This window comes from Luteibacter sp. NPDC031894 (genome assembly GCF_050273135.1).
Classification (GTDB): Bacteria; Pseudomonadota; Gammaproteobacteria; order Xanthomonadales; family Rhodanobacteraceae; genus Luteibacter.
Window position 1 is genome coordinate 1 of record NZ_JBNNMV010000006.1, and the last position, 57,440, is coordinate 57,440.

The 57,440-nt window shown below is 65.6% G+C and carries 51 protein-coding genes, 1 tRNA gene and 1 riboswitch (1 of these 53 running past the window's edge); of the genes, 28 read left to right on the forward strand and 24 right to left on the reverse strand.

Features of this window, described 5'->3' with window-relative positions; genetic code table 11:
* The first annotated feature begins 289 nt into the window (after positions 1–289).
* Positions 290–970, forward strand: coding sequence for a dienelactone hydrolase family protein (locus tag ACQKIE_RS15020; RefSeq protein WP_427460518.1), 681 nt, complete (start codon positions 290–292; stop codon positions 968–970).
* Position 971: 1 nt separating this feature from the next.
* Positions 972–1,385, forward strand: coding sequence for an HIT domain-containing protein (locus ACQKIE_RS15025; RefSeq protein ID WP_427460520.1), 414 nt, complete (start codon positions 972–974; stop codon positions 1,383–1,385).
* 39 nt (positions 1,386–1,424) lie between these two features.
* Here the strand turns inward: ACQKIE_RS15025 and ACQKIE_RS15030 are convergent, their stop codons facing one another.
* From ACQKIE_RS15030 to apbC, 3 genes are all read right to left on the reverse strand, one after another.
* Entirely contained in the window at positions 1,425–1,916 is a 492-nt protein-coding gene (locus ACQKIE_RS15030; protein WP_427460522.1) for a hypothetical protein, read from the reverse strand.
* 120 nt (positions 1,917–2,036) lie between these two features.
* A complete protein-coding gene (dcd, locus tag ACQKIE_RS15035) occupies positions 2,037–2,603 on the reverse strand; it encodes a dCTP deaminase (RefSeq protein WP_331542352.1) in 567 nt (188 codons plus the stop codon).
* A 58-nt stretch (positions 2,604–2,661) separates the two neighbouring features.
* The gene (gene apbC, locus ACQKIE_RS15040; protein ID WP_427460524.1) at positions 2,662–3,747 is read right to left on the reverse strand and encodes an iron-sulfur cluster carrier protein ApbC; all 1,086 of its coding nucleotides are present in this window, start codon (positions 3,745–3,747) and stop codon (positions 2,662–2,664) included.
* Between the two features lie 149 nt (positions 3,748–3,896).
* Here apbC and ACQKIE_RS15045 point away from each other — a divergent pair, with 149 nt between their 5' ends.
* The 4 genes from ACQKIE_RS15045 (at position 3,897) to nth (ending at position 7,811) form a co-directional block, all read left to right on the forward strand.
* Positions 3,897–4,343, forward strand: coding sequence for a DUF2147 domain-containing protein (locus ACQKIE_RS15045; RefSeq protein WP_427460526.1), 447 nt, complete (start codon positions 3,897–3,899; stop codon positions 4,341–4,343).
* Between the two features lie 97 nt (positions 4,344–4,440).
* On the forward strand, positions 4,441–6,543 hold the full coding sequence (gene metG / locus ACQKIE_RS15050) for a methionine--tRNA ligase (protein ID WP_427460528.1): 2,103 nt from the start codon (positions 4,441–4,443) through the stop codon (positions 6,541–6,543).
* A 24-nt stretch (positions 6,544–6,567) separates the two neighbouring features.
* Entirely contained in the window at positions 6,568–7,176 is a 609-nt protein-coding gene (gene rsxB, locus ACQKIE_RS15055; RefSeq protein WP_427460530.1) for an electron transport complex subunit RsxB, read from the forward strand.
* A gap of 20 nt (positions 7,177–7,196) precedes the next feature.
* The gene (gene nth / locus ACQKIE_RS15060) at positions 7,197–7,811 is read left to right on the forward strand and encodes an endonuclease III (RefSeq protein ID WP_427460988.1); all 615 of its coding nucleotides are present in this window, start codon (positions 7,197–7,199) and stop codon (positions 7,809–7,811) included.
* Positions 7,812–7,901: 90 nt separating this feature from the next.
* Here the strand turns inward: nth and ACQKIE_RS15065 are convergent, their stop codons facing one another.
* The 4 genes from ACQKIE_RS15065 to ACQKIE_RS15080 all read right to left on the reverse strand — a co-directional run bounded on the left by ACQKIE_RS15065 (position 7,902) and on the right by ACQKIE_RS15080 (position 12,264).
* On the reverse strand, positions 7,902–9,419 hold the full coding sequence (locus ACQKIE_RS15065) for a SulP family inorganic anion transporter (RefSeq protein ID WP_427460532.1): 1,518 nt from the start codon (positions 9,417–9,419) through the stop codon (positions 7,902–7,904).
* 12 nt (positions 9,420–9,431) lie between these two features.
* The gene (locus ACQKIE_RS15070) at positions 9,432–10,121 is read right to left on the reverse strand and encodes a carbonic anhydrase (RefSeq protein ID WP_427460534.1); all 690 of its coding nucleotides are present in this window, start codon (positions 10,119–10,121) and stop codon (positions 9,432–9,434) included.
* Positions 10,122–10,246: 125 nt separating this feature from the next.
* Entirely contained in the window at positions 10,247–10,675 is a 429-nt protein-coding gene (locus ACQKIE_RS15075) for a hypothetical protein (RefSeq protein ID WP_427460536.1), read from the reverse strand.
* Positions 10,676–10,878: 203 nt separating this feature from the next.
* Entirely contained in the window at positions 10,879–12,264 is a 1,386-nt protein-coding gene (locus tag ACQKIE_RS15080) for a porin (RefSeq protein ID WP_427460538.1), read from the reverse strand.
* A gap of 224 nt (positions 12,265–12,488) precedes the next feature.
* Here ACQKIE_RS15080 and rnt point away from each other — a divergent pair, with 224 nt between their 5' ends.
* The 6 genes from rnt (at position 12,489) to phoU (ending at position 17,894) form a co-directional block, all read left to right on the forward strand.
* Positions 12,489–13,148 carry a ribonuclease T gene (gene rnt / locus ACQKIE_RS15085; protein WP_427460540.1) on the forward strand — a complete coding sequence of 220 codons (660 nt, stop codon included), beginning with the start codon at positions 12,489–12,491 and terminating at the stop codon, positions 13,146–13,148.
* A 147-nt stretch (positions 13,149–13,295) separates the two neighbouring features.
* The gene (gene pstS, locus ACQKIE_RS15090; protein ID WP_427460542.1) at positions 13,296–14,312 is read left to right on the forward strand and encodes a phosphate ABC transporter substrate-binding protein PstS; all 1,017 of its coding nucleotides are present in this window, start codon (positions 13,296–13,298) and stop codon (positions 14,310–14,312) included.
* A gap of 120 nt (positions 14,313–14,432) precedes the next feature.
* Positions 14,433–15,464, forward strand: a complete 1,032-nt coding sequence (gene pstC, locus ACQKIE_RS15095; protein ID WP_427460544.1) for a phosphate ABC transporter permease subunit PstC — start codon at positions 14,433–14,435, stop codon at positions 15,462–15,464.
* On the forward strand, positions 15,464–16,330 hold the full coding sequence (pstA, locus tag ACQKIE_RS15100) for a phosphate ABC transporter permease PstA (protein WP_427460546.1): 867 nt from the start codon (positions 15,464–15,466) through the stop codon (positions 16,328–16,330). Before pstC ends, pstA begins: the two co-directional genes overlap by 1 nt.
* A 1-nt stretch (position 16,331) precedes the next feature.
* Positions 16,332–17,156 (forward strand): phosphate ABC transporter ATP-binding protein PstB, encoded by an 825-nt coding sequence (gene pstB, locus ACQKIE_RS15105; protein WP_427460990.1) that lies wholly within the window; start codon positions 16,332–16,334, stop codon positions 17,154–17,156.
* Between the two features lie 24 nt (positions 17,157–17,180).
* Positions 17,181–17,894, forward strand: coding sequence for a phosphate signaling complex protein PhoU (gene phoU, locus ACQKIE_RS15110; protein ID WP_427460548.1), 714 nt, complete (start codon positions 17,181–17,183; stop codon positions 17,892–17,894).
* 51 nt (positions 17,895–17,945) lie between these two features.
* Here phoU and sugE read toward each other — a convergent pair whose 3' ends face one another.
* From sugE to rnr, 4 genes are all read right to left on the reverse strand, one after another.
* Positions 17,946–18,260 carry a quaternary ammonium compound efflux SMR transporter SugE gene (sugE, locus tag ACQKIE_RS15115; RefSeq protein ID WP_427460550.1) on the reverse strand — a complete coding sequence of 105 codons (315 nt, stop codon included), beginning with the start codon at positions 18,258–18,260 and terminating at the stop codon, positions 17,946–17,948.
* A gap of 154 nt (positions 18,261–18,414) precedes the next feature.
* Positions 18,415–18,690, reverse strand: a complete 276-nt coding sequence (locus tag ACQKIE_RS15120) for a CBU_0592 family membrane protein (protein ID WP_427460552.1) — start codon at positions 18,688–18,690, stop codon at positions 18,415–18,417.
* Positions 18,687–19,433, reverse strand: a complete 747-nt coding sequence (rlmB, locus tag ACQKIE_RS15125) for a 23S rRNA (guanosine(2251)-2'-O)-methyltransferase RlmB (RefSeq protein WP_427460554.1) — start codon at positions 19,431–19,433, stop codon at positions 18,687–18,689. Before rlmB ends, ACQKIE_RS15120 begins: the two co-directional genes overlap by 4 nt.
* Positions 19,430–22,144, reverse strand: a complete 2,715-nt coding sequence (gene rnr / locus ACQKIE_RS15130; RefSeq protein ID WP_427460556.1) for a ribonuclease R — start codon at positions 22,142–22,144, stop codon at positions 19,430–19,432. The genes rlmB and rnr overlap by 4 nt, the downstream gene beginning before the upstream one ends.
* Positions 22,145–22,266: 122 nt before the next feature.
* On the opposite strand from rnr, the gene ACQKIE_RS15135 reads away from it, so the two are divergent.
* Positions 22,267–22,351 (forward strand) — tRNA-Leu (locus ACQKIE_RS15135).
* Between the two features lie 70 nt (positions 22,352–22,421).
* Positions 22,422–22,781: a hypothetical protein gene (locus ACQKIE_RS15140; protein ID WP_427460558.1), complete on the forward strand. Its 360-nt coding sequence runs from the start codon at positions 22,422–22,424 to the stop codon at positions 22,779–22,781.
* Positions 22,782–23,694: 913 nt separating this feature from the next.
* Here ACQKIE_RS15140 and ACQKIE_RS15145 read toward each other — a convergent pair.
* A complete protein-coding gene (locus tag ACQKIE_RS15145) occupies positions 23,695–25,524 on the reverse strand; it encodes an RICIN domain-containing protein (RefSeq protein WP_427460560.1) in 1,830 nt (609 codons plus the stop codon).
* A gap of 510 nt (positions 25,525–26,034) precedes the next feature.
* Positions 26,035–26,128: riboswitch (glycine riboswitch) on the forward strand.
* Positions 26,129–26,171: 43 nt separating this feature from the next.
* On the opposite strand from ACQKIE_RS15145, the gene gcvP reads away from it, so the two are divergent.
* From gcvP to ACQKIE_RS15165, 4 genes are all read left to right on the forward strand, one after another.
* Complete coding sequence (gene gcvP, locus ACQKIE_RS15150; protein ID WP_427460562.1) at positions 26,172–29,036, forward strand: aminomethyl-transferring glycine dehydrogenase; 2,865 nt, start codon at positions 26,172–26,174, stop codon at positions 29,034–29,036.
* Between the two features lie 149 nt (positions 29,037–29,185).
* Positions 29,186–29,851 carry a carbonic anhydrase gene (locus tag ACQKIE_RS15155; RefSeq protein ID WP_427460564.1) on the forward strand — a complete coding sequence of 222 codons (666 nt, stop codon included), beginning with the start codon at positions 29,186–29,188 and terminating at the stop codon, positions 29,849–29,851.
* Complete coding sequence (locus ACQKIE_RS15160) at positions 29,848–30,723, forward strand: bestrophin family protein (protein WP_427460566.1); 876 nt, start codon at positions 29,848–29,850, stop codon at positions 30,721–30,723. Before ACQKIE_RS15155 ends, ACQKIE_RS15160 begins: the two co-directional genes overlap by 4 nt.
* A 72-nt stretch (positions 30,724–30,795) precedes the next feature.
* A complete protein-coding gene (locus ACQKIE_RS15165) occupies positions 30,796–33,201 on the forward strand; it encodes a GH92 family glycosyl hydrolase (RefSeq protein WP_427460568.1) in 2,406 nt (801 codons plus the stop codon).
* 31 nt (positions 33,202–33,232) lie between these two features.
* Here ACQKIE_RS15165 and ACQKIE_RS15170 read toward each other — a convergent pair whose 3' ends face one another.
* Together ACQKIE_RS15170 and ACQKIE_RS15175 are read right to left on the reverse strand one after the other, a co-directional pair.
* The gene (locus ACQKIE_RS15170; protein WP_427460570.1) at positions 33,233–35,407 is read right to left on the reverse strand and encodes a copper-transporting P-type ATPase; all 2,175 of its coding nucleotides are present in this window, start codon (positions 35,405–35,407) and stop codon (positions 33,233–33,235) included.
* Positions 35,404–35,820 carry a heavy metal-responsive transcriptional regulator gene (locus ACQKIE_RS15175; protein WP_427460572.1) on the reverse strand — a complete coding sequence of 139 codons (417 nt, stop codon included), beginning with the start codon at positions 35,818–35,820 and terminating at the stop codon, positions 35,404–35,406. Before ACQKIE_RS15175 ends, ACQKIE_RS15170 begins: the two co-directional genes overlap by 4 nt.
* Positions 35,821–36,294: 474 nt before the next feature.
* On the opposite strand from ACQKIE_RS15175, the gene ACQKIE_RS15180 reads away from it, so the two are divergent.
* From ACQKIE_RS15180 to ACQKIE_RS15195, 4 genes are all read left to right on the forward strand, one after another.
* Entirely contained in the window at positions 36,295–39,465 is a 3,171-nt protein-coding gene (locus ACQKIE_RS15180; RefSeq protein WP_427460574.1) for a TonB-dependent receptor, read from the forward strand.
* 63 nt (positions 39,466–39,528) lie between these two features.
* Positions 39,529–41,898: a GH92 family glycosyl hydrolase gene (locus tag ACQKIE_RS15185; RefSeq protein WP_427460576.1), complete on the forward strand. Its 2,370-nt coding sequence runs from the start codon at positions 39,529–39,531 to the stop codon at positions 41,896–41,898.
* A 31-nt stretch (positions 41,899–41,929) separates the two neighbouring features.
* Complete coding sequence (locus ACQKIE_RS15190) at positions 41,930–43,783, forward strand: glycoside hydrolase family 2 protein (protein WP_427460578.1); 1,854 nt, start codon at positions 41,930–41,932, stop codon at positions 43,781–43,783.
* Between the two features lie 95 nt (positions 43,784–43,878).
* The gene (locus tag ACQKIE_RS15195; RefSeq protein WP_427460580.1) at positions 43,879–45,012 is read left to right on the forward strand and encodes a Fic family protein; all 1,134 of its coding nucleotides are present in this window, start codon (positions 43,879–43,881) and stop codon (positions 45,010–45,012) included.
* Here the strand turns inward: ACQKIE_RS15195 and ACQKIE_RS15200 are convergent.
* From ACQKIE_RS15200 to ACQKIE_RS15210, 3 genes are all read right to left on the reverse strand, one after another.
* The gene (locus ACQKIE_RS15200) at positions 44,991–46,790 is read right to left on the reverse strand and encodes a diguanylate cyclase (RefSeq protein WP_427460582.1); all 1,800 of its coding nucleotides are present in this window, start codon (positions 46,788–46,790) and stop codon (positions 44,991–44,993) included. The genes ACQKIE_RS15195 and ACQKIE_RS15200 overlap by 22 nt on opposite strands.
* Positions 46,791–46,802: 12 nt before the next feature.
* The gene (locus tag ACQKIE_RS15205) at positions 46,803–47,120 is read right to left on the reverse strand and encodes a hypothetical protein (RefSeq protein WP_427460584.1); all 318 of its coding nucleotides are present in this window, start codon (positions 47,118–47,120) and stop codon (positions 46,803–46,805) included.
* A gap of 70 nt (positions 47,121–47,190) precedes the next feature.
* Entirely contained in the window at positions 47,191–48,012 is an 822-nt protein-coding gene (locus ACQKIE_RS15210) for an SAM-dependent methyltransferase (RefSeq protein WP_427460586.1), read from the reverse strand.
* Positions 48,013–48,101: 89 nt separating this feature from the next.
* Here ACQKIE_RS15210 and ACQKIE_RS15215 point away from each other — a divergent pair, with 89 nt between their 5' ends.
* Positions 48,102–48,515, forward strand: coding sequence for a hypothetical protein (locus ACQKIE_RS15215; RefSeq protein ID WP_427460588.1), 414 nt, complete (start codon positions 48,102–48,104; stop codon positions 48,513–48,515).
* An 18-nt stretch (positions 48,516–48,533) separates the two neighbouring features.
* Here the strand turns inward: ACQKIE_RS15215 and ACQKIE_RS15220 are convergent, their stop codons facing one another.
* The 7 genes from ACQKIE_RS15220 to ACQKIE_RS15250 form a co-directional block, all read right to left on the reverse strand.
* Entirely contained in the window at positions 48,534–49,067 is a 534-nt protein-coding gene (locus ACQKIE_RS15220; RefSeq protein WP_427460590.1) for an SRPBCC family protein, read from the reverse strand.
* The gene (locus ACQKIE_RS15225) at positions 49,064–49,426 is read right to left on the reverse strand and encodes an ArsR/SmtB family transcription factor (RefSeq protein WP_427460592.1); all 363 of its coding nucleotides are present in this window, start codon (positions 49,424–49,426) and stop codon (positions 49,064–49,066) included. The genes ACQKIE_RS15220 and ACQKIE_RS15225 overlap by 4 nt, the downstream gene beginning before the upstream one ends.
* 90 nt (positions 49,427–49,516) lie before the next feature.
* Complete coding sequence (locus ACQKIE_RS15230) at positions 49,517–50,218, reverse strand: SDR family NAD(P)-dependent oxidoreductase (protein WP_427460594.1); 702 nt, start codon at positions 50,216–50,218, stop codon at positions 49,517–49,519.
* A complete protein-coding gene (locus ACQKIE_RS15235; RefSeq protein WP_427460596.1) occupies positions 50,104–50,553 on the reverse strand; it encodes an SDR family NAD(P)-dependent oxidoreductase in 450 nt (149 codons plus the stop codon). The genes ACQKIE_RS15230 and ACQKIE_RS15235 overlap by 115 nt, the downstream gene beginning before the upstream one ends.
* A gap of 114 nt (positions 50,554–50,667) precedes the next feature.
* Complete coding sequence (locus ACQKIE_RS15240) at positions 50,668–51,678, reverse strand: NAD-dependent epimerase (protein ID WP_427460598.1); 1,011 nt, start codon at positions 51,676–51,678, stop codon at positions 50,668–50,670.
* Between the two features lie 10 nt (positions 51,679–51,688).
* Positions 51,689–52,966 carry a Vi polysaccharide biosynthesis UDP-N-acetylglucosamine C-6 dehydrogenase TviB gene (gene tviB / locus ACQKIE_RS15245; protein WP_427460603.1) on the reverse strand — a complete coding sequence of 426 codons (1,278 nt, stop codon included), beginning with the start codon at positions 52,964–52,966 and terminating at the stop codon, positions 51,689–51,691.
* A 114-nt stretch (positions 52,967–53,080) separates the two neighbouring features.
* Complete coding sequence (locus tag ACQKIE_RS15250; protein WP_427460605.1) at positions 53,081–53,500, reverse strand: hypothetical protein; 420 nt, start codon at positions 53,498–53,500, stop codon at positions 53,081–53,083.
* A 190-nt stretch (positions 53,501–53,690) separates the two neighbouring features.
* On the opposite strand from ACQKIE_RS15250, the gene ACQKIE_RS15255 reads away from it, so the two are divergent.
* The 5 genes from ACQKIE_RS15255 to mfd form a co-directional block, all read left to right on the forward strand.
* A complete protein-coding gene (locus ACQKIE_RS15255; protein ID WP_427460607.1) occupies positions 53,691–54,221 on the forward strand; it encodes a DUF6630 family protein in 531 nt (176 codons plus the stop codon).
* Positions 54,222–54,254: 33 nt separating this feature from the next.
* Positions 54,255–55,157 carry a 23S rRNA (adenine(2030)-N(6))-methyltransferase RlmJ gene (locus ACQKIE_RS15260; RefSeq protein ID WP_427460609.1) on the forward strand — a complete coding sequence of 301 codons (903 nt, stop codon included), beginning with the start codon at positions 54,255–54,257 and terminating at the stop codon, positions 55,155–55,157.
* 28 nt (positions 55,158–55,185) lie between these two features.
* Positions 55,186–55,698, forward strand: coding sequence for a Slp family lipoprotein (locus ACQKIE_RS15265; protein ID WP_427460611.1), 513 nt, complete (start codon positions 55,186–55,188; stop codon positions 55,696–55,698).
* A gap of 75 nt (positions 55,699–55,773) precedes the next feature.
* On the forward strand, positions 55,774–56,682 hold the full coding sequence (locus tag ACQKIE_RS15270) for a cation diffusion facilitator family transporter (protein WP_427460613.1): 909 nt from the start codon (positions 55,774–55,776) through the stop codon (positions 56,680–56,682).
* Between the two features lie 43 nt (positions 56,683–56,725).
* Positions 56,726–57,440, forward strand: the 5' end (the start) of a protein-coding gene (gene mfd / locus ACQKIE_RS15275; RefSeq protein ID WP_427460615.1) for a transcription-repair coupling factor. Its footprint extends 2,735 nt past the window's final position; the window shows 715 of its 3,450 coding nt (coding positions 1–715); the start codon lies at positions 56,726–56,728; its stop codon lies off the right edge, out of view.

Sequence of the window (57,440 nt, forward strand, 5' to 3'; positions counted from 1 at the left end):
CCCTCCGGGACCGCTGCACTGATAACAAAAAAAGCGGCCTAAGGGCCGCTTTTCTTTTGCCACTCCGCCGGTATATATCAACTCGCCTTCGGGCAGCCGAGGCTGACGAAACCGATCTTCTGGGTCTGTGCGGCCTGGGACATTGCCGTGGGTACCGGGGGAGGAAACCACCCATTATAGCCGGTTATGGCTGACGGGGCCGCCGACGGTTCCAGTCAAGGCCGCGCCACGGGCGCCCGGTTAAGATGGGCGAATCACTTCCCCACCCCACCCTACGGAGATCCGCGCCATGGGCCACACCCTGATCCTCGACACCTCCCGACCGCATGAGAGCATGGACGCCTACGTGGCCGAACCTTCCGGCACGCCCAAGGGCGGCGTCGTGGTCATCCAGGAGATTTTCGGCATCAATGACCACATGCGCAGCGTCGCGGACCGTTTCGCGGAGGAAGGGTACGTCGCCATCGCGCCCGCCCTGTTCGACCCGGTCGAGAAAGGCGTGGAACTGGGTTACGACCAGGAGGGCATGCAGAAGGGCATCAAGCTCATCGCCGAGCTCGGCCTGCTGCGCCCGACGCAGGACGTCGACATCGCGGCGAAGCTGATCGCCGATCGCTACAAGGTGAAGGTCGGCTCGGTCGGCTACTGCTGGGGCGGCACGGTGGCCATGCTCGCCGCGCTTCGCTTCGGCCTGCCCTCGGCGAGCTACTACGGTTCGCGCAACGTGCCCTTCCTCAGCGAACCGGCCAAGGCCAACGTCATCTTTCATTTCGGCGAGCGCGACCACTCCATTCCGCCGGAAATGGTCGAAAAGCACCGCGAACTGAAGCCGGAGATGGATACGTGGGTCTACCCGGCCGACCACGGATTCAACCGCGACGTCGGCGGCAGCTATGACGAGCCGAGCGCGAAGCTCGCCATGGAGCGCACGCTCGCGTTCTTCGCTCGCGAACTCGCCGCGCAGGGCTGACGTGACGACAGGGTTCCCACTCGACGATCGACTCGCCGCCGACACGCACCACGTCGGTGACCTGCCGCTGTGCCGGGTGCTGCTGATGCGGGACCGGCGTTATGCATGGCTCGTCCTCGTTCCGAGGCGGCCAGGCATGGTGGAGGTGGCCGACCTGAGCGAGGCGGACCGGGCCGCGCTGTGGCGCGAGGTGGATGTGGCGGGTGCCGCCCTGCGGGCGGTAGCCCCGTGCGACAAGCTCAATATCGGCGCGCTCGGCAACATCGTGCGCCAGTTGCACGTGCACGTGGTGGCACGCGTGGCGGGCGATGCGGCGTGGCCCGGACCGGTCTGGGGACACAGCCCCGCGGAGGCATACGTCGAAAGCGAGCTGGTTACGCGGGTGCAGGCTTTGAAGGAAGCGCTGAAGCTTTAGGCGCGAGAGGGCGGCCGTGGGGCCGCCCCCCTCAATTCCTTACTGCTGCCTTTGCGGGTCGTAGGCGCCGCTGGATGCATCCTTGCCCTGCATGCGATCCGGCAGGGCGGCCTTGTTCGGCGTGTCTTCGAGCTGGCGGGCCTTCTCTTCCACGGCGTTCAGACGGACCAGCTCGCCCTTCTTGTCGTAGTAAACGGCGAAGCCGTAGTCCAGCTGCATGCGGGCCAGGAAGCCGAGGTGGTTGTCGCGGATCTTGGACTCGTCGCTGGGCAGGACCAGCACCGTCTTGGGCAACTTGCCCTGGTCCTTCAGGTACGCGAAATGGCTGCCAGTATCCGCTGCGGACAGGACCGCGCCGTCGACCAGGAACTGGCCGCTCTTGTATGCCTTGATGGTGTAGTCGAACTGACCCTGCTCCGCCGCGGCCTGGTCGGATTTCGAGGCGCCACGATGGCAGCCGGCCAGTACCAGCAGGCTGGCGAGGAAGATCGCCGCCGCGGCGCGGGCCATCAGGGTGGGAACTCGGATCATGCGGTGTCTCCGTGCATCGGGTCGGGTGTGGCTAGAGGGGGCAAGTCTACCCCGCGGGCGGTGTACAGGGTCAAAACCAGCGTGGGCGGTGTACAGGGTCAAAACCAGCGTGGGCGCCGCTCAGGTGCTCGGCAGGGTCACGCCGCGCTGGCCCTGGTACTTGCCGCCGCGATCCGCGTACGACACCTCGCACTCCTCGTCGGACTCGAGGAAGAGCATCTGCGCCACGCCCTCGTTGGCGTAAATCTTCGCGGGCAACGGCGTGGTGTTCGAGAATTCCAGCGTCACGTGCCCTTCCCATTCGGGCTCGAGCGGCGTGACGTTCACGATGATGCCGCAGCGTGCGTAGGTGCTCTTGCCCAGGCAGATCGTGAGCACCTTGCGCGGGATGCGGAAGTACTCGACCGTGCGGGCCAGGGCGAACGAGTTCGGCGGAATGATGCAGACGTCCGACTTGATGTCGACGAAGCTGCGCTCGTCGAACGCCTTCGGGTCCACGATCGTGGAATTGATGTTGGTAAACACCTTGAACTCATCCGCGCAGCGGACGTCGTACCCGTAGCTCGACGTGCCGTACGACACCAGCCGATGGCCCTCCCGCTCCTTGACCTGGCCTGGGGCGAACGGCTCGATCATGCCGTGCTCCGCGGCCATGCGGCGGATCCACTTGTCGGACTTGATGCTCAATGTGTCTCTCCCTCGCTGGAGCCGGAAAGGTATAGGAAGCTCGCAGGACGCGCTACTTTCAGGTGTTCTGGATGACGATCTTCGGGAAGGCGATGGCCTTGTTGCGCGCTTGCAGCGACAGCCGCGCGGCCGTGGCGCGGGCGATCGCGCGGTAACGCATGGCGAGGTCGGAATCGGGTATGGCGGCAACGGTGGGCCAGCCCTCGTCCGCCTGCTCGCGGATACGGATGTCCAGCGGCAGGTCGCCCAGGTACGGAATGCCCGCCTCTGCCGCCATGCGCGCGCCGCCGCCCTGGCCGAAGATGTGCTCTTCGTGCCCGCAGTTCGTGCAGATATGGGTGGCCATGTTCTCGACCACGCCCAGGACCGGCACTTCCACCTTGCGGAACATGCCCAGCGCCTTGCGGGCGTCGAGCAGGGCGATGTCCTGCGGCGTGGTGACGATCACGGCGCCCGAGACGGGGACCTTCTGAGACAGGGTGAGCTGGATATCGCCCGTGCCCGGGGGCAGGTCGATGATGAGGTAGTCGAGTTCGTCCCAACGCGTGTCCGTCAGGAGCTGCATCAGCGCCTGCGTGACCATGGGACCGCGCCAGATCATGGGCGTGTCGTCGTCGATCAGCACCCCGATCGACATGGCCTGCAGGCCGTGCGCCCGCATGGGCTCGATGCTTTTGCCGTCCGGCGACGTGGGTTTGCCGGTCAGACCGAGCATGCGCGGCTGGCTCGGGCCGTAGATGTCCGCATCGAGGATGCCCACGGTCGCGCCTTCCGCGGCCAGCGCCAGCGCCAGGTTCACCGACACGGTGGACTTGCCCACCCCACCCTTGCCCGAGGCGACCGCCACCACGTTCTTCACACCCGGCAGCGGGGCCAGTTGGCCCTGCACCTTATGGGCATGGACGCGCCAGGTCACCGACACGGCCGCGGCCGCGATCGCCGGATCGGCCTCCAGGGCCGCCTTGGCCTCCGCGGCGGCCTGCTCGACGTAGCCGACGGCCGGGTAGCCTAGGAGGATGTCGACCGACACCCGGTCGCCGTCCACGCCCACGGCTCGCACCGATGCACCGAGCGGCTGGCCGGAATGGGGGTCGATGACGCGGTCGAGGATGCCGCGGACGAGGGTTTCACTGGCCTGGGTCATGGGGACGGTGGGGAAATTCGGAGATTCCCTATTATGCCAGTTGCCGCCGGTCGGCCCCGCTCCCGCCGTCTGGCGCGATGCAGCTTGACGGCCGCCGCAGGCCTCGTCAGGCTCGGCCATACCTGACCGTATGGGGAGTCTGCAAGTCCATGAAGCCGCTGATCCGCACCACCCTCGCCCTCGCGCTTGCCGCGAGCGCCCTCCCCGCCTTGGCCGCCAACGACTCGCCGGTGGGTAAGTGGAAGACGATCGACGACAAGACGAACGAGGTGAGGTCCATCGTCGAGATTACCGAAAACGGTGGAATGCTCGAGGGCAAGGTACTGGAGGTCCTGAAGTCCGAGCACGGCCCGCATCCGGTCTGCGCCAAGTGCGACGGCGAACGGAAGAACAAGCCCATCGAAGGCATGACCATCATGTGGGGCCTGAAGAAGGATGGCGACGAGTGGTCGGGCGGACAGATCCTCGACCCGGCGAAGGGCAAGATCTACAAGGTCGAGCTGAAGCTCGTGGAAGGCGGAAAGAAACTCGACGTCCACGGCTACATCGGCTTCTCGCTCATCGGTCGCAGCCAGGAGTGGGTGCGCGCCGAGTAATCCGCCCTGCCTCGCGTCGCGGCGGCCAATCGGCGCCGCGACCTCAGGTAACCGGCACATGCCATAATCTCCGGTCCCAAAGCCGACCGTGCGAATCATGGCCCGCCGCATCCTCGTCACCAACGCCCTTCCTTACGCCAATGGCCCGCTTCACCTGGGCCACATGCTCGGCTACATCCAGGCCGATATCTGGGCGAGGGCGCAGCGGATGCAAGGAAACGAGGTCTGGTACGTGGCCGGCGAGGATGCGCATGGCACGCCGATCATGCTGGCCGCGGAAAAGGCCGGGAAGTCGCCCGAGGACTACATCGCGGATATCCGCGCCGGGCACGAGGCCGACTTCTCCGACTTCCATTTCAGCTACGACCAGTACCACACGACGCATTCGCCGGAGAATCGGGAACTGGCGACGGCGATCTACACGCGCCTGCGCGACGGAGGCTACATCGCCCGCCGCGAGATCCAGCAGCTGTACGATCCCGAGCGCGACATGTTCCTCCCGGACCGCTACATCAAGGGCACCTGCCCCGTATGCGGCACGCCCGACCAGTACGGCGACAATTGCGAGAACTGCGGCGCGACGTACGCACCGACCGACCTGCGCAATCCGTATTCGGTAATGTCGGGCGCCACGCCGATCCTGCGCGATTCCGAGCACTACTTCTTCGAGTTGGGCAAGTTCGAAGCCCTTCTGCGCGACTGGTTCGCCGGACGGTTCACGGACGGCAAACCGGTAGCGAACGCCGGCGTCGCGGCCAAGCTCGCCGAATGGCTGGACGGTGGCCTGCGCGATTGGGACATCTCGCGCGATGCGCCCTACTTCGGTTTTCCGATCCCCGACGCGCCGGGCAAGTTCTTTTACGTGTGGCTCGATGCGCCGGTCGGTTACCTCGCCTCGTTCAAGGCGCTGTGCGAGCGCACCGGCCTGCGCTTCGATGATTTCCTCGGCCCCGACAGCAGCGCCGAGATGCACCACTTCATGGGCAAGGACATCATCAATTTCCACGGCCTGTTCTGGCCGGCGATGCTGCACGGCGCGGGGATGCGCACGCCGACTGCGCTGCACGTGAACGGGTACCTCACCGTCAACGGCGCCAAGATGTCGAAGTCGCGCGGCACCTTCATCCAGGCGCGCACCTACCTCGACAGCGGCCTCGATCCCGAAGCGCTGCGTTATTACTTCGCCACGATGCTTACCGAGAACCCGGTGGACGTGGACCTCGACCTGAAGTCGTTCGAGGAACGCGTGAATTCGCACCTCGTGGGCAAGTGGGTGAATATCGCCAGCCGTACCGCCGGCTTCCTGCACTCGCATTTCGACGGCAAGCTGGCCGAGCGCTTCGACGAGCCGGCGTCCACGTGGTGGCCGAACTTCGTACGGGCCTACGACGAGACGCTGGGCCTCTACGACAGCGGTGACCTCGCCGAGGTGTGCCGCCGCTTCGTCGCCCTCGCCGACGATGCCAATGGTTACATTGCCCAAGTGGCGCCGTGGAAGCTGGCGAAGGACGAAGCCCGCCGCGATGAACTGCACCAGATCTGCACGCTGGCCATCCACGTGTTCCGCCTGCTGACGAGCCTCGTCAAGCCCATCCTGCCGAAGACCGCCGCGATGGCCGAGTCCTTCCTTGGCGCGCCGCTGGATCATTTCGCCGACGCGCGCGGTGAGCTCTTCGGCCACACCGTCAACCCGTTCACACCGCTGTTCGGCCGCCTCGATCCGAAGAAGATTGAATCCATGGTCGAGGCATCGAAAGAATCGTTCACCCCCGGCGAAGCGGCCAAGGCCGTCGCCGCGGAAGCCAAACCCGCGAAGACATCCAAAGAAGCACCGAAACCCATGACCGACGCCACGACCGACACTGCCGCCACCATTTCCATCGATGATTTCGCCAAGCTCGACCTGCGCGTCGGCAAGGTGGTGACCTGCGAGTTCGTCGAAGGCTCCGACAAGCTCCTGCGCTTCGAGCTCGACGCCGGTCCGCTCGGCACGCGCCAGATCTTCTCCGGCATCCGCGCCGCCTACGGCGAACCGGAGAAGCTGGTCGGCCGCAACGTCGTCTTCATCGCCAACCTGGCGCCGCGCAAGATGCGCTTCGGCTTGTCCGAGGGCATGATCCTCTCGGCCGGCGACGGCGGCGCGGACCTCTTCCTGCTCGATGCCGACCAGGGCGCGGCGCCGGGCGCCACCGTTCGCTGATCGTCCCCTCCGGCCGCGCCAGCCATGACGCCAACGCTTGCCGACCGCATCGACGACCTGCTCCCGCAGACGCAGTGCGAGCAGTGCGGGTTCCACGGATGCCGCCCTTACGCGGAGGCGATCGCCGGGGGTGACGCGGGGATCGACCGTTGTCCGCCGGGTGGCAGCGCCGGCATCGCACGCTTGGCCGCCCTGCTCGACCGCCCGGTCGTCCCGTTGGATGCGTCGCGCGGTGTCGAAAAGCCACGCACGCTCGCGCGCATCGTGGAGGCCGATTGCATCGGATGCACGAAGTGCATCCAGGTGTGCCCGGTCGACGCGATCGTCGGGGCGTCGAAGCAGATGCACACCGTCGTGGCCGATCTCTGCACCGGTTGCGAACTCTGCGTGCCCGCCTGCCCCGTCGATTGCATCGCACTCGACCCGATGCCGTTGGCGCAGGCGGACGACCGCGTGCACGCCGACGCCGCGCGCTGGCGCTTCCAAAGACGCGAACGCCGCCTGGAACGCGAGCGCGACGCCCGCGACCGCCAGCTCGCCGCGAGCAAGGTGGATGTCGCGGCACCCGCGGCGCGCAATGCCGTGCTGGAAGCGCTCGCGCGGGCGAAGGCCCGCAAGAAGGATGCTCCGTGAAGAAGGCCAATGTGGTCGAGATGTTCACCCGCCTGCGCGAGCTGAACCCCCACCCGAAGACGGAGCTCGAGTACACAACGCCGTTCGAACTGCTGGCTGCCGTGGCGCTGTCCGCGCAAGCCACCGACGTCGGCGTGAACAAGGCGACGCGCAAGCTCTTTCCCGTGGCGAACACGCCGCAGAAGATCCTGGACCTGGGCCTGGAAAAGTTGAAGGGCTACATCAGCACGATCGGCCTCTACAACAACAAGGCGAAGAACCTCATCGCCATGAGCCAGATCCTGGTCGACCGCTACGCCGGTGACGTGCCGACGACACGCGAGGCACTGGAAGAACTGCCGGGTGTGGGACGGAAGACGGCAAACGTCGTGCTGAACACGGCCTTCGGGCAACCGACCATCGCCGTGGACACCCACATCTTCCGCGTGGCCAACCGGACAGGACTGGCGCCCGGCCCGGATGTGCGGAAGGTCGAGGACAAGCTGGAAAAGGTGATCCCGAAGGAGTTCATCCAGGACGCGCACCACTGGCTGATCCTGCACGGGCGCTACGTCTGCAAGGCGCGCAAGCCCGAGTGCCCCGTATGCCCGATCGTCGACTTGTGCGCGTACAAGCACAAGACGAAGGCCGACTGAGGCGAGCCCGTTTCGCCGACAGGGTCGGCTCCCACCGGGCAGGACATCATGCCGGGCTTGGTGGGAGCCGACCCTGTCGGCGATTGGCTGTTAAGCAGCGCGCCGTGAACCCTCGACGCGCCTACCCAACTCCTGCCAGTCCACGACCAGCTCGCAGCCGCGCTTCGAAGCATTCCTGCCCCACTCGCGCAGCAGTTCCAGCGATGCCTGGTCGATATGGTGCAGGCGATCCAACATGACCGAGAGGCGCGTGTTCGGCGGGATCCGTTCCAACGTGCGCGCCATCGTCGGCACCTTCAGGAAGGTGGCCGAGCCCTCGAGACGCAGCGTCGCGGTGCCCGGTTCGTCGTGATGCGTGACGTCCATCTTCAAACGCGACGACAGCAGGGCCAGCCGCAGCAGCGACATGGCGAAGCCGATGATCACGCCGGTGAGCAGATCGGTGGCGACGATCGCCACCGTCGTGGCGACGTAGACCGCGGCGGTGCCCTTGCCGTACACCGCGAGATCCTTCACCTGCTTCGGGTTCACCATCTTCACGCCGGTATAGACGAGGATGCCGGCCAGGCACGACACCGGCGTCATCCGCATCAGCCACGGCAGCAGCATGACGAATCCGAGCAGCCAGCCGCCGTGCAGGATGGCGGCCATGCGCGTGGCGGAGCCGGCTTGCACGTTGGCCGCGCTGCGCACGATCACGCCGGTCATCGGCAGGGCGCCGAGGAAACCGCAGATGAGGTTGCCCACGCCTTGCGCCGTCAGCTCACGATCGAAGTTGGTTCGCGCGCCGTCGTGCATGCGATCGACGGCCGCGGCCGAAAGCAGCGTCTCCGCGCTGGCGATGAAGGCAAAGGTCGCCGCGGCAACGAGCAAGGTCGCATCGAACACGCCGAACAGGCTTCCGAACGTCGGCAACGTCACCGCCGAGAACAGGTTCGATGGCACGTCCACCCGCTTCACGTCGAGCGCGCCCAACTGGGCGACAAGGGTCATCGCCACGACAGCGAGCAGCGCGCCCGGGATGAAGCGGAGCTTCGCGGGGCGAAGCTTTTCCCAGGCGAGCATGATCGCGATGGTGCCGAGGCCGATCATGAGCGCGCCCGGCAACTGGCCCTCGCCCGTCCCGGTGACCGACTCCCACGCCGCGGCCGGTAAGGCGGCGAAGTTCTCGAGTCCGCGCGCTTTGGGGATGGCGTCGAGCAGCACATGCGACTGCGACGCCACGATGAGGATGCCGATACCGGACAACATGCCGGCCACCACGGCCGGCGACGTCATGCGAAACCACACACCCACGCGGCATAGTCCGGCCACGACCTGGATCAGGCCTGCCAGCAGCACGACGGGACCGAGGGCGGCCACGCCGTGCTCACGCACCAGCTCGAACACGAGCACGGCCAGTCCGGCAGCAGGCCCGCTGACCTGCAGCGGGGAACCCGCGATGGCACCGACGACGAGGCCACCCACGATGCCGGTGATGAGGCCCGCGCTGGGCGGCATGCCGGAGGCGATCGCGATGCCCATGCACAACGGCAGGGCGACGAGGAAGACGACCACCGACCCCAGGAGGTCGCGGCCAAAGAGGCCTTGGGAGAAATAAGCGCGCATGGGTGACCTTCCTCAGGCCGCGGACGCGACAGGCGCCGGCGTCGAGAAACGGGCGTGCGGCGTGGCGTCGGGTACGTTGTCGTCACCCGCGAGCAGCGGACGGAACCGGCCCTCCGACGGGTCGAAGGCCGTGATCTCCGTCTTCGCGATGTCGTAGATCCAGCCGTGGATGCGCAGGCTGCCGTTAGCCATCGCGGCGGCGACGGCGGGCAACGTACGGAGGTGCTCCAGCTGGCCGACCACGTTCTCCTCGGTCAGGTAGCGGAGGCCTTCTTCGCCGAGGATGGTCGGACGGTTCTCGGCCACGACATAGCGCGCGACATCGGCATGCTTGAGCCACTGCTCGACCGATGGCTTGCCCTTGAGCGCCGCCGGATTCTGCAGGCCCTTCATCGCACCGCAATCGGAGTGGCCGCAGATGACGATGTGCTGCACCTTGAGCGCGGTCACGGCATATTCGATCGCGGCGACGACACCGCTCACGTGCTGCGCGTAAGGCGGGACGATATTTCCGACGTTGCGATAGACGAACAGGTCGCCGGGCTGTGCCTCGAAAATCATCTCGGGCATCACGCGCGAGTCCGCGCAGGTGATGAACATGGTGTGCGGCGTCTGGCCCGAGGCAAGGCGCGCGAAGAGCTCGCGTTGTTCGGTGGTCATGTGGCGACGGAAATGATCGAAACCTTCGATAAGGCGTTCCATGACGTATTCCTTCTTTGGGATCGTGGGAGGTGGCGGACGCACACGCGTCTGCCGGCGCCGGGCGTATGCCGCTGGCGCATGGGGAAAGGGGCGCGGGGGATGGGCGCGCGGTGGCGCGCCAGGGATCAGGCGATGGGAGGGCGGAGTTCGGAGCCGCGAACGTGCGCGTGGGGCGGGGGCACGTGGCCCGGGAGCTTGCCCGGGTAGAGCCGCGGCACGGTCACCGCGTGCTCGGGCGGAACGTCGAATGTATCGTCCAGCCCATTCGTGTTGTCCTCGAGCGACGGGACCACACCGTCGTCATCGGGATCGGCCGCCTCGTCGCCGGACAGGTCCACGGCGAGTGCGGCATGCAGTGCATCCGCCTCCGCCGTATGACACGGCATGGCATGAACGCCGACACACGCGACAAGAAGCGCGAGGAACACGAGGAACGTGCCCACGATGCGTCGCATGGAATTGGCCGGATGGCGGTTCATCGACCGGAAACTACGGATCGCATGCGAGAGATGCAAGCGCACGATCATGAGGAACCGGCACGGTTCAGCATTCATGGCTGGAAACCGCGACAAAGCGGGCATTTTCGCCGTGATCGGCGTCACATCGGCATCCATGCCGTTCATCGTTTAGCCGTCTGTGCGGCTTGCATACCAATGAGACGATTCGCAATTCGTTCGCGAACGATGGACAAAGAAAGACGGCGGGCTCGCGCCCGCCGTCCTGTTCGTCCTTGAGTCGAACTCCCTTCCGATACCGATTAGAAGCTGAGCATGCCCCAGAAGCCGACTTCGTCGGTCTTGTAGTGGTACGGGGTGGCGTACGGACCGTCCAGCTTGTTGTGCTTGTAGACGAGCGCGAGCTTCAGGTTCTTCAACACGTCGTAGGAAACGCCGCCGTTGAAGTACTTGTCCTTCAGCTCGTTCTCGACATTCGCGAGGCTGGTGTACTTATAGTTGACGCGGTCGTAGCGAGCGAAGATCGCCCACTGCGGATCGAAGTGCCAGTCGGCCCACAGCGAATAACCGTCAGCCTTGTCCTTGAGGGTGCCTTGAGCGGCACCGACGCCCGGACCCGTGCCCTGGTACTTCAGGATGTCGTCCCAGTTTTCGGAGTGGAAGTACTCCACACCGACGCCGAAGGACTTGTCGCGCCACGCCACGAGGGCATCGCCACGGCTGGCGGTGCGGGTCGGCACGCCATTTTCCACGTCGTTGCCGCGCTTGCCGGTGTAGCCGCCGACGGCGATGACCATTTGTTCGATTGGCGAATAGCCGAAGCGGCCTTCCGCGTCCACGCTCTTCGAGCGGCTCAGGTTGCGGTAGCCGCGACCATTGACGACGGAGAGCTGGTAGTTGACCGAGTTGTCGCCGGCGGTCGCACCCAGGGCATGGACGCCCCAGTCGGAGGAATTGCCGAACGCGCCCACGCCACCGGCGGTCGCGGTGCCCCCGCTACGACCACCCTCGAACGAACGGTCGGTGATCGTGTTCTCGACATAGCGGTAGCCGTACCACTTCTCGACGAACGGGATCCACGGCATGTCGGCCGCACCGAAGCGGACGGTGAAGAGCGGATCGAACTTGCCCTGCACGTAGGCCTTCTTGACGAAGAGGCTGGTGGAAGACAGCGACGACTGGTAGCTGAAATCGGTCGTCAGGTTCGCCGACCAGACGTCGTCGAACTTGTGGTCGACCGTCAGGTAGAAGCGCTTGACGTCGAAGCCGGTGCCGTTGGTGGCGCCATGGCCGTCCTTGTGCTGGCTGGGGGCGTTGCCGACCTTCTCGCTGTGATCCATGTTGGTCACGTCGAAGAACATCGTGCCGCCGATGTGGGTGTTGTCCACGATCTTCGACAGCGTATCGAGCTTCTTGGTCAGGTCGTCGGTCGGCTTGGCCGCGGCAACCTGGACGTCATTGACGGCCTTCGCCGTCTCGATCTGCGCGTCGGCCTGGGCTTCCTGCTTGCTTTCGAGGTCGGCGACCTTGGCCTGGAGGGCGGCGAGCTGCGCCTGCAGCTGCTGGAGGGTGGCGGCGTCGACCGTGACCCGGGCCGGCTGCTGCGACTTCGGCGTCGCGGCAAGGGCCGAGAAGCTGGTCACGCCCAGACCGGCGGCGATGGCCACCGTGAGCAACTTGGAACGCATGGGATGTCTCCGCTGAAGGAAAGGAAGGACGGGTAGCTGTGTGAACCCCTGTGTGCGCCTGAGGTTTTTCTGTCCGAAAATCCTCAAAGGGGCCAACGGCGCGAAGGATGGGCCGCGGGGTTTACCGTTCGATGCCTTTTTTGTTACAGATCGGCGACACGCGCACATTCGCTTAACGAGCCCGCCCCCGCCCCCGGCCCGGCCGGGGCTGATATCCTTTGCGGATGGATACGACGAGCAACAGCACCGCTTCGACTATGGCCGGGCGGTTCAGGGGGTTCCTGCCGGTCATCGTCGACGTCGAGACCGGCGGATTCGAGGCCGAGCGGGACGCCCTGCTCGAGATCGCCGTCGTGCCGGTCGCCATGGAGCCCTCGGGCTTGCTGGTTCCCCAGCCCGTGGTGGCGGCCAACGTCGAGCCTTTCCCCGGGGCCAACATCGACCCGCGCTCCCTGGAAGTGACGGGGATCGACCCGGATCATCCGTTCCGTGGCGCATTGCCCGAGCGCCAGGCGCTCGACCAGGTGTTCAATGCCGTGCGCGAGGCCGTCCGCGTCGCCGGTTGCCAGCGCGCGGTGCTGGTGGGGCACAACGCCGCCTTCGACCTGGCCTTCCTCAACGCGGCAGTGCGCCGCGTCGGCCACAAGAGGAACCCGTTCCATCCCTTCAGCTGCTTCGATACCGCCACCCTCGGCGGACTGGCTTACGGCCAGACGGTGCTGAGCAAGGCGGTGCTCGCGGCCGGGCTCGCCTTCGACACGCGAGAGGCCCACTCGGCCATCTACGACGCCGAGCGCACGGCCGAGCTGTTCTGCGAAATCGTCAACCGCTGGCGCCGGCTGGAGCTCGCGGAGCGCGAACAGGCCGCTCCGCTCATCGCCTGACCCGTTTCGTAAGTTCCTAATATGACACCGAAATGGCGGGTGTCATGAGCTTGCAACATTCAGTACGTCTCATTGCAACACGGCAGGGCTGGAATACGGCCCCGGGCGGGCTTCGCCCGACACTCTTTCCACCGAGGGGATTTCTCCGTGTTCACACGCAAACTCCGCATCGCCGCGCTGGTCGCCGCTTCGCTCTTCGGCATGTCCGCCGTGCAGGCCACCGACATCACCGGCGCCGGCTCCAGCTTCGTTTACCCCGTCCTCTCCAAGTGGTCGGCGAAGTACGCCGAATCCACCGGTAACAGGATCAACTATCAGTCCGTGGGTTCGGGTGCGGGTATCGCCCAGATCAAGGAAGGCACCATCGACTTCGGCGCCTCCGACGCCCCGATGAGCAGCGAAGACCTGACCAAGTTCGGCCTCGGCCAGTTCCCGAGCGTGGTCGGCGGCATCGTGCCGGTCGTGAACCTCCAGGGCGTGAAGGCCGGCCAGCTCAAGCTGACGGGTCCGCTGCTGGCCGACATCTTCCTCGGCAAGGTCGCCCGCTGGAACGATCCGGCCATCGCCGCCGTCAATCCGGGCCTGAAGCTGCCGGACGTGAAGGTCACGGTCGTGCATCGCTCGGACGGCTCGGGCACCTCGTTCAACTTCACGAACTACCTTTCGAAGGTGAGCCCGGAATGGGCGTCGAAGGTGAAGTTCGGTACGGCCGTCGACTGGCCGGCCGGCGTGGGTGGCAAGGGTAACGAAGGCGTTTCGCAGTACGTCCGCCAGATCCCGGGCTCGATCGGTTACGTCGAGTACGCCTACGCGAAGAAGAACGCCATCTCCTACGCGCAGATGCAGAACGCCGCCGGCACGTGGGTACAGCCAAGCGCCGAGAGCTTCGGTGCCGCCGCCGCGACCGCCGACTGGGCTTCGGCCAAGGACTTCAACCTGATCATGACCAACGCGTCGGGTGAGCAGGCGTGGCCGATCACGGCGACGACCTGGATCATCATGTACAAGAAGTCCAAGAACGCCTCGCACACCAAGGTGGCCTTCGACTTCTTCAAGTATGCGTTCGAGAAGGGCCAGGCGGACGCCGCGTCGCTCGACTACGTCGCGCTGCCGGGCACGCTGACCCAGAAGATCCAAGCCTACTGGGGCTCGGATTTCAAGTAATCCGGTAACGATTCGTCCGATCGGTGAAACACTTCCGGTCCAGACTATCGTCCAAGGGGGTCGCCGTCCCGTAAGGAACGGCGACCCGATGTTTGCAAAGGTCCGGGAAACAGCATTCCTATGCATGCCACCGCCAGCAACGCCGCGACAACCCTCGAGCGATCGGCGGGGGCCAGCCGCACCTCGACCGACTCGCGCAACGACCTGATCTTCGGCTGGGTGCTGAAAGCCTGCGCCCTGCTCGTCCTGCTCTCCCTCATCGGTGCGGCGGGATCGACGCTCTGGCTGGGCCAGGACGCCTTCCGCACCTTCGGCTGGGGCTTCCTCACGAGCGCCGCCTGGGATCCCAGCAACGACCAATACGGCGCGCTGGTGCCCATCATGGGTACCGTGGGCAGTGCCCTCATCGCACTCGTCGTCGCCGTGCCGATCAGCTTCGGGATCGCCCTCTTCCTTACCGAGATCGCCCCGCAATGGCTGCGCGGTCCCGTCGCTTCCGCCATAGAACTGCTGGCCGGCATCCCGTCGATCATCTACGGCATGTGGGGCCTCTTCATCTTCGCCCCCTTCGTCGCCACGCACGTGAAGCCCTGGCTGATGAACAACTTCAGCGCCGATCCCCCGGACGGGCAGGTGTCGTGGCTGGTGCAGCACGTGCCGTGGATTGCGAAGTTCTTTGCCAGCGAGTACCCCTTCTTCGGCGCCGGGCTCCTCACCGCCGGCCTGGTGCTGGCGGTGATGATCATTCCCTTCATCTCCTCCGTCATGCGCGAGGTCTTCCAGACCGTGCCGACGCGTCTGAAGGAGTCCGCCTATGCGCTGGGTTCGAGCACATGGGAGGTCGTCTGGGACATCGTCGTGCCGTACACGCGCACGGCCGTGATCGGCGGCGTGTTCCTGGGGCTGGGCCGCGCCCTCGGCGAAACCATGGCGGTGGCCTTCGTGCTCGGCAACACGTTCAAGTTCTCGCTCTCGTTCCTGGAGACCGGAAGTTCCATCGCCTCCACCATCGCCAACCAGTTCGGCGAGGCGCAGGGCCTGCAGCGCTCCGCCCTGATGGCGATCGCCTTCCTGCTCTTCGTCGTGACCTTCATCGTGCTGCTGATCGCGCGCCTCATGCTCCGCCGGCTCGCCACGAAGGAGGGCAACTGATGTCCGCTTCGCTCTACGCGACCCGCCGCATCAAGAACATCATCGCCATGGTGCTCAGCGTGGCCGCCACGGGTATCGGCCTGCTCTTCCTCGCCTGGATCCTGTGGGAGACCCTCAGCCAGGGCGTGTCGGCACTGAAGCCGCAGTTGTTCACGAAGATCACCGCCTACCGCGAGGAAGGCGGTCTCGCGAACGCCATGGTGGGCAGCCTGATCCTGAACTTCCTCGGCATCGTCATCGCCACGCCGATCGGCGTCGCCGCCGGTACCTGGTTGGCGGAGTACTCCCGCCGCTCGCGCCTGGGGCCGACGATCCGCTTCCTCAACGACATCCTGCTCTCGGCACCGTCGATCGTGCTGGGCCTGTTCGTCTACACGATCGTGGTCCTGCCCTCGAAGTACCTGTCGAACGGCGACGTGACCTTCTCGGGCCTCGCCGGCGGCATTGCGCTCGCCCTGATCGCCCTGCCCGTCATCGTCCGCACGACCGACGAGATGCTGCGCCTCGTGCCGGGTACCCTGCGCGAAGCCGCGCTCTCGCTCGGCGTACCGCAGTGGAAGCTCACGACGCAGATCCTGATCCGAGCCGCCCGCTCGGGCATCGTCACCGGCGTGCTCCTGGCCCTGGCCCGCATCAGCGGCGAAACCGCGCCGCTGCTGTTCACGGCGTTCGGCAACAACTTCATGACGCTCAATCCCCTCGACAAGATGCCGAGCCTGCCGCAGATCATCTACGAGTACACGAAGGACCCGAGCCCGGACATCAATACGCTCGCCTGGGCCGGCGCCTTCGTCCTTACGATGTTCGTGCTGGCACTCAGCCTGATCGCCCGCTTCGCCTTCCGCTCCAAGGTGTCCCATGACTAACATGAACGAAGTCGCCTCCCAGCCCGGGTTCGGCACGTCGCCCCATGCCGCGGGCGTGGACCTTGGCCAGGTACCGGCGAAGATCACCGTGCGCGACGTTAACTTCCACTACGGCGACTTCCACGCGATCAAGAACATCGCGCTTGACGTGCCGGAGAAGCAGGTGACGGCCATCATCGGCCCGTCCGGCTGCGGCAAGTCCACGCTGCTGCGCATCTTCAACCGCATTTACGCGATCTACCCGAACCTGCGCGCCAGCGGCGAGATCGTGCTCGATGGCGAGAACATCCTCGATCCGAAGTACCCGTTGAATCGTTTGCGCAGCAAGGTCGGCATGGTGTTCCAGAAGCCCGTGCCGTTCCCGATGACGATCTTCGAGAACGTGGCCTACGGCATCCGTCACCACGAGAAGCTTTCCCGCGCCGACATGGAGAGCCGCGTGGAACAGGCGCTGCGCAGCGCGGCGCTGTGGGACGAGGTGAAGGACAAGCTCAAGCAGAGCGCGCTGGGCCTCTCCGGCGGCCAGCAGCAGCGCCTGTGTATCGCCCGTGGCATCGCCTTGAAGCCGGAGGTGCTCCTGCTCGACGAGCCCACCTCCGCCCTCGACCCGATCGCCACCAGCCGTATCGAACAGCTGGTGGAAGAGCTGAAGAGGGACTTCACGATCGTCATCGTGACGCACAACATGCAGCAGGCGGCGCGCTGCTCGGACATGACCGCCTTCATGTACATGGGCGAGTTGATCGAGTTCGACCGGACGGAGAAGATCTTCACCAAGCCGGACAAGAAGCAGACCGAAGATTACATCACCGGCCGTTTCGGCTAAGCCCCACGCCCTTCGAGGTCAGCGATGAACACCACGCACCAGCACATCATCAAGAGCTACGACGACGAGTTGAAGCGCCTCACCGGCGAAATCGTCAGGATGGGCGAACTCGCCGTCGCCCAACTCGAAGCCGCCATCGACGTGGTGGAGCGTCGTGACGAGCGCGCCGCGCAGCGCGTGGTCGACAATGACGACGCGCTGGACGCGCTCGAGCAGGAGATCAGCCAGGACGTCGTCCGCCTGCTCGCCCTGCGCGCGCCGATCGCTGGCGATCTGCGCAACGTCTTCGCCGCCTTGCGCATCGCCGCGGACATCGAGCGCATCGGCGACTACGCCGCTAACGTGGCCAAGCGCTCCATCCCGCTCAGCCGCGTCGCCCCGATCACCGCCGCCGGCGGCCTGGCCAACCTCGCCGAGCTCGCAGCCGACCAGCTGCGCAACGTGCTCAAGGCGTACCACGACCAGGACGCCGAGGCGGCCTACGAAGTATGGAAGTCGGACGCGGACCTGGACGAAGCCTATACCGTGGTGTTCCGCGCCCTCCTCACCTACATGATGGAAGACCCGCGTAACATCACGCCGTGCACGCACCTGCTGTTCATGGCGAAGAACATCGAGCGCATCGGCGACCACGCGACCAACATCGCCGAGAACGTCTGGTTCGTGGTGCACGGCGAGCCTCTGGTGGCGCCACGCACGAAGCGCGACAACACGGCCAATCCGGATTTCGAGAAGTAGATCGCCGTGTGTAGGAGCCGCCATGGCGGCTCCTACGGCTCCCGATGAGACTCAGGCTGTCAGCTTCAAGCCGATGATGCCGGCCACGATCAGCCCGACGCACACTAACCGCAGCGGCTGCGCCGACTCGCCGAACAACACGATGCCCAACGTCACGGCACCCACGGCACCGATGCCCGTCCACACCGCGTAAGCCGTGCCTAGCGGCAGCTTCTTCGTGGCGATCGCGAGCAGCACGATACTGATCACCATCGCGAGCCCGGTCAGCACGCTTGGCAACAGCTTCGTGAATCCTTCGGTGTATTTGAGCCCGACGGCCCAGGCAATCTCGAAAAGACCGGCAAGCACGAGAACAGTCCAGTACATGATGCAACTCCGCAAAGGCGGGGTCGTCCCCGCGGAGGATGTGGCGCCACGCGGGGTCGTCCCCGCGAGCCGACCGGCCTTGCGCCGGTCTGCATCGCATTCTACATACGGTGTGTAACCCCGCGCTGACCGGGGTGCGTCTTCAGCACAGCCCCTAAGGAAGCGGCCCTACCGTCGCGTTGCGCAGGCGTACGCCACGCACGATGCCGTACACGCTGATCAGGAACCACGCGAGCTCCTGGATAAACGCGGACAGGTTGAACGTGCCGAAGATCAGCGATAGCAGGATGCCGAAGGCACCCACCAGGTTCATCACCTGGTAGGCGTAGCCCTGTCCCGAGAGTTTGTGCGCCTGGAGCAGGAAGAAGGCCACCAGGACCAGGGTCACGCCGATGAGGCCTGCCCAGTCGTGCCAGAACATCTCGCTCATCGCTTGCCTCCTCGCTGGCGCAATGCCTCGAACAGGACGATGCCGGTAGCCACGGAGACGTTGAGGCTCTCCATGTTTCCGGGCATCGGTATCTTCGCCACGAAATCGCACGTGTCACGGGTGAGCCGGCGCATGCCGTCCCCCTCGCTACCCAAGACAAGCGCGACCGGCCCCTTGAGGTCGATGTCGTAGATCGACTGGTCGGTGTCGCCGTCGAGCCCGGTGATCCACACGCCGGCATCCTTCAGCAGTCGCAACGCGCGGGCGAGGTTGGTCGCGGCGATCACCGGCACGAGATCGGCACCGCCGGCCGAGGCACGACGTACCGTGGGCGTGATGCCCACGGCCCGGTCCTTCGGCACCACCACGGCGGTGACTTTCGCCGCCGCCGCGCTGCGCAGGCACGCACCTAGGTTGTGCGGGTCGGTCACACCGTCCAGCACGAGCACCATGGCATCCGATCCCGCCGCGTCGAGCAGCGCCGGAAGGTCGTTCTCGCTGCGCAGCGGTGGCGTCTCGTAGCGCGCGATGACGCCTTGGTGACGCGCCTCGCCACCCAGTTTCTCCAGCTGTTCCTTGCCGACCGGCTTCACGGCCAGGCCCAGCTTCCGCGCCTGCGCCGCGATCTCGTTCACGCGCGCGTTCTTCGAGTTCTGCTCGATCAATACTTCACGGACACGATCCGGGTCGTTGGCGAGCGCGCCTTCGACCGGATTGATGCCGACAATCCACGTCTCACTCATGCCTGCGGTTTGCTCCTGGGTCTGCGCGGCGCGTTCTTCGTCGTCGTTTTAGAGGGTGCACGCTTGGCCGGCGCCTGCTTGGCCGGTGCCTTCTGCGTCGCACCCTTCTTCGCCGCGGTGTTCTTGGTCATGGCACCGCCCTGCGCATTCCGCCGGGAAGGCGCCCGGCCTGCGGCGGCCTTTTCACCCCTCGGTGCCTGGGACGCCGGCTTGCGCGCGAACGTGGTCGCCTCGGCTTCCGGAACCGCCCGGCGCGCGGGCCGCGCATGATGCTCGGCCACCGGCTCGACGGCAACCGGCTTCTTCGCCTTGCTGCCGAAAATCCGGCCGACGGCCTTCTTCGCAGCGCGACCGATGGCCTTGCCGGCTTCGGCCATGCCCGAGCGCGGTGCCGGCGGCGGCAGCGACGCCACGGGCGGGAGCGGCTTGGGCAGCGTGGTGAGACGGGCGACGAGGCGGAAGTCGATCTTGCGGTCTTCCAGGCTCGCGCGCAGGACCTGCACGCTCACGTAGTCGCCAAGGCGGTAACTCGCGCCCGTGCGCTCGCCGGACAGCAGGTGCCGCACGGGGTCGAACTTGTAATAGTCGTTCGGCAGCTGCGATACGTGCACGAGGCCGGACACACGCGACGCCGCCAGTTCCACGAACAGGCCAAACGAGGTGACGCCGGTGATCGTGCCGGCGAATTCCTCGCCGACGTGTTTCTCCATCCAGGCGCACTTGAAGCGCTCGTCGACATCGCGCTCGGCTTCTTCCGCACGGCGCTCGCGCTGCGAGCAGTGCACGGCCATCGATGCCATCTGCGCCTCGCCATAAGTGTAATCGGCGGGCTTGCCCTTGCTGACGGCATAGCGGATGGCGCGATGGACCAGGAGGTCGGGATAACGGCGGATCGGCGAGGTGAAGTGCGCGTAGGCATCGAGTGCCAGGCCGAAGTGGCCCTGGTTCTCCGGATGGTAGATCGCCATGCTCTGCGCGCGCAGCAGCACGGACTGGATCAGCTCCGCCTCGGGACGGTCGTGGACCTTCTTCAGCAACGCGGAGAAATCGGCCGGCGTGACTTCATCCGCCGGCGGCATCTTCAACTTGAACTCGCGCAGGAACTGCAGCAGGTCGTCGTATTTCTCCGCCGGCGGCGGCGCGTGGACGCGGTAAAGGGCCGGGATCTTCCGCTTCGAGAGGAACTTCGCCGCCTGCACGTTCGCGGCGATCATGCACTCCTCGATCAGCTTGTGCGCATCGTTGCGATCCGTGGCGCCCATCGAGACGACGTCGCCGGATGGCGCGAGGCGGAACTTCACTTCGGGCGTCTCGAAATCGATGGCACCGCGGCGCTTGCGCGCCTTCGCCATCGATTTATAGAGGCGATGCAGCGTCTCGACCTGCGGCAGCACGTCGGCGATCTCGTGGCGCACGTCGGCATTGCGCTCGCCGACCGCCTGCCAGACCTTGTTGTAGGTGAGCCGCGCATGCGAGTACATCACGGCTTCGTAGAACTTCGAGCGCACGACCTCGCCGTCCTCGTCGATCTCCATGTCGCAGACCATGCACAGGCGGTCGACCTTCGGGTTCAGCGAACAGATGCCGTTCGACAGGGTCTCGGGCAGCATCGGCACGACGAAGCCCGGGAAATACGTGGACGTGCTGCGCTCGTAGGCCTCGACGTCGAGCGGCGTCCCCACCGGCACGTAATGCGACACGTCGGCGATGGCTACGATCAACCGGAAGCCGCCGCCCTTGAGCGCTTCGGCGTAAACGGCATCGTCGAAATCGCGGGCGTCCTCGCCGTCGATCGTCACCAGCGGCAGCTTGCGGATATCCACCCTGCCCTTGCGCTCGTCGGCACTGACCTTCGGCTCCACTTCCTCCGCCTGGCGGATCACCTGGGCCGGCCACTCATGTGGAAGGTCGTGGCTGGCGATCGCCATCTCGACCACCAGCGACGGCTGCAGCCGTTCGCCGAGCACCGCGCGGATCGTACCCAGGGGACCACGATGCGGCGTCGGCGGATCGGTGATCTCGGCGACCACGATCTCGCCCGAGCGGGCACCGGCTTCGCGACCGGCCGGGATCATGATGTTCTGGTGCAGGCGACGGTCGTCCGGCTCGACCAGGATGACGCCGTTCTCGACCACCACGCGCCCGACCAGGCGCGGCGACCGCCGCTCCAGGACTTCGACGATGGCGCCCTGGCGCCGGCCGCGGCGGTCGATGCCCACCACGCTGGCGAGTACCCGGTCCCCGTGCAGCACGCTGCGCATCTGGGAGGGCGACAGGTAGAGGTCTTCGCCGCCCTCGTCGGGCCGCAGGAAGCCGTAGCCATCCGCGTTGGCGATGACACGTCCCGGAATGAGGTTGAGCTTCTGTGCCGGCGCGTAGCCGCCACGGCGATTCCTCAGCAGCTGCCCGTCACGGACCATGGCACCCAGGCGCCGGTCCAGGGCGTTGATCTCGTAGTCGGTGAACAGGCGCAGCGACCGGGCGATGTCTTCGGCCATCAGCAGCTCACCGCGTTCCTCCAACAGGGCGAGGATCGCCTCGCGGCTGGGGATCGGCTGGTCGTAGCGCTGGGCCTCGCGGTCGGCATGGGGGTCGACCACCGCGGGTGCCGGCGTGCGGTCCCGGTACTTCGCCAAGGCCTTGCCGGGGCGGGTGGCGCCTTCTTTGCGAGGGCCGCGATCTGCGCCCGAGCCTTTCTTTTTCTTCGTCACGTAGGGACCTTTAATGAGGATGCGGGATAGTTTCACATCCGGGATGCAAAATCGTTGACAAGTTTCTCCGACCTACCTAATCTACGCGGCTCACGGGGCGGCGAAGCTGCTTCGAGACACCTGCCCAGGTGGCGGAATTGGTAGACGCACTAGTTTCAGGTACTAGCGGGTAAAACCGTGGAGGTTCGAGTCCTCTCTTGGGCACCAATTATAGACGAAGCCCCGCAGCGATGCGGGGCTTCGTTTTTTTCGCCATCCGCCGGAGTCATCATCCCTCATGACAAACCATCCGGATAACCCGTCTTCCGAACTTCCTCCGGAAGCTTCCGCGCTCCTGGCCCAAGCCACTGCGTCCCGCGCCGCCATGGATCGCGCGGCGCGCGATACGGCGACCGCCGCGGACGAACTCCGGCGCTACGCCAAGTTCTCGCGCCCGGGCCAACCGTCGGCCCACATCGTCCAGCTTCGACAACGACAGGCGGCGGCCCGCATGGACTCGGCGCGGGCAAGACAGGCTTTCCTGCAAGCAGCGCATGGATTCGTCCACGCGGCGGGACTGACGTTGCCGCCGCGCGTGTCGCTCGAATCGTTCGTGCTGTCCTGGATAGAGAGCGGTACGAGCGACGCGGCACGCTAGTGGATCACCAGCGAGTCATTCGTGCTTCGACCTGTCGGACTTCAGGAAGAGGATCGCGCAGAAAGCTAAGGAAGCCGCCACTCGTATCGCTATGTCGAGTACCTGGTGAGCGACGGGATCGATCACCCTGGTCAATGAGATCATGAGCGCGCAGTAGACCAGGAGGGTCGCCCATCCTTGCCAACGCCTCGGGCTGATGCCCCATCCGATACGCTTCGGGCCGAACCAGTAAATCCGCTTAGCCGTCATGGTGGGACTCCAGGTGCCGAATTCTGTCCTTCAGGCTCCGCGGAGGTATCGCGCGAAAGGTTCCCGAGAGGGAACCATCGTCCGCGCCCGGCAGCGGTTGCGAATGCGACGAACTCACTTCGCCTAAAGCTTTCCGAAGCGCCGGATCACCGCCATCGTCGATGACATGCTGCGGGGACAACACGACAGGTATCGGGCCCAGGCGTGCCGCGGGCGTTTGAACGACGCCACTGGAGGCCGGGACTGCGCTGGAGGAGATAGGCGTCGGTGCGGCACGGCGATAGGCTCTGGCTGGTCGTTCGGCGCCGGCAGGCAAGTGTTTCGGTGCGAGATGCGATTCGACTTGAGGCCGCAGGATGAGTCGAGCCCGCATGACGCGATCGTTTGCTGACCAGGCGACCTGGCCATCCGGAACACGGGCTCGCAAAGACATCAGCACGAGGAACAACAAGAGGTGCAGCCAGAGAATGATTCCCAGCAGCGCCCCGTTCGCCAGCGTCCGCCTCCACGGAGGGATGGCCCACCGCCCTGCTTGCCCTGATGGCGTCATGCCTGCTCGCCCATATCGACGTCTAGCCCCAGACCGTGGTGGAAGCGACAAGTTCCACCACGCGCTGCGACTGAACAGCGAGGGACGATGGCCGGAGCCACCGCCCCCGCTTGCTTACAGGCCCTCGCGAAGCACTTCGATGCGCCAACGCTGGTCGTCACTCACGGGCCGGAACTTCGTCGCCCACTCCGCCGGTATTGGGATCGGCCGGGACCCTGCAGGTGCAGGCTGGTGGTCGATCTTCGGTCGTGGCGCGCTGGGATAATTCGTCCACGGCTCGAGCGGTGCACCGTAAGGATTCACGGGATAGTCCTGGAAACGCCCTTCCGGCGCGTGATAGCGCACTTCACCGCCTTCGACGTAGAGCCGGTAGCGTCCGTGGTCGATAAGCGAATGCAGGCGATCCGCGCGCCACTGCCATTGCTGCTCGTACGACAGACCGCATTTTTCTGTCACCACGGCCCTGGTCGACGGCTGCACGGCCAGACAGCGGCCCGTGGCACGATTGATATAGCGACTGCCGACATCCAGGCCCCACAATTGCCGGCGATCGGTTGAATCGCAAGTGGCGAGTACGACGCCGTCTCGGTCACTCAGGCATGCACCCGAACCCGTGGCCGTACGAATCAGGACCGTCCGCTCGGCCGAAAGGTAGGGATTGGACAAGTCGAAGGTATAGGAACGGGACGAGTCGCGCTGCTCACTTCCGTTCGCGTACTTGAGCTTCGCACGATCCCAACGCCATTCGTCCTTGCGGAGTTCGAAGCCGCCGGTCACGGTCACCGTCGCCATCCCTTCAAAGTTCCCTGGAAGGCTCCATTGCGACAGGGCGTTCAGTGTCGCGGCGCGCATCATCGGAGTCATTTTCTCCTCGGTCAGCTGTGGCAAGCCTGCCCCGACGCGCTTGATGAGAGCACCTTTCAAACTAGGTGCGATTAGTGCCCTCCATTGCATTGTCCCCTCTCCGTTGGGAGCCGCAAATAGCGAGTAATCGTGGAACGTCGACGTGAGTGAAGAATTCCATGATCGCTCGTAGCCCACCGAGAGATTCAAAGGCAGTTTGGCCGCGAGCAAGTCGTCCGGCTGTCCTGAAGAGCTCAACTCGGCGCCTGTGGAGCCGCCGATGTTGATACCCCTGTTCTCCGTATCGGTCTGAGTGAACTCCGTACGACCATCGCTCTCTGGAAAATGATCCATGTATACCGGCCGGTCCGAATCGGTTACCAGATGGTGTTGAAGCCGGTATTCGAAGGGAAGATAGGCACCCCACAGGTTCTTGCCAGTTTGACTGCCATCTGTGATTCCGGCTCGCGCCGCCTTGATGGTCGCCTTCGACGTAAGCCTGACGAGCTTGTTGTCGGATGAGACGGTACGGCTACGGACCACTTCGATGACGGTCACGCCGGCGACCTCGCCCTTCTCGTCCACGAAGTTCATCTCGAAGCTTATCGTCGGCGCCGATGGTTGATCGTCGCTCGCCATCGCTGCAATTTCCGCGGCGCCGAGCCTGGAGGTCGCGGCTACCGCCGCCGCGCGGGTGACATGGACGGCCGCGGCCAAAAGCTCGGCCGGCCCCGCTCCGGCGTCGCTGGCCGAAAAAACCCGGACGCCACCCTGTCCATCCCGTTGCAGGAGGACGTCGCCCTCCGTCGGCGAAATACCGAAAAGCGAGGCAACCTGGCGGACGTCTTCCGGCTCGTCCCGGTTCATGGACAAAAGGACGGGCACGCCCGCGTCGTAGAGGCGACTCAGAGATGCGGCCTCCGTATCGGATAGCGGGAGTGCCCCCGAATTAAGCACAGCCGCGACGCTTCCTCGCAACTGGATAAGCCTGGCGAATTCGTCCGGGGGAATATCTGTTGCCTGGAGCGTGGCTGTCCCTCCGTCGACCGCCACGGCCGGGACCGAAATGGGCCCGCCGAAGACGACCAGCGTCGAAGGCATCGGGGCAGCTGGCCGTATGGCAAAGGGCGGAGCGGGTACATGCGCTTCGAAAGACGCTGGGGCGGCAGGAACAGCCAGTCCGAAGGCGATAGCCAACGAGAGGGAACGGACAACGTGAGTGGGGAAACGCATTGGGGACCTCCTTGTGTAATCCGGTTCCGACACTAACTCTCGCCGTCAGGTGGGCGAATGAGAGTGTTCTCAAGCACCGTGACCCCCCAAGGACCGAAGATGCGCCTGTTTCTCCGGAGTTATCGACAATTGCCGGACGATCGACCAACCCTCACGGGGCACTCAGATTGCCCTTACACCCCCCAGCGGGCGGCGCCTGGTGTCTTCCGCGCTTCCCCCTACGGTTAGCCAGGAAGCTGGCTCGAGGCGCTCCCTCGCACCGACATCCCCGCCCACTGCCCTGTATAATCGATCGCCTAAAGCTCGGTGGGAGAAGCGGAAGGACCCGCTGCCGAAGGCGCAACGCCCGTAATCGCTCAGGCTCCCATACCACCGCGCGGTCATCACTCTGGAGAGACCGGTTCGATCCGGCGCCGAAGGTGCAAGGGGTATCCGCCCCCAAACTCTCAGGCAAAAGGACAGAGGGGCGCCCCACGTGCCGGCACGGCGCGTTACTCCGGATGCCTCCAAAGCCCATGAGCCAGAAAACTTCGCTGCGCGACCTCGAGAACCACGGCGCCTTCATCGAGCGCCACATCGGACCGAACGACACCGAAATCGCCGAGATGCTGCGCGTGGTCGGCCACGCCTCGCTCGACGCCCTGACCGACGCCATCGTCCCCGGCTCGATCAAGTCGCCCGCCCCGCTCGCCCTCCCCCGTGCCGTGACCGAAGAGGAAGCGCTGGCGAAGATCCGGGCCATCGCCGATCGCAACTCGGTCTTCCGCAGCTTCATCGGCCAGGGTTACTACGGCACGCTCACGCCGAACGTGATCCTGCGCAACGTGCTCGAGAACCCGGCCTGGTACACGGCCTATACGCCGTACCAGGCGGAGATCTCGCAGGGCCGCATGGAAGCCTTGATCAACTTCCAGACGATGGTCGCCGACCTCACCGGCATGGACATCTCCAACGCGTCGCTGCTCGACGAAGGCACCGCGGCGGCCGAGGCGATGACGCTGGCGAAGCGTTCCGCCAAGTCGAAGTCGAACGTGTTCTTCGTCTCGAAGGACGTGCATCCGCAGACGCTCGAAGTGCTGCGCACGCGCGCCGACGGCATCGGCATCGAGCTGCACATCGGCGACGATAGCGAAGGCGCGAGCGTGGACAGCTTCGGCGTGCTGCTGCAGTACCCGAACACCTACGGTCGCATCAACGATTACAAGAGCCTCGCCGACGCGACCCATGCGCGCGGCGGCATCGTCTGCGTCGCCACCGACCTGCTCGCGCTCACGCTGATTGCCGCGCCCGGCAGCTGGGGTGCCGACATCGTGGTGGGCAACACGCAGCGCTTCGGCGTGCCGTACGGCTTCGGCGGCCCGCACGCCGCTTACCTCGCCTGCCGCGATGCCTATAAGCGCTCGATGCCGGGTCGCCTGATCGGCGTCTCCGTCGACACCGAGGGCAAGCCGGCGTATCGCCTCACCCTGCAGACCCGCGAGCAGCACATCCGCCGCGAGAAGGCGACGTCGAACATCTGTACCGCGCAGGTGCTCCTGGCTGTCATGGCGAGCATGTACGCGGTGTACCACGGCCCGGAGGGCCTCGTTCGCATCGCCCGCCGCACGCACCGCCTCACCGCGATCCTCGCGGCCGCGCTGCGCCAGGCCGGCATCTCCGTGGGCGACGACTTCTTCGATACGCTGCATGTCACCGGCATCGACGCCAAGGCGATCCATGCGAAGGCGGCCGCCGCGCAGATCAACCTGCGCGCGATCGACAATGGCAGCGTCGGCATCAGTCTCGACGAAACCACCACGCGTGCCGACGTCATCGCGCTTGCCGGCCTCTTCGGCGGCAGGATCGACGACGTCGACGCGCTCGACGCGGAAGTGCACGACGGCCTGCCGAAGCACCTCCTGCGCGAGGTGGACTTCCTCCAGCATCCGGTTTTCAACACGCACCACAGCGAGCACGAATTGCTGCGCTACCTGCGCGGGCTCGCGGACAAGGACCTCGCGCTGGACCGCACGATGATCCCGCTGGGTTCGTGCACGATGAAGTTGAACGCCACCGCGGAGATGATCCCGGTGACGTGGCCCGAGTTCGCCAACATCCATCCGTTGGCCCCGGCCGACCAGGCGCAGGGTTACAAGCAGCTGATCGACGAGCTGGAAGCGATGCTGGTGGAGTGCACCGGCTACGATGCGGTGAGCCTGCAGCCGAACTCCGGCGCCCAGGGCGAATACGCTGGCCTGCTCGCGATCCGCGCGTACCACCGCTCGCGCGGCGAAGGCCATCGCGACATCTGCCTGATCCCGGAATCCGCGCACGGCACCAACCCGGCCTCGGCGCAGATGTGCGGCATGACCGTCGTGGTCACGCGTTGCGACGCGAACGGCAACGTCGACGTCGACGACATCCGCGAGAAGGCCGAGAAGTATTCGGACCGTCTCGCCGCCATCATGATCACCTACCCCTCCACGCACGGCGTGTTCGAGGAAGACGTGGTCGCCATCTGCGAAGCCGTGCACACGCATGGCGGGCAGGTGTACACCGACGGCGCGAACATGAATGCGCTGGTCGGCGTGGCGAAGCCGGGTAAGTGGGGCTCGGACGTGTCCCACCTCAACCTGCACAAGACCTTCTGCATCCCGCACGGTGGCGGCGGCCCGGGTGTGGGTCCGTGCGCCGTGAAGTCGCACCTGGCTCCGTTCCTGCCGCGCGCCTTCGGCGGCGACGGCGACGTGGGCATGGTCAGCGCGGCCACATTCGGTTCGGCGTCCATCCTCCCGATTTCCTGGATGTACATCACGCTGATGGGCACGGAAGGCCTGCGCAAGGCGACCCAGGTGGCCCTGCTCAACGCCAACTACGTCGCCAAGCGCCTCGCGTCGCACTTCAAGACGCTTTACACCGGCCGCAACGGGCTCGTGGCGCACGAGTGCATCCTCGACCTGCGCCCGCTCAAGGACGCCACGGGCGTCGGCGCGGAAGACGTGGCCAAGCGGCTCATCGACTTCGGCTTCCATGCGCCGACGCTGTCGTTCCCGGTCGCCGGCACGCTCATGGTCGAGCCGACCGAGAGTGAGTCCCTGCACGAACTGGATCGCTTCATCGACGCCATGATCCAGATCCGCGAGGAGATCCGCGCGGTGGAAGATGGCCGCCTGGACCGCGAGGACAACCCGCTGCGCAACGCCCCGCACACCGCCACCATGGTGACCGGCAGCGAGTGGACGCACAGCTACCCGCGAGAACTTGCGGCCTTCCCGCTCCCGTCGCTGAAACTGTCCAAGTACTGGCCGCCGGTGTCCCGCGTGGACAACGTCTACGGCGACAAGAACGTGATGTGCGCCTGCATCCCGATCGACGCCTACAAGGAAGACGTGGAGGCATAAGCCCCGCAAAAGCCGCCTCACTCACGAGAGGCGGCTTTTCCCAACCTGGTCTCGCCGGGCCCATACTGCCGCGAATTCGCCCCGCCTCGCTTTGTCATAAACTTCGCCGGTTGCCGCGCCCTCGCGGCCTGAACTTCCAAGGTGAACGCATGACCCAGGACACTCCGCGCGACGACAGCCTGCTCGGCCTTCTGAAAGGCGTCGAGGACTTCAGCCACAGGGTCTTCCCAGGGCGCGAGCAGCTGTTCAGCGAACTGGCCGAGGGCCAGAGCCCGCATACCCTCTTCATCACCTGCGCGGACTCCCGCGTGGTGCCGGAGATGATCACCCAGACCCAGCCGGGCGAGCTTTTCGTCTGCCGCAACATCGGCAACATCGTGCCGGGTTATGGCGAGATGCTCGGCGGCGTGTCCGCCGTGGTGGAATTCGCCGTGATGGTGCTGCGCGTGCGCCACGTGGTGGTCTGCGGCCACACCGACTGCGGGGCCATGAAGGGCCTGCTCAATCCCGACTCCACCCGTGACCTGCCGACCGTCGAGGCCTGGCTGCGCAACGCGCAGGCGGCCAAGAGCGCCGTGTTCGCGCGCAAGCTCGAAGGGGCCGCCGCGATGAGCGCCCTGATCGAAGAGAACGTTCGCCTGCAGCTTGCCCACCTGCGCACCCACCCGGCGGTGGCCGCGGCACGCGCCAACGATGCGATCACCCTCCAAGGCTGGGTCTACGACATCGGCGACGGCAAGGTGTCCGTGCTCGACCAGGCCAGCGACCGCTTCATCCCCTTGGCCGAAGCCATCCAGCGCGAGCACGACGTGTGATCCTCCCAGGGCGGGCCCACATCGGGCACATCCTGCACTACGTCGGCAAGCCGCTTATCTGGTTGCTGGCCTGGGACATCGTGGTCACCGTGTTCTGGTACGTCGTGGATCCCGACTGGATGGAATTCCCCGCCCTGCCGGTGACGTTGCTCGGCTCCGCCGTTGCTGTTTACCTCAGTTTCCGCAATACCACGGCGTATGCGCGTTGGTGGGAAGCGCGCACCCTGTGGGGCGCGATGGTGAATGCGTCGCGCACCTTGGCGCGCGACGCGCTCACCCTGCTCGCCGATCGTGACACGGCGGTCACGGTCATCCATCGCCAGATCGCTTATGCCCACGCCCTGCGCCTGCACCTTCGCCGCCAGCTGCCCTGGGAAGAACTGGCCGCCCGACTCCCCCATGACGAGGTGGAGCGCTTGCGATCGGTGGCGAACGTGCCCAACGCCATCCACGCGCGCACCGCGGCGACACTGTCAGCGGCCCGTCCGGAGCCCATTTTGCTGGCCAGCTTCGCGCGCACGATGAGCGAGATCACGAACGCGCAAGGCGGCATGGAGCGCATCAAGAACACGCCGCTGCCGCAGCAATACTCGGCCTATCCCGCGATCTTCACCCATGGCTTCTGCCTGCTGCTGCCACTGGGCCTCGTGGAAACCCTGGGTCTCTACACCCCGCTGGGTTCCACCGTGGCCGGGTTCCTGTTCCTTGCCCTGCTCCAGATCGGCAACGACATGCAGAACCCGTTCGAAAACAAGGAGGACGACGTCCCCCTGAACGCCCTCACGCGCGGCATCGAGATCGACCTTCGCGACGGACTCGGCGAGACGCATGGGTTGCAGCCCGCGCAGCCGGTCGACGGCATCCTCTGGTAACACCTGGCAGGGGACATTCCCTGCTATAAAGGATTTCAATCGAGACAAATCCCGTTCCCACGGAGGTTACCCTTGCGCGCCATTCGTCCCATCGCCCTCGCTTCCGCCCTTCTCCCTGGCTTGGTGATTGCCGCCTCCGGTCCAGCCGTCCTGGTCAATCCGCTCATCGGGACGACCAATGGCGGCAACGTATTTCCCGGGGCCGTGGTGCCTTTCGGCATGCTCCAGTTCAGCCCGGAGGCCTCGCCGCTTCCCGGCAAGAAGTCGCCGATCGCCGCACCTGGCGGTTATGAATACCGGGCGGATGCCATCCGCGGTTTCAGCCTCACCAACGTCGAGGGCTGGGGTTGCGCAGGCGCATCGGGCGACGTGCCGATCATGCCGATCACGGAGGACGTGACCGCCTCGCCGTCCACGGATTTCCGGCACGCGTACGCGTCGAAATTTTCGCACGCCAACGAGACCGCCAAGGCCGGCCATTATCGCGTCGGCCTCGACAACGGGGTGACCGTCGATCTCACGGCGGCCCTCCATTCAGGCGCTGCGCGCTTCGCTTTCCCGGCCGGCAAGCCGGCGAACGTGCTCGTGCGCAGTTCCGATTCCGAAGCCGGTTCCGAGAACGCGAAGGTCACCGTCGACAAGGCGCATGGACGCGTGCTCGGCGAGGTCACCAGCGGCAATTTTTGCGGCTACATCAACGAGGCCGACCGGCGCAGCTATTACACGCTCTACTTCGTGGCCGAATTCGACCAGGCGTTCGCCTCGACGGGCTCGTGGCGCGATGCCACGGTGAACAGGGGCGGCACGCAGGCGGAAGGCGGCACGGGATACGGACCCAAGGGCTTCCCCGAGGCCGGCAAGGGTTCCGGGGCGTGGGTCGGCTTCGCGAAGGGCACGCGCACAGTCAACGTGCGTGTCGGCATCTCCTATGTGAGCGCGGCGAACGCACAGGCCAATCTCGACGCGGAGAACCCGAAGGGCACGACCTTCGAAGCGCTGCGTGACAAGGCCGTCGCCGCGTGGAACGCGCGCCTGGCGCACATCGACGTCGAGGGAGGAACACCGGACCAGCGCACCGTCTTCTACACGGCGCTCTACCACTCGCTCATGCACCCCAATGTCTTCAGCGACGTCAACGGCGAGTATCGCGGCTTCGACGGCCAGGTCCATCGCGTGATGGGCAACCAGAAGGCACAGTACGCGAACTTCTCCGGCTGGGACGTCTATCGTTCCCAGTTGCCGCTGGTGGCTTGGCTGGAACCGAAGACCGCCAGCGACATCGCGCAAAGCCTGTACAACCAGGCACAGCAGAACAACGGCGTGTGGGACCGCTGGACGCACAATAACGGCGGCACGCACGTCATGAACGGCGACCCCGCCGCGGCGTCCGTCGCAGGCATCTACGCGTTCGGCGCCCGCGACTTCGACGCGAAGGGAGCGCTCGCTTCCCTCGTGCACGCCGCCGACCACCCGACGGCGCTGGACACCTCGCACGACGGCTGCGAAGTCGAGTGCGTAGGTCAGCGCCCTGGCCTGGACGCGTGGCTGAAGCTGCACTACATCCCGGTCGGTGCGCCTGCGTGGGGTCCCGCGGCGGACACGCTCGAAACCGTCGCCGCCGAATTCGGCATCAGCGCCCTCGCCGACCGCCTCGGTGACAAGGCCACCTCGACACGCTTCCTCGATCGCGCACAGTACTGGCGCAACCTGTTCGACCCGAAGGCCACGCCCGAGGGCGGCTACATACGCAATCGCAACGCCGACGGCAGCTGGGCCCTGGTGAAGGACGACGAGAAGGAAGCACCGCACGCCTTCACGCCGTCGACCGAAGACGGATTCGTCGAAGGCAGCGCCGCGCAATATGTGTGGATGGTGCCGTTCAACGTCGGCGGGCTGTTCGACGCCATGGGCGGGCGCGACAAGGCGCGCAAACGCCTGGATGCGTTCTTCTACCAGCCGGACGGCAGCTTCGCGGTGACGAAGTCCGGGCCGCTGCATGCCGAGCTCGACAACGAGCCGTCCATCGGTACGCCATGGCTCTACAATTATGCGGGCCAGCCGTGGAAGACGCAGGAACTGGTGCGCCGCGTGCTCGACACCATCTGGCTCAACGAGCCCAAGGGCATCCCGGGCAACGACGATCTTGGCGAGATGTCGTCGTGGTACGTGTTCGCGGCGCTCGGCATCTACCCGTCGATTCCGGGCCGTGCGGAAATGGTCGTGGGAAGCCCTCTGTTCACGCGCGCCGTGGTCCATCGCGAAGGTGGCGACGTCATCATCGACGCACCGAATGCCGGCCCGGGCAAACCCTACGTGACGGCGCTTAAAGTCGATGGCAAAGCGACGCCGCGCGCCTGGCTGCCCGAATCGTTCGCACTGAAGGGCGGTAAGCTCGAGTTCGATCTGTCCGACAAGCCGAACACGACTTGGGCGACGAAGGAAGCAGACGCACCGCCGTCGTTCGACGTGCATCACTGATGCTGAGTTCCTTCCCACCTGTCGTTGTGCTTCAGCGCCCGGCTCGCAGTCGCAGCGCGTTGCCCACCACCGACACGGAACTCAGGCTCATTGCCAGCGCGGCGATCATGGGTGAGAGCGTGATCCCGACGAAGGGATACAACACGCCGGCCGCCACGGGGACGCCCACCGCGTTGTAGACGAAGGCGAAGAACAGGTTCTGCCGGATGTTCTTCACCGTGGCGTCGGAAAGCGCCCTTGCGCGGGCGATGCCCGCGAGGTCGCCCTTCAGCAGCGTCACCGACGCGCTCTGGATGGCGATGTCGCTGCCATTGCCCATGCCGATGCCAACGTCGGCTGCCGCCAGCGCGGGTGCGTCGTTCACGCCGTCACCCGCCATCGCGACCATGGCGCCTCGCGCCTTCAGCGCCGTGACGAGGTTGGCCTTGTCTTCGGGCGACGCCCCCGCATGCACCTCGTCGATCGGCAACGCGGCTGCCACGGCTTTCGCCGTCGTCACGTTGTCGCCGGTCGCCATCACCAGGCGCACGCCCGCCGCGCGCAAGGCGTCCAGCGCGGCTCGGGTCGAGGGCTTCACGGCATCTGCCAGCGCGAGCAGCGCCGCGAGCCGGCCATCGACCGCGAGGTACATGGCCGTCGCGCCCTTTGAACGCATCTTCCCGACAGCGTCCTCCGCGGCACTGACATCGACATGTTCGTCCGCCATGAGCCTCGCGTCGCCCAGGGCCACGTCATGCCCGTCGACCCGGCCGGTCACGCCGCGACCGACGATCGCCTGGAAACCCGACACCGCGGGGATTATGAGACCCTCGGCCAAGGCTGCGGCAACGATCGCCGCCGCCAATGGATGCTCGCTCGGGCGTTCCACGGCCGCTGCCAAGGCCAGGAGGGTGGCGCGCTCTTGCCCGAACGAACGGACATCGGCCAGCACCGGTTTTCCTTCGGTTAGCGTGCCGGTCTTGTCGAACACCAGCGTGTCGACGTCGCGCAGGCGTTCGATGGCCGCCGCGTCGCGAAACAACACGCCCGCGTGCGCGCCACGCCCGCTGGCCACCATGATCGACATCGGCGTCGCGAGCCCCAGAGCGCAGGGACAGGCGACGATCAGGACGCTCACCGCCGCCACCAACGCGTGGGCCGGCGCGGGGGCCGGACCGAGGATCCACCATGCGGCGAAAGCGCCGATCGCGATCGCGACAACAGCCGGCACGAACCACGCCGCGACCTTGTCCGCCACGCGCTGCAACGGCGCCCGCGAACGCTGCGCCTCGGCCACCATCGCCACAATGCGCGACAGCACCGTGTCGACGCCGACATGCGCCACGCGCATGGTCAGCGCGCCGTGCTGGTTCTGCGTGCCACCCGTCAACGTGTCGCCGACCCGTTTCGCCACCGGCATCGGTTCGCCGGTGAGCATCGACTCGTCCACATGGCTTTCGCCTTCGAGGACCAACCCATCCGCCGGCACTTTCTCTCCCGGTCGAACGCGCAAGCGATCCCCCACGGTCAGGCGCTCCAGCGGCAGGTCTTCCTCGCTACCGTCCTCGGCGATCCGCCGCGCGGTTTTCGGCACCAGACCCAGCAGGCCGCGCAACGCTTCGCCGGTCCGCCGACGCGCACGCAGTTCGAGGAAATCGCCGAGCGTCACCAGCGTGACGATGACGGCCGCCGATTCGAAATACACCGCGACATGGCCGTGCATGTCCCGCATCGTGGACGGGAAGAGCGACGGCACGAGGAAAGCGACCGCGCTGTACAGCCATGCCACGCCGGTACCGAGCGCAATCAGGGTGTACATGTTCGGCGACCACGGCACCAGGGAGCGCCAGCCGCGCGCGAAGAACGGCGCCCCGCCCCACAGCACCACGACGGTGGCCAGCAACGCCTCTCCCCAGCGGGCGATGGACGCCCCGGGCTCGGGCCACATCCATCCGAAGAGGTGCGGCCCCATCGCCATGAGCACGACCGGCAGCGCCAAGACGACAAGCAGCGCCAGCCGTCGGCCGAGCGCGCGTACCTCGCCGTCGTCCTCGTCCAGTGAGGGCAGTGCCGGCTCGAGCGCCATGCCGCACTTCGGACACGATCCCGGCCCTTCCTGGCGGACATCGGGATGCATCGGGCAGGTATAGATCGTTCCCGCGGGCGCTGGCGCCGCGGCTTGCGTCGACGCCGCGGTCGTACCGTGCGAACAGCAGCTATGGCTCATGCCCGCGGCTCCGCCAGCGCCTTCAGGATCGGGCAGTCTTCGGGCGCGCCATGCCCGGGGCAAGCTTCGACGAGCTCGGCCAGGCCGTCACGCACACGCTGCAGTTCCGCGATGCGGTCCTCGATGGCCCGCAGTCGCGTCGCCGCCCGTTCGCGCACGCCTTCCACGCCACCGTGTCGGTCGGCCGACAGCGCGAGCAGTTCGCGAATCTCTTCCAGGGTAAAGCCGAGGTCCTTGGCACGGCGAATGAAGCGGAGCCGCGACACCGTTCCGACGTCGTACTCCCGGTATCCGGACGGCCGGCGCCTCGGTTCGGGAAGTAGCCCTTCCCGCTCGTAGAACCGGATCGTATCGATGGCGACGCCGGCGCTTTGCGCGACGCGGCCAATGGTGAGGGCGGTTTGCGTGGTCATGAGACAAGTCTAGACCTTTGATACAGGTCTAGAGTCAAGCGGCGCCGGGTCCGGATGACCTCGCTACGGCAACGGCCTGCCGTTTTTGCGGTGCAGCGTGACAGCCGCAGTCCGCCGCCTTAATTTGCGGTCGGGGATTTAGATCGATCCAAGTCAAGAAAGGCCAAAACAGCCGTGCAGCGGCCGTCACGGACCTGAAAGACCTGGATCAGACGTCGGGGAGCCAGCGCATGAAACCACGAAGCAACCGCGTGTTCTCGCAAGCCGGCATACGTGCCGTGGTAGCGCCATACCAGAGTTGAAGCGTTCTGCTGCCTGCGATCCGGGGGGTTTGCTTGCGGCCGAAAAATTGGATCGATCCAAGCCGGGGTAACAAGGAGGACGCGTGACGTCATAAATCGCGCAGCTGCAGTGAACGGGGGATCACAGCGTCGCCTCCAGAAGGCGCACTTTTACTGAGGGAAGTAAAAAAAAATGACTTATTTGCCGCACATGTTTACGCGCAAGCCACTGTATGCCGCGATCGCAACGGCGACTCTGTCGCTAGCGGGCCTGGTGGGCGTGCCCACCGTCGCCTTCGCGCAATCGGCCGCGCCTGCCGATACCGCCACACCCGCACAGACACAGACGCCTCAGGACAAGAAGGCAGATAAGGACAAGCAGGGGAATACCTCCAGAGACGCCACCAAACTGGATACGGTCGTCGTCACGAGCTATCGCCAGTCGATCGACCAGAACGTGCTCGACAAGCGCGACGCCAATTCCATCGTGGAAGTCATCAACGCGCAGAACATCGCGCAGTTCCCCGCGAAGAACATCGCCGACGCGCTGGCGCACGTACCGGGCGTGGTCATCAGCCGCGAATCGGGCGAAGGCAAGACGGTCAGCATCCGCGGCCTCGCGCCCGAACTGACCTATACGCAGTTGAACGGCAACTACGTCGCCTCGGCCGATACCTCGGCGGGCCTGACGCGTTCGTTCAATTACACGCTGTTCCCCGCGAACATGTTCTCGGACATCAAGCTCTACAAGAGCCTTGAAGCGCGCCTGGACGAAGGCGGCATCGGCGGCAACGTCGACCTGCGTACCCGCCGGCCGCTCGAGATGGGAGCCAACGAAGGCTTCGTCACCGGCACCGCCGCCAGCTCCGATACCAGTGCGAAGACGGAACCGCAGGGCGCCGCGTTGTGGTCGTGGAAGAACAAGGACGAGACGTTCGGCGTGCTCGTCGCGGGCGCATACCAGAAGCGCCAGGCGACCACGTATTCCGCGGATGCCTCTAGCTGGCACTGGTGGTCGGACGCCTGCAAGGACCACGAGACCTGTACCCAGCCGCCGGTGGATGCCCGCGGCAACGCGTACAACTCTGCGGTGAACAACAACATCGACCTGTGGGGCAACGGTGTCGTCGACCAGGCCGGGAACGTCTCCAACGGCTTCTGGATGCCGCAGCAGTTCGCCACGAGCCGCAACGACCTGACGCTGAAGACCAAGGGCGCCCAGGCCACGATGCAGTTCAAGCCGAGCGAGCACTTCCTGCTGACCGGTAACTACTTCCGCTTCGAGCGACAGCAGACCCAGATCACCAACACCCTGGAAATTCCCGAGTGGGGCCTGCCGAACAACACCAACTACGCCGACCAGAACGGCCGCCTGCTCGCGCCCAACGGCCTGACCTTCGACAAGTCCGGCACCATCGTCACGGGTGCGAACTACGTGCTGCCGCCCGCCGGCGTCGGTTGCAACTCCACCGTGAACCCCGTCACGGGCGCCAGCCGGCAGGCGGTGGATGTGTGCTCCACGGAAATCCCGTGGCTCAACGGCAATTACTCCGTCGAGAAGGCTACGTCGCAGACCCTCAACCTCGAGGGCGAGTGGGATAACGGCGGCGACCTGAGCGGCTCGTTCAATGTCGGCCGGACCTGGGCCAAGGGTGGTCCTTCGATCGAACTGGGCATGGCTGCCAAGCCGCGCAACTTCGTGAATGGCCAGTGGATAAACGGTAGCAACGGCGCCGCGTGGAACCTCAGCGGCAAGCCGGGCATCACCGCCGACCAGTCCGTGCTGCAGAACATGCAGGCGGGCGCGGGCCAGGTGGACCTGGGCTCGACGGGCTCGAACATGGTGAATACCCGCAACTCGCAGAACTTCGCGCAGGCGGACTTCACGTGGGCCTTCGATTCCTCCTGGCTGCAGTCGCTGCAATTCGGCGGCAAGTACACTGACGCGAAGGCCGAGCAGCAGAGCAACGAAGTGCGCTGGTATTGCAAGGGCACCACGCTGCAGTTCCAGACCTGCGATCCAAACGCTGGCCAGCTGCCCTCCGACTTCCTGCTGCCGAATTACCTCAATGGCGTGAACCATGCCTACGGCGACAGCATCTTCCCGGCGATCAACTTCCCGGCTTACTACAACCACCTGAACGACACGTACGACCGGACCATCTACAACAAGCCGCAGAACAAGTCGTCGATCGGCGAGAAGGTCGCGGCGGCCTATGTGCAAGCGAACTTCGACACAGGCACCCTGCGCGGCAACGTCGGTTTGCGCTTCGTCACGACCAAGCAGGACCTCACCGTCGCCAACCAGGTCACCACCAACAACGCGGTGTACTACCACGACGCGGGCGGCAACATCCTGATCTGCCCCGCCTCCGGCGTGAACGCAGGCGGTGGTGCGTGCGCACCGGGCGACTTCCAGTACCTGCCGCGCGAAGTGGCGGTGGTCGAAGCCTTCAACAACTCGACGACGAACAAGCGTTACAACAAGTTCCTCCCGAGCTTCAACATCGCGTGGACGATCGCCGATGACTTCGTCCTGCGTGCCGCCGGCTCGCAGGCGATGGCACGTGCGAACTACACCGACCTGGCCCAGCTGGGCCAGCTGACCAACAATACCCAGGACTACTACAACGACCGCAAGCAGTTCGGTGCTCCCCTGCCCGGCTGGTACGGTTCCGGTGCCAATGCCGAGCTGAAGCCCTTCACGGCCACGCAGTTCGACCTGGCCGGCGAGTGGTACTACGCGCAGCACGGCGTCGTCGGTATCGATCTGTTCCAGAAGAAGGTGAAGAACTTCGTCGTCCCCGTCACCGTCAACAACATCGACGTGAACGTGGGCGGCACGCAGACCAACTTCCGCCAGTACAGCACCAATGCCAACGGCCGCTCCGGTACGTCGAAGGGCATCGAGATCTATGCCCAGCACACGTGGGATACCGGCTTCGGCTACATCGCCAACTACACGCTCAATAAAACCAATGAAACGGCGGTGTCCCTGGGCGATACGCAGGTGGGCAAGGCCGAGCTGATCGGTAGCGCGAAGTACGCGGCTAACGTCTCGCTGTTCTATGAAAAGGACGGCCTGCTGCTGCGTGCCAGCGACAACTGGACCGGTCGCACGATGGAAGGCCTGGCCGCCGGCCTGCCGATCTACGCGCAGCCGTACCACCAGATCGACCTGAACGGTGACTACGAGTTCAACAAGCACTTCATGGTCACCGCGTCGATCATCAACTTCAACAAGGCGAGGCCGCACACCTACCTGGGTGGCGACACCCGCTCACGCCTGGTGCAGCTGCTGTATCCGGGCCGCCAGTACTACCTGGGCGTGACCTACAAGTTCGGTGGTGACAGCAACAAGTAAGAAAATCGACGGGGCCGGGCACATCGCCCGGCCCCGTCTTCTTTCCAGGCGAAGGAAAAACACATGAAGATACCCACGGCACGCCGTCCCCATCGTGCCCTCGCGGTCGCGCTGTCACTGCTTACGGTGACCTCCGCGACGGCGGTACTGGCGAAAGACAAGAAAGTGACGACGTCCTCCGTGGCGCCGGTGGACATCGCCAACCCCCTGGTCGGAACCGCCTCGCTCGACAACCAGACGCTGCTCGGCAACGCGCCACCTCCCGGCGAGCCCACCTACACCGGCATGACGACGCCAGGCGCGAGCCTTCCGCAGAGCGCCACCGAGGCGGCACCCGTCAATATCAATGCCGACCTCGGCTTCGCCACGGGCGTCCCGGTGGCCTACGACTACCGTCGTCCTGCCATGTTCGGCTTCACCGGTGGCGGTTCGACTTACGGCGCGCGCGGCGCGCCCATGGTCATGCCGGTGGTCGGCGACTGGACCGTGCCGCCGGACTACGCGACCTCCTATTACGACAAGGCGACCGAAAAGGCGTCGCCGGGTTACTACGCGGTCGACCTCGCCACCTTCCACACCAAGGTGGAACTGACGGCGACGCAGTGGACCAGCCTGATGCGCTTCACCTTCCCCGAAAGCCACCGCTCCAACGTGGTGGTGAATCTCCGCCGCGCGGGCGGCGACGTGGAAGTGGTCGACGACCACACCCTGCGTGGTGTCGCTACCGCCGGGCGCCGGGACAGGGATGCCGACGGCCCCTACTTCGTCGCCGAGTTCTCGCGGCCATTCACTCACTTCGGCACCTTCCATTCCGACGTCACGAACAAGGGTGAAGGCCTGGGGCGCTCGGATGTGGAGACCGGCCGGCGCAAGGTGTCCGGCGACTACGCCGGCGCCTATGTCACGTTCGACACGAAAGAGGGCGACCAGGTGGTCGTTCGCATCGCCCACGGGCACAGTGCCGCGGAAGCCGACCAGCGGCTTCGCGCGCAGGACAGCGATACCGACTTCGACCGTGTTCACGCGAAGGCCCGCGCCAAGTGGGCCGATCTGTTCGACCGCGTGCAGGTGACCGGCGGCACGCCGAAGCAGCGTACGTTGTTCTACTCGACTCTCTACCACTCGTTCGCCAGTCCTCGCATGATCGCCCGCAAGGGCGAGCGCTACACGGATGCCGATGGCCATGACCAGGTCGCCCAATACGACCATTACGGTCCCGTGCCGTTCTGGGATACGGGGCGAAACCAGATCACGCTCCTGATGCTGATGCAGCCGAAGGTCGTGCAGGACATCATGCGCTCCGAGCTGGACCGCGCCCGCGAGCGTGGATACATGAACACGTCGTTCCATGGCGACCACGCCGTGTTCCTCTACGACGGCGCATGGCAGCGTGGCATCGAGTTCGACTATGCCGCCGCGTATGAGTACCTGCACAAGAATGCGACCGATCCCAAGGGACCGCGCGGCTATCTGGCCGAATACGATAAGCAGGGCTGGATTTCCGACATCGTCCCCCCCGGCAATCCGAGCCCACCTTACGCGGGCGGCAAGGCAGGTGTCGCCACCACGCTCGAATACGCCTGGGACGATCATGCCCTCGCGGATGTCGCGCGCCGCCTCGGCAAGAATGACGACGCCGACATGTTCATGCGTCGCGCCGCGAACTATCGCAATGTCTTCGATCCGTCGGTCGGCTTCTTCCGCGGCCGTACCGAGGACGGTAAATGGATTTCGCCGTTCGATCCGGGCGAGCCTTACTACAACTTCATGATGAAGGAAGGCTCGGGCTGGTCCACGCTGTGGCTGGTGCCGCACGACGTGCAGGGCCTGATGACCTTGCTCGGCGGACGCGACGCCTTCAACGCCAAGCTCGACGCCTTCTTCTCGACGCCGTATACGGCGAAAGGTATCTGCCGCGACTGTACCGGTCTGATCGGCCAGTACGTCCAGGGCAACCAGCCCGACCAGCAGGCCGCCTATCTCTATGCATGGAGCGGCCAGCCCTGGAAGACGCAGGCGCTGACGCGTCGCATCCTCGACGAACTGTATGGCAGCGATGCCACCGGCTACGGCTATCCCGGCATGGACGACCAGGGCTCCACCTCGTCCTGGTACGTGTTGAGCGCGATGGGGTTCTACCCCGTCGACCCGTCGACGCCCGATTACATCATCGGCAGTCCGATCTTCGACCACGTGCGCCTGCGCCTGGGCAACGGCAAGGTCTTCGAGATCTTGGCGAAGAACAACTCGACGAAGAACATGTACATCCAGTCCGCGACGCTCAATGGCAAGCCGTGGACCAAGCCGTGGTTCAGCCATGCGGACATCGCAAACGGCGCCACGCTGGAACTCACCATGGGGCCGCAGCCGAACAAATCGTGGGGCAGCGATGCGCACGACGCGCCGCGATCCATGTCGGCCGCCGCACAGTGAACGGGACGAGGAAGAACGGATGACGTGCAGCATGACGAAGAAAGCAACGATCGCGTTGACCGGCCTGGCCTTCGCCATCGGCATCGCCTCGACCGCGATGGCGGCGGACGGGGCGGCCGTGTGGAAAGGACAGAAGGCGCCCCTGCCGACGCCCTGGACGGCCGAGGTCTCCCCAAGCAACGCGCTTCCGGAGTACCCCCGACCGCAACTGGCGCGCCCCTCGCTGGACCACCCGCGATGGATGAGCCTCAATGGCCTTTGGCAGTACGCGGCAAGCGATGCATCGCGCGCGCCGACGTTCGGCCAGGCATTGAAGGCGCAGGTCCTCGTGCCGTATCCGATCGAATCCGCGCTGTCCGGTGTGCAGAAGCATTCGGACTTCATGGTCTACCGGAAGCTGGTGGAGATTCCCGCCGACTTCACCGCCAGCGGCCAACATGTCCGCCTGAACTTCGGTGCGGTGGCGCAGGACGCCACGGTGTACGTCAACGGCAAGGAAGTGGCGAAGCATGAAGGGGGATACACCTCCTTCGCTGCCGACATCACGTCGGCACTCCGGCCGCAGGGCCCGCAGGAAATCGTGGTGGCCGTGCACGCGCCTGTCGACGGCGCCGACGTGATGGTCGGCAAGCAGCGCCTGAAACCGGATGGGATCTTCTACACCGCCGCGTCCGGGATCTGGCAATCGGTATGGCTCGAGCCGGTGCCAGCCACCAGCCTTGCGCAACTGGACTTCGCGCCCGCGGCCAGTCTGGACGCCTTTACCGTGACGGCGACGCTGCAAGGTGACGGCAAGGACGCCACCCTGCACGTCACCGCCTACGCCGATGGCAAACCGGTCGGCGAGGCGAGCGGCGCGGCCGGCAAACCCATGCGTCTGGCCATCGCGCACCCTCGCCCCTGGAGCCCGCAGGATCCCTTCCTGTATACCTTCAAGGCCACCCTGACGCACGGCGAAGCGCGCGACGACGTCACGGCGTATGCCGGATTGCGCACGATCGCGATAGCGAAAGTCGGTGGGCGTAACCGCATCGTGTTGAACGGCAAGCCGACCTTCCTGTTGGCGACGCTCGACCAGGGTTACTGGCCGGACGGCATCTATACGGCGCCAACCGATGCGGCACTGCGCTTCGACATCCAGAAGACGAAGGACTTCGGCTTCAACACGATCCGCAAGCACATCAAGGTGGAACCCGCGCGCTGGTACTACTGGGCAGACCGCATCGGCCTGATGGTGTGGCAGGACATGCCTTCCCTGCCCAACGGGCACAACGACAAGCTCAGCGACGCCGACAAGGCACGGTTCCGCAAGGACGTCTCGGCCATCGTCGGGCAGCTCAAGGGCACCACGTCGATCATCGGGTGGATACCGTTCAACGAAGGCTGGGGCCAGTGGAGCATCCCGGCAGCCGCCGAACTCGCCACGCAGATCAAACAACTCGATCCTTCGCGGCTGGTCAACGCACGCAGCGGCCTGAACTGCTGCGACACCAAGGGCGACCCGCATGCCGGCGATCTCTACGACGTGCACGACTACCAGGGTCCGGGCCTGCCCGGTCCTGACGCGACGCGGGCATCCATGGACGGCGAGCACGGCGGTCTCACCTTGAACGTTCCCGGGCATCTTTGGCCCAACGCCGCCATCAATCCCTACGGCGCCGTCAAGGACAGCACCGCATTGACCGACGGTTACGTCGCCAACACCGCCGTGTTGCGGGACAAGGCCCACGCCAAGGGCGTGTCCGGCAGCGTCTATACGCAGATCACCGATGTGGAAGGCGAGCACAACGGCCTGTACACCTACGACCGCAAGGTCGAGAAGATGGACGAGGCCAAGGTGCGGGCGATCAACGAGGCGACGATCCGGGCGGCCAGCCAGCCCTGACCACCCGTCCGTGAGCCGAATAAGGCTTCTATTCGGCTCACGTAATGAGCCGAATAGCGCTACAATCGGCTCATCCGTCCTCCTTCGGCAAGCCGATGAATGCCCCGCGCTGGATCTGGCAGCGACCACGCTGGCCCGATTTTTCATGGAACAACAGCGAGTTAGCGGCAAGCCTACGGGATTGTCGCCAACTCCAGGGACGACTCGTGGGCATGGCGGGCGCTGTGTCGGGCGATGCCCAGGCAGAAGATGCCTTGGCCACCCTGCTCTCGAACATCGTCACCTCGTCCGCCATCGAGGGTGAAAACCTCAATGTCGATTCCGTGCGCTCCTCGCTGGCACGGCGACTAGGGCTCGCCGATGAAGGCCGCCCGCATCCGACCCCGCGCAGTGAAGGCATGGCGGAGCTGATGCTCGACGCCACCCGGCATGTGGACGAGGTGCTCGATCTTCCGCGTTTGCTGCAATGGCATCGCTGGCTGTTTCCAGAATCGGACCGCCTGCTGCCATTTCGCATCCGCGTCGGAGACTTGCGCGGCGACGAACCAATGCAGGTCGTCTCGGGACGCACCGACCGGCCGGTCGTTCACTTCGAAGCACCGCCCCGGGAAGGGCTGGAAGCGCAGTTGGACCGATTCCTCGCCTGGTTCGAGACGTCTCGCAGCGATGCCGGGATCGACCCCTTGCTGCGGGCCGGCGTCGCTCATTTCTGGTTCGTCACCTTGCATCCCTTCGACGACGGCAACGGTCGCCTCACCCGCGCATTGACCGATCTCGCCCTGGCCCAGGCTGAGCCGCAAGCCATTCGTTTCCACGCGATGTCGGCGAGCATCCTCGACGACCGGTCCGGCTACTACCGCATCCTCGAAGCCAGCCAGAAAGACGGCCTCGACATCACCGCATGGTTGGACTGGTTCCTTCGGACGCTGCACGAAAGCCTGGTGCAGGCGCTTCATCGCATCGACGGCGTGCTCGCGAAATCACGCTTCTGGCAGGCGCACAGGCGGCACGCGCTGTCGAGCGAACAGGTCAAGGTCCTGAATCGCCTGCTGGACGGTGGCGAACGCGGGTTCGAGAACGGCATCAGTGCTGCCCAGTACCGTGCGGTGGCCAAGGTTTCCAAGGCCACTGCCACGCGCCATCTGGCGGACCTGGTGGAAAAAGGCCTGCTCCGGCGCCTTCCCGGCGGTGGCCGCAGCACCCGCTATCAGGTAAACATATTGGCCTGACGATCCGTCGGCGGCGATGCGGCGACGTCGCCGCCATCGACCACGACGCGGTTGCGGCCCATGTGCTTGGCCCGGTACAACGCGGCATCGGCTGCGCGGCACAACAGGGACAGGTCGTAGCCGATGCCGTCGGTGCAGGCCAGGCCGATGCTGACCGAAATGGTGACCACCCGTCCCTCGTAGACCAAAGGCGATGCCGCGAGCGCCAGCCGGATGCGTTCCGCCACGACGGAGCCCTGGAGTCGCGGCGCGTCCATGAGCAGCATGCCGAACTCCTCGCCGCCCAGGCGTCCAAGGAGATCGCCCTTGCGCAGTTCGCCCTTGCAGATACCCACGGCATGCTTCAGCACCGCGTCGCCTACCGGGTGACCGTGCGCGTCGTTCACCTGCTTGAAATGGTCGAGGTCGAGGAACACGAGGCAACCTTCCCCGGCCCGCCGTTCGAGGAGGCGCAACGCGCGCTCCGCTTCGCCCATGAAATGCTGGTGATGGAAGATGCCGGTCAGGCCATCGCACGACGACAGCCATTTGAAGCGAAGCTGCGAACGCTTGATCCGAACCAGCCAGAAGACGACCGACACCAGGACCAGCGACATCACGGCGATGTAGAGGCGACTCGTCTCCACGGCCTTGGCGTCGAGCGCCTGCTGGAGTCGCAGGATGCGGTTCTCCTTACCCAGGCCTTCCGTCTCGAGCTTCTCGGCGCGGAAGTGCTGGCGTGCGGCCTCGTAAGCGGCGTTCCTGACATTCGCATCGCGCAGGTAACCCTGGTCCTGGACCACGTAATGCTCGTACTCGCCCAAGGCGCTGGCATAGTGCCCTTGCGCCTTGTCGATGGTGTAAAGGATGCGGTAGGCGAAGCGCAGCGCCTCGTTGACATCGCCCGGATGACCCATCGCCACTGTCGCCAGCGCGGCCTTCCGCGCTTCGCCCGCACGGCCCATCTGCTCATAGATCTGGGCGCGCTGGCTGGAGAGGCTGATCCGGTGCGGGTAGTACTGGCTGGACTCGATGGGGCGCGCTAGGCGCTCGACCATGGCGAGGGCTTCGTCGAGCTTGTGCTCTTCGAGCAACCGGTCGACGAGGATCAGCGACATGGTGTTGGCGAAGATCGGCTGGCGATCCGCCGTGCAGATGTCGATCGTTTCGAGCAATTCCGGACTTTGCGCGGTCAGCTTGCGGAGGCCTTCCAGGGCGGTGACTTTCTGCACCATGGCCTGGCACGAGGATTCGCCCGCAGGCGTGGCCGCCAGCATCATGTCCGCGTACTCGAGGCCTTTGTCGGGTTGCCCGGCGAATGTCAGCATCAGCGACAGGTTCGCCAGCAGCACGAAGCGCGCCTGGGGGTCCGTCACGATGGGCAGCGTGTCCGCGGCGCGCGTCGCGACCGCATAAGCCTCGGCGTATTTGCCCTGCTCGCTCAGGTTGTTCATCAACATGGCGCTCGCGCGCGTGCCCAGCGCGTCGTCGCCAAGCGCCATCACCTGACGAAGCGCCGCCTCCGCTTCGGGATAGCGCCCTTCGTAGTTCGCCTCCCAGGCGTCGAGGAACTGCAGGTAGCGCTGCTGGGGGAGCGTCAGACTCGGGGCATCACGGTGCAGTTCGCCGAGCGCTTCGACGAAGCGTGGGTGATCCTTCGTGCGGATGGCATCGACGCGGGCGATACGCCCGATCCCCTGCTCCGCCGGTGCGGCTCGTATGCAGGGGGCGAGCAGGCACAAGGCGAGGCCCACCCGTAGCGGCCATGACGTCAGGTAGCCGAAACCGCCGGGGCGCATGCCGATCGTTCCTCAGCCCGGAAGCGAATCGTCGGTGTCGCCGGAGCGCTCTTTCGGCGCGTCCTCGTCGTCACCTTCGTTGTCTTCGCGATCGTGGTCGTGGTCGTGCTCCTCGTCCTCATGCGCCCCCGTCTGGCTCTGGTGCTCGACATGCATCTGCTTCAGGCCGAGTTCCCGCGCGAGGGTCGTGCCATCGCCACGGACGGCGAATTCACGCAAGCCGGGGGAAGCTTCAGCCGCCTCGAGCGCTTTCGCGAGTTCGTCCCGCGACGCGCGACGCAAGCTCGAGTCACGGCCGATGGCCTCCAGCAATTCCACGGTATCGCGCACGCTATGTCCCTGCTAAACGATGACGGTATGCCATGCGGCCGTAGCGGCTGGCAACGCCAATTCTTTAATGTCAGAGGCCGTGGAGGGCGTCGAGGGCATCGAGACGGGCGCGCATGACGGCATTCGGCCTCAGTGCGCATGCCGGCGGCAGCACGAGCGTCTCCTGCCCGGTGAACGTCGCAGCGGGGAAGTCCCGCAACGCCATGCGCTGGATGTGTGGCCCCTCGATCGGGAGGGTCGGCGCGCGATAGACGATCACCTCGTGATCGTCCGGATAATCGTCCCGCAGCCGCTCCGTCAGCAGCTCCCGGTAGGCATCGGGCGTGCGGAACCGACCGAGTGAGCGGTCGCCCACGACACCGAGCTGCCAGAGGATCACGTGGCTCGTGGTATCCAGCTGGCGCTCGAAGAACAGCAACTGGCTAGCTTCAAGGTGCTGGCAGCCGAAGCGACCGGGATCGATGCCCAGGTCCGCGTACAGGCAGTCCTCGGCGGACACGCCGGGCTCCATATGCGCCGGGTACCCTTCGGCCCGGGCGAGTTCGACGACCTTGTGCGGCGACCAGGCAAATATGCCGGGGTGCCCGTAGAAGACCGCGCAGACCCGGTGTCCGCCCCGTACTTCCGCGATCATCACCTCGACCCATTCACGATAGGTGGTCATCCGCGACTTGCCTGGACGGTAGTACGGCTGGAGGCTGCGGACATCGGGGTTCAGGCGCCTCAGCCAGAGCTCCACCAGGTGATCGGAAAGCGCGGCGAAGACGACGTCCGCCTTCTCGATATGGTCCCGCGCGATGGGCGTGAGATGGGAGCCCAGGGTGATGCCCATGCCGACGCAGGCGATGCTGCCGCGACGGGTGTCCTTGGATGGCGGGGTGGGTGTGGTCATGGACGGAGTGTAATGCGCGAGTAGAGTCGACCCTCAAGACCAGGGCGGCCAAGGGGCCGGGAAGCACGGTCGTCACCGACTACGGAAAGGTGTGGCTTTTCACCGTGGCGGGGAAGCACTGGCGGGCGCAGGGCGGCGCGCACGCCGCCACGCTCGGCCCGCTCCCCGTGACGAAGGCGGACTCCTTCAGCGCGGAGTATGTCCATTCCTTCTTCTCACCGGGCATGAGCGCTCCCGTCCATAAGCACTCGGGGCCCGAAGGCTTCTATGCGATGGAAGGTGACACGTGTTTGGAAATGCCTGGCGGAACGCATACCGGATTCGGGCCCGGCAACACGGTGGTGTCGTCCGGCGGCGAACCGATGCAACTGATGGCGATCGGGACGGTGCCGCGCCGCGCCTTCGCGTTGATCCTCCACGATGCCACTTTGCCCGCGACCACCCGCGTGACGGACTGGAAACCGTCGGGCGTCTGCGAGGCGAAGCTCTCCGGGTCCCGGTGAGCTCGTCCGGCCCGCGGCTCAATCACCCAATCGCGGCTCGTACTCGCCTTTCAGCCTCAGCCACTCGTCCCAGAACGGCTGCGGCTCCTTACCCGACAGGCGCGCGGTCAGCACGTCGATATGCGCATGCCAGCCGGCGCTCACGTTGAGGCGCATGGCGCGATCGAGGACGCGGCGATGGGTCAGGGTGAGCAACACCTGGTCGCCCTTCGCTTCCAGTTCGAAGATGACACCACCGGTGCTCCCCCATTCGAAGGCCAACAGCCGGGGCGGATCGCACTCGGTGATGCGGCTCTGCATGCGGTGTTCTTCGCCGAAACCGTCTGGCTTGTGGCCGGGTGGATTCGTGAGCTCGTCATTTCGCCAGCAGAGCTCGAAGGCGCTGCCGACCTTCATGTCCATGTCGCCGGAAGCCAGCCACTGGCGGCGCAATTCGCTCTCCGTGAGATAGGCCCACACCCGTTCGATGGGGCCGGGCAGCACGCGCTGGATCTTCAGCGTCGCGTCCTCGACGATCGTGCCGTAGGTTTCGCGGCCTGCTACTGCGCTCATGGTTTGTCTCCTTTGCGGGACGTGGGTTCGCTCGCATCGGCGTCGCGTAGGAGCCGGTCGAGCACGGTGAGTCGGTCGGTCCAGAAGCGTTCGTAGAACGCCAGCCATTGCTGGACGCTTGCCAGCGGCCCCGGATCGAGGCGGCAGAGATGGACCCGCCCGCGGACTTCGCGGCGGATCAATCCCGCGTTCTCCAGCACCTTGATGTGTTTCGACACCGCGGCGAGCGACATGTCGAAGGGTTCGGCGAGTTGGCTGACGGATTGCTCGCCGCTGGCCAGCGTGCGCAGCATGTGCCGACGCGTGCGGTCGCCGAGGGCATGGAACACGGGATCAAGCTGGGCATCTAATTCAACCATGTGGTTGAACATACGCCGACCACAGCGACCGGTCAACCATTTGGTTGAATGTTTCTCGCGACGAGCGAGCGCGCCTCCGCCATGTACGGATCAGCGCCCCGGTTCCTGGTTTTGCTTGCCGTCTTGCGTGTCGATCGCTTCCCGCCAGCCCCCTTCGACACCCTGCCCCGCCTCCGAGGGCTGGTGGATCGCGCCCGCGGTATCCGCGGCGGGCGCCGCCTTTTCCATCTGTTCGCGATGGGCGACGTTCGCCGCGAAACGTTCGGTGGCATCCGGTGCGAGTCGGTGGCCCCAGTATCCCGCCCGGGCCTTCCACCCCACCGGCACCTCTTCGCGCGGATGCAGCGACGCGTGCACGATCGCTCCGACGACTTTGCCGGGACCGTCGATTGCCGCCATGCGTGGCATGTGCCCCGAATAGTTCGCCGCATGTCGCCACCACGGCGTATCGGCGGCCCAGGGCATGATCGTCACGACGTGGATGCCGCACTGTCCCGTAAGGCGCACCTCTTCGTTGAGGGAGCGGCCCAGCGAAAGGACCGCGGCTTTCGTGGCCGCGTAAGTCGCCTGGTAGGCTACCGGGATTTCGCTGTCGATGGAGCCGATGTTGACGAGCGTGCCGCGCCCCTGCGCCTTGAACTGACGCAAGGCACTGAGGCTTCCGTAGATCACGCCTTTCAGGTTGGTATCCACCACGCGCCCATGGTCGACGGCCGGAATTCGTTCGAAGGGCCCGATGGCACCCACGCCGGCGTCGTTGATCCACACATCGATGCGCCCGAACCTCGCCACCGCGGTGCCGCCACTTCGTCCATGGCGGCCGCGTCAGCCACGTCGGCGGGCACCACCTCGGCGGCCCCTCCGGCGGCGCGTGCCTCTGCCGCGACCGCCTCCAGCACGTGCGCCCGCCGTGCGACCAGAACGACGTTGCCGCCGTTTGCGGCGACCGCCAGTGCGACGCCACGGCCGAAGCCACTGGAGGCACCCGTGATGACGAAGGTGGATCCGTGCAACCGCTTCGCATCGGACGATGCGATCCGTGTGCCGGTGGCACACCCGGTGAGCAAAAGGGCGGCGGCGATCGCAGCAGCCAGTCCGGCAAACACTCCGACGCGTCGGATACCCACGGATCCCTACCCTTCGCCTAACCTGTCCCAAGGTTGCCGTGGCGACCGTGAGCACTGCATGCAGCATATCGGGGAGGCGCTCGACGAAACGAAACGTCGAGACGAGCGAGGCCTTCAGACGCCGTGGTAATCCCTGTACCAGCGCACGAAGCGCGAGACGCCCTCCTCCACGGAGACCTGCGGGACGTATCCCGTCGCGTGGCGAAGCTCGCTGACGTCTGCCTCCGTGTCGGGCACGTCGCCGGCCTGCAGCGGTAGCAGTTCCATGACCGCTTCGCGGCCAAGGGACGCTTCCAGGCAGCGGATGTATGCCAGCAGTTCCACCGGTTGCTCGTTGCCGATGTTGTAAAGGCGGTACGGCGCCACCCCGCTGGACGCGGGGTCCGGTGCCTTGGCGTCCCACGCGGCGTCCACCGCCGGCGGGCGGTCCAGACAGCGGATCACGCCTTCGACGATGTCGTCGATATACGTGAAGCTGCGCCGGTGGTGTCCATGGTTGAACACCCTGATCGGCTCACCCTGCAGGATCGCGCGCGTGAACAGGAACAACGCCATGTCCGGCCTACCCCAAGGCCCGTAGACGGTAAAGAAACGCAACCCCGTGCTCGGTATGCCGTACAGGTGGGCGTAGCTGTGCGCCATCTGCTCGTTGGCTTTCTTGGTCGCCGCGTAAAGCGTCAGCGGATGCTCCGCCGGATCGTGTTCGGAGAACGGCATCGCTCGGTTGGCGCCGTAGACCGAACTCGTGGAAGCGAAGACGAGGTGTTCGACAGCATGGTCACGGCAACCTTCCAGCACGTGGAGAAATCCCGTGACGTTGCTGGCGACGTACACGTGCGGGTTCTCCGCGGCATAACGCACGCCGGCCTGGGCGGCGAGGTGCACGACGCGCCGCGGCTGGTGGTCGGCGAACACCGATGCCATGGCCACGCGGTCGGCCAGGTCGGCTTGCACGTGCGTGTAGCGCGGATCGTGCCGGAAGCGGTCGAGGCGCGCCTGCTTCAGGCCGACATCGTAATAGTCGTTGAGGTTGTCGACGCCGACGACGTCGTCGCCTCGCTCCAGCAGCCGCATCGCCACATGCGAACCGATGAAACCTGCCGTACCCGTCACCAATACCTTCATGGCCGTTCCTTCAGAGCCGTCCGTCCACCGCGTCTCGCGGCAGCACGTACTTGACGTCGTAGACCACGGCTCCCGGCTTGCCGAACGCACGGATGCCCGTCGCGCCGAGCTCGTGGAACTGTCGGTGGGCCACCGCGATGACGATGGCGTCGTATGCGTCCGTTTCCGGAACCGCCACGGGGCGCAGGCCATACGTGGCGTCCGCCTCGGCGGGGTCGATCCAGGGATCGTGGACGTCGATCGTGGCGTTGTACGTCTTCAGCGCGGCGATGATGTCGACGACGCGCGTGTTGCGCAGGTCCGGGCAGTTCTCCTTGAACGCCAGGCCGAGCACCAGCACGCGCGCGCCCACGGGGTTGAGGCCCTTGCAGACCATCAGCCGGATCAGTTCGCCCGCGATGTACGGCCCCATGCTGTCGTTGGTACGGCGGCCGGCCAGGATCACGTCCGGGTGGTGTCCGACTTCCTGCGCCTTATGCGTGAGGTAATAGGGATCCACGCCGATGCAATGCCCGCCCACGAGGCCCGGCCGGAACGGCAGGAAGTTCCACTTCGTGCCGGCGGCCTCGAGCACTTCCAGCGTGTCGATGCCCAGCTTGTTGAACAGGATGGCGAGGTCGTTCACCAGGGCGATGTTGAGGTCGCGTTGGGTGTTCTCGATGACCTTCGCGGCCTCGGCGACCTTGATGCGGCTGGCCTTGTAGGTGCCGGCATCGATGATGCTGGCATACAGCGCATCGACGAACGCCGCCGCTTCCGGCGTGGAGCCCGAGGTGACCTTGCGGATGGTGTTGACGCGATGCTGCTTGTCACCCGGATTGATCCGCTCGGGGCTGTATCCGGCGAAGAAGTCCTCATTGAAGACGAGGCCGGAGATAGCGGCCAGGATCGGTACGCAGACTTCCTCGGTGCATCCGGGATAGACCGTCGACTCGTACACCACGACATCGCCGCGCTTCAGCACGGTGCCGAGCGTTTCGCTCGCCCGCTTCAACGGCGTGAGGTCGGGTCGCTTCGCGCTGTCTATCGGCGTCGGCACCGTCACGATGAAGACGTTGCAGGCGCGCAAGTCGTCGAGGTGGTCGCTATACGACAAGCGTTTGGCCAGCGCCATCGAGGCGGCGTCGACTTCCAGTGTGCGGTCGCTACCGGCGCGCAGTTCTGCGATGCGCGAGGCATCGATGTCGAAGCCGACCGTCGAGAAGCGCTTGCCGAACTCGACGGCCAGTGGAAGGCCCACGTAACCGAGACCGATGACGCCGATCTTTACCTCGTCCAACTGCTGCATCGGGCTTCCGTCGACAATGGGCGGCACGGTCCGGGCAAAGCCGGAGCTAGCCGTGAAGCCTAGCGGATCGCCCACGCGGCGCGCCAGCCCGTCCCGGGCGCCGCGTGGAACCGCTCAGCCGCCTTCGGCGGCCGGAAGCTCGTTCACGTCGCGCACGCTGTAGACGTCGATCGCATAAGGTGCATGCGCGTCGCCGGTGGCCTTGAAGCGGCCGAAGACCGTCGCGTCCGCGCGGACGCCTTTTTCCGTCACCGTGCGTCGGAACGAGGCGACGTCTCGTTTGCGGCCGAGGTCGTCGTCCATGCTGAGGTTCACCGCGCCCTTGCACTGAGCGTCGCTGAGCGTGGTTATCTTGCCCTCGGTGGCGGCGACGCCGCGGACAGTGACCGTGGTGCCCACGTAGCGCGCGGCGGTGCCGAGGACCGTGCAGATGGTATCCGGCGGCGGGCCGTCGGACCGGGCGGCCGCGGTACCCGCGGCGAGTAACAGCATGAGGGCGACCCCCGTCGCCCGGGCGAAAGCAATCGCATTCATAGGTTTTCCCCCTTGATACCGGCCGCGATAGGCCGAGCCGAGTGGACGGCTAAACGGAGCACACCGCGTTTGCGTTCGCAGGTCAATAAGAAATTTCGGCAGATGAGGCCGGACACCCTTGCGAATCAGCCAGATAGGACTGCTCCCGGACGATCGTCCATACTATCGCCCCCACCGACGGCCCACTCCCATGGCTTCTTACGACGACGATCTCGACTACGAAGGTGACCACGACGACGAAGACGGCGAGGATTCGCTCGAGTCGCAGGTCTGGGCCCTCTTGATGCTCATCAACCCCGGCGACGAGGACGCCGCGAGGCAGCAGTTCGCCGCCTGGCGCGAGATCGTCGAGGAGGAAGGCGACCACGACCCGGTGCGCATCGTGGGCCGGGTCATCGACTGGCGTGCCGGCTTCGAGGTGGACGAGGACGATACCCGCGGCCTCGTCGACGCGATCAACCAGCTTGCCGCACGCTGGAACATCGCCATCGACTGGGACGGCGATCCCGATGACGACGAATTCCACGAGGACGTCGACGGGCCGGAGCTGTTCTCGCGCGCCTTCGACCAGTTGAATCCCCACGGGTACACCCTGTGGGCCCGCGAAGCCGAGGATGAGGTGTACGCCGGCTGGATCACCCAATCGCGTGACGACGAGGCGATGCGGGTCGTCGCGACCGACCTGGGTATCAACCTGAGGCTGGGAAGCCAGGTGACGTGAGGGGGAGCGGCCTCCGGGCGGTATAATGCCGGGATGAATTACCGCCACGCCTACCACGCCGGCAACTTTGCCGATGTCCTCAAGCACATGGTGCTCGTGGCCCTTATCGATGCCCTGGAACAGAAGGCGTCGCCCTTTTGCTACATCGATACCCATGCCGGCCGCGGCCGCTACGACCTGCGCGGCGCCGAGGCGCGTAAGACCGCCGAGGCCGATGCCGGCTTCGGCGTGCTCCGGACCGCCAGCGGTCTGCCTCCCCTGCTCTGGAAATGGCTGGAAACCGTCCGCGCCTGCAACGAAGGCGACGAGGCCATGCGCCACTACCCCGGATCGCCATGGATCGCCGCGCACCTGATGCGCGAGGGCGACTCCGCGCAGCTTTGCGAGTTGCAGGACGGGGAAGCCAGCGCGTTGCGCCAGCTGTTCCACGCCGATCGGCGCGTGCATGTGCACCAGCGCGATGGGTACGAAGCCATGAAAGCGCTCGTGCCGCCGCCTGAAAAGCGCGGCCTTGTCCTCATCGACCCGCCCTACGAGGCGCAGGAGGCCGAGTTCCGCACGATCGAGAAATCGCTGAAGGCGGCGATGGAGAAATGGCCTGGCGGCATCTACGCCGTCTGGTATCCGATCAAACTGCGCAGCCACGTGCAGCCGTTCCATCGCTGGCTCAGCAAGAGCGGTGCGAAGCGGGTGCTCGTGGCCGAACTGTTGCTCCGTCCCGACGATTCCCCGCTGCGCCTCAACGGCACCGGCGTCGCCATCGTGAATGCGCCGTGGAAGCTCGATGAAGTGCTGCGTGATTCGCTTCGCCTTCTCCCGAAGCTGCTAGGCACGCCCGGCGAATCCGAATACAGGCTGACCTGGCTGGTGGAAGACGGTCCGGATGAACGTCCCGCCCACGCGCCGCAGCCGTTCCATTCAGTGCGACGGCGCTAAAGTCATTCCACACGCCAGGAGTCGACCCATGCGCCCGTCCATCGCCCGTCTCGCCGTCCCTGCCGCCTTCTTCGCCGCGACCATCGCCCTCTCGGGTTGCGCGCCGGCTCCGATCTACAAACCGACTGCCAACAACGCGGCCGTGCCTCCCGCCCAGGTGGCACGCGAGCCGGAACGCTACGGCAGCGCCGACGTGATCTGGGGCGGCCGTATCGTCAACGTCCGCAACTTTGCCGATCACAGCGAGATCGAGGTCCTGGCGTATCCGCTGGACGGCTCGCAGCGTCCCCAGGCCAACGACACTGGCAACGGCCGCTTCATCGCCGCCATGCCGGGATACGTGGAAAGCCTCGACTTTCCTTCCGGTGGCCTGGTGACCATCGCCGGCCGCCTCAACGGCACCCGCACCGGAAACGTGGGCGAGGCGCAGTACACGTTCCCGCTGGTGTCGGTGAACCAGTCCCATGTATGGACGGCCAAGGAAATGTCGGGCGGCCATCCCAACGTGAGCTTCGGCGTCGGGGTCGGCGTCATCCGCTGATACGCGGGGCCGGTTGATCGCGGGACGGGTGTCGGGGTTTGCTAAGATCCTGCGATCAGAACGGGACGGGAACTCATGTCGGGACATGCCGATTCAAAGCGCGCGATCTTCCTTGCGCTCGGAGCCAATTTCGCCATTTTCGTCGCCAAACTCGTCGCGGCGATCTTCACCGGGTCGGGCGCCATGCTCGCCGAGGCCGTGCACTCGCTGGCCGATTGCGGTAACCAGGGACTCCTGCTGTTGGGCATGCGCCAGGCGAAGCGCCCGCCATCGCCCGACTATCCCCTCGGCTGGGGCCGCGCGTTGTACTTCTGGTCCTTTCTCGTCGCCATCCTGCTCTTCAGCGTGGGTGGCATGTTTTCCGTGTACGAGGGCGTGCACAAGCTGACCCATCCGGAGCCGCTGCGTTGGGCATGGCTGGCCGTGGGCGTGTTGGCGTTCTCCATCGTCACCGAGGGCATCTCCATGCACGGCTGCATGCAGGAGGTGAACAAGGCGCGTGAGGGGCGTCCCCTATGGCAGTGGTTCCGCGAGACACGCGCGAGCGAGCTGCTGGTGATCTTCGGCGAGGACCTCGCCGCGCTCATAGGCCTCTGCCTGGCCCTGCTGGCCGTGCTGCTCACGATGATCACCGGCAACCTCATCTTCGACGCCATCGGCACGATCGCCATCGGCGTCCTGCTGATCGTGGTTGCCATCGCCGTCGCACGCGAGGTGAAGGCCCTGCTGATCGGCCAGGGCGTGGAACCGAACCAGCGCGCCGCGATGGTCGCCTTCCTGGAGGCCCGGCCCGAGATCGAACAGGTCTACAACGTGCTGACCTTGCAGATGGGTACCGATGTGATGGTGGCGATCAAGGCGAAGATGGCCTACACCCCCACCGCGCGCGCCATGGTGGAGGCCATCAATATCGTCGAGGCGGATTTCCGCGCCGAGTTCAGGGACGTCCGCTGGAGCTTCTTCGAGCCCGACCATACGGACTGACCTGTACAATCGAACGCTTGTCCGCCGGTTCGTGCCCTATTCCATGCCCGTAGCGCTCCCTAGCCCGCCACTCCCCGTCAACGCCAAGACCCGTCGCTACTGGACCGTGCCGCACGGTTCGTCCTGGGCGTTGGAAGTCGCGGAGGCGGCGCGGGCACACGACGGCCTGCTGGTCGTGGCCGTCCGCGACACCCGCAGCGCGGACAACCTGGAGAGCGAGTTGGCTGTGTTCGCCGGCGACCTTGCCGTGCTGCATTTCCCTGACTGGGAGACGCTGCCGTACGACGTCTTCAGCCCGCATCCGGAGGTCGTCTCCCAGCGCATCGCCACGTTGTACCGCCTGCCGTCCACACGGCGCGGCGTGCTCGTGGTGCCGGTGGCGACGCTGATGCAGCGCATCGCCCCGCGGACGCACATCACCGGCTCGGGCCTGGTCCTGCGCAAGGGGCAGAAGCTAGATCTCGCGGCCGAACAACGGCGCCTCGAAGCGGCAGGCTACCGCAACGTGCCGCAGGTGAGCGAACCGGGCGACTTCGCGGTGCGCGGTGCCCTTATCGATATCTACGCGATGGGCGCCAGCGAGCCGTACCGTGTGGAACTTTTCGACGACGAGATCGAATCGATCCGCACCTTCGACACCGAAACCCAACGCTCGCAACACCAGGTCGAGGGCGTCGACCTTCTTCCGGCGCGAGAATTCCCACTCACTGAAGACGCCGCCACGGACTTCCGCAGCAACCTGCGCGAACGATTCCCGA

Excerpts from the sequence above, each read along its gene's own strand:
- ACQKIE_RS15030 (WP_427460522.1), bottom strand. The coding sequence starts at position 1,916 with ATGATCCGAGTTCCCACCCTGATGGCCCGCGCCGCGGCGGCGATCTTC.
- ACQKIE_RS15075 (WP_427460536.1), bottom strand. The coding sequence starts at position 10,675 with ATGAATGCTGAACCGTGCCGGTTCCTCATGATCGTGCGCTTGCATCTC.
- rsxB (WP_427460530.1), top strand. The coding sequence starts at position 6,568 with ATGACGCCAACGCTTGCCGACCGCATCGACGACCTGCTCCCGCAGACG.
- ACQKIE_RS15120 (WP_427460552.1), bottom strand. The coding sequence starts at position 18,690 with ATGAGCGAGATGTTCTGGCACGACTGGGCAGGCCTCATCGGCGTGACC.
- ACQKIE_RS15260 (WP_427460609.1), top strand. The coding sequence starts at position 54,255 with ATGAATTACCGCCACGCCTACCACGCCGGCAACTTTGCCGATGTCCTC.
- ACQKIE_RS15200 (WP_427460582.1), bottom strand. The coding sequence starts at position 46,790 with ATGCGCCCCGGCGGTTTCGGCTACCTGACGTCATGGCCGCTACGGGTG.
- ACQKIE_RS15270 (WP_427460613.1), top strand. The coding sequence starts at position 55,774 with ATGTCGGGACATGCCGATTCAAAGCGCGCGATCTTCCTTGCGCTCGGA.
- ACQKIE_RS15185 (WP_427460576.1), top strand. The coding sequence starts at position 39,529 with ATGAAGATACCCACGGCACGCCGTCCCCATCGTGCCCTCGCGGTCGCG.
- ACQKIE_RS15255 (WP_427460607.1), top strand. The coding sequence starts at position 53,691 with ATGGCTTCTTACGACGACGATCTCGACTACGAAGGTGACCACGACGAC.
- sugE (WP_427460550.1), bottom strand. The coding sequence starts at position 18,260 with ATGTACTGGACTGTTCTCGTGCTTGCCGGTCTTTTCGAGATTGCCTGG.
- ACQKIE_RS15155 (WP_427460564.1), top strand. The coding sequence starts at position 29,186 with ATGACCCAGGACACTCCGCGCGACGACAGCCTGCTCGGCCTTCTGAAA.
- ACQKIE_RS15190 (WP_427460578.1), top strand. The coding sequence starts at position 41,930 with ATGACGAAGAAAGCAACGATCGCGTTGACCGGCCTGGCCTTCGCCATC.
- ACQKIE_RS15175 (WP_427460572.1), bottom strand. The coding sequence starts at position 35,820 with ATGACCACGCAAACCGCCCTCACCATTGGCCGCGTCGCGCAAAGCGCC.
- pstC (WP_427460544.1), top strand. The coding sequence starts at position 14,433 with ATGCATGCCACCGCCAGCAACGCCGCGACAACCCTCGAGCGATCGGCG.
- ACQKIE_RS15225 (WP_427460592.1), bottom strand. The coding sequence starts at position 49,426 with ATGGTTGAATTAGATGCCCAGCTTGATCCCGTGTTCCATGCCCTCGGC.
- ACQKIE_RS15080 (WP_427460538.1), bottom strand. The coding sequence starts at position 12,264 with ATGCGTTCCAAGTTGCTCACGGTGGCCATCGCCGCCGGTCTGGGCGTG.
- rnt (WP_427460540.1), top strand. The coding sequence starts at position 12,489 with ATGGATACGACGAGCAACAGCACCGCTTCGACTATGGCCGGGCGGTTC.
- pstB (WP_427460990.1), top strand. The coding sequence starts at position 16,332 with ATGAACGAAGTCGCCTCCCAGCCCGGGTTCGGCACGTCGCCCCATGCC.
- ACQKIE_RS15065 (WP_427460532.1), bottom strand. The coding sequence starts at position 9,419 with ATGCGCGCTTATTTCTCCCAAGGCCTCTTTGGCCGCGACCTCCTGGGG.
- ACQKIE_RS15180 (WP_427460574.1), top strand. The coding sequence starts at position 36,295 with ATGACTTATTTGCCGCACATGTTTACGCGCAAGCCACTGTATGCCGCG.
- tviB (WP_427460603.1), bottom strand. The coding sequence starts at position 52,966 with ATGCAGCAGTTGGACGAGGTAAAGATCGGCGTCATCGGTCTCGGTTAC.
- gcvP (WP_427460562.1), top strand. The coding sequence starts at position 26,172 with ATGAGCCAGAAAACTTCGCTGCGCGACCTCGAGAACCACGGCGCCTTC.
- ACQKIE_RS15250 (WP_427460605.1), bottom strand. The coding sequence starts at position 53,500 with ATGAATGCGATTGCTTTCGCCCGGGCGACGGGGGTCGCCCTCATGCTG.
- ACQKIE_RS15210 (WP_427460586.1), bottom strand. The coding sequence starts at position 48,012 with ATGACCACACCCACCCCGCCATCCAAGGACACCCGTCGCGGCAGCATC.
- apbC (WP_427460524.1), bottom strand. The coding sequence starts at position 3,747 with ATGACCCAGGCCAGTGAAACCCTCGTCCGCGGCATCCTCGACCGCGTC.
- ACQKIE_RS15140 (WP_427460558.1), top strand. The coding sequence starts at position 22,422 with ATGACAAACCATCCGGATAACCCGTCTTCCGAACTTCCTCCGGAAGCT.
- ACQKIE_RS15240 (WP_427460598.1), bottom strand. The coding sequence starts at position 51,678 with ATGAAGGTATTGGTGACGGGTACGGCAGGTTTCATCGGTTCGCATGTG.
- phoU (WP_427460548.1), top strand. The coding sequence starts at position 17,181 with ATGAACACCACGCACCAGCACATCATCAAGAGCTACGACGACGAGTTG.
- ACQKIE_RS15145 (WP_427460560.1), bottom strand. The coding sequence starts at position 25,524 with ATGCCTTCGACGCTGGTCGTCTTCGGCGGGCCCATTTCGGTCCCGGCC.
- rlmB (WP_427460554.1), bottom strand. The coding sequence starts at position 19,433 with ATGAGTGAGACGTGGATTGTCGGCATCAATCCGGTCGAAGGCGCGCTC.
- ACQKIE_RS15195 (WP_427460580.1), top strand. The coding sequence starts at position 43,879 with ATGAATGCCCCGCGCTGGATCTGGCAGCGACCACGCTGGCCCGATTTT.
- nth (WP_427460988.1), top strand. The coding sequence starts at position 7,197 with ATGTTCACCCGCCTGCGCGAGCTGAACCCCCACCCGAAGACGGAGCTC.
- ACQKIE_RS15020 (WP_427460518.1), top strand. The coding sequence starts at position 290 with ATGGGCCACACCCTGATCCTCGACACCTCCCGACCGCATGAGAGCATG.
- ACQKIE_RS15265 (WP_427460611.1), top strand. The coding sequence starts at position 55,186 with ATGCGCCCGTCCATCGCCCGTCTCGCCGTCCCTGCCGCCTTCTTCGCC.
- ACQKIE_RS15045 (WP_427460526.1), top strand. The coding sequence starts at position 3,897 with ATGAAGCCGCTGATCCGCACCACCCTCGCCCTCGCGCTTGCCGCGAGC.
- ACQKIE_RS15070 (WP_427460534.1), bottom strand. The coding sequence starts at position 10,121 with ATGGAACGCCTTATCGAAGGTTTCGATCATTTCCGTCGCCACATGACC.
- ACQKIE_RS15220 (WP_427460590.1), bottom strand. The coding sequence starts at position 49,067 with ATGAGCGCAGTAGCAGGCCGCGAAACCTACGGCACGATCGTCGAGGAC.
- metG (WP_427460528.1), top strand. The coding sequence starts at position 4,441 with ATGGCCCGCCGCATCCTCGTCACCAACGCCCTTCCTTACGCCAATGGC.
- pstA (WP_427460546.1), top strand. The coding sequence starts at position 15,464 with ATGTCCGCTTCGCTCTACGCGACCCGCCGCATCAAGAACATCATCGCC.
- ACQKIE_RS15170 (WP_427460570.1), bottom strand. The coding sequence starts at position 35,407 with ATGAGCCATAGCTGCTGTTCGCACGGTACGACCGCGGCGTCGACGCAA.